This is a genomic window from Caballeronia glathei (assembly GCF_000698595.1).
GTDB lineage: Bacteria > Pseudomonadota > Gammaproteobacteria > Burkholderiales > Burkholderiaceae > Caballeronia > Caballeronia glathei.
On the sequence record NZ_JFHC01000055.1, the window covers coordinates 1 to 56189 of the forward strand.

The window sequence follows — 56189 nt, forward strand, 5'->3', positions numbered from 1 at the left end:
CTCTCATCCGCAAGCGATTTTTGAAGAGAATTTAACGATTCTTGAACACCGGCTTCCGCTTCTCCACGAATGCCGCCATACCTTCCTTCTGATCCTCGGTGGCGAAAAGCGAATGGAACAGCCGGCGCTCGAAATGAAGCCCCTCCGCCAGCGTCGTTTCGTACGCGCGGTTCACCGCCTCCTTGGCCATCATCACAGCGGGTAGCGAGAACCCTGCAATGACCGTCGCTGCATCGATTGCTTCGTCCAGCAGGTGGTCGGCGGCGACGACGCGGGACACTAGGCCCGCGCGCTCGGCCTCGTCGGCGTCCATTAAGCGCGCGGTCAGGCACAGGTCCATTGCCTTCGCCTTGGATACCGCCCGCGGCAGCCGCTGCGTGCCGCCCGCACCCGGAATCACGCCGAGCTTGATCTCCGGCTGACCGAACTTTGCGGTCTGCGCGGCGATGATGATGTCGCACATCATCGCGAGTTCGCAGCCGCCGCCCAACGCGAAGCCCCCTACGGCCGCGATGATCGGCTTGCGAATCGAGCGGATCGTCTCCCAGTTCCGCGTGATGTAATCGCCCTTGTACACGTCCATATAGGAGTAGCTGGCCATCATGCCGATGTCGGCACCCGCCGCGAACGCCTTTTCGCTGCCCGTGAGCACGATCGCACCGATGTCGTCGTCTGCGTCGAACTGCTTGAGCGCGGCGCCCAGCTCGTCCATCAGCGCGTCGTTCAGAGCGTTGAGCGCCTTCGGACGGTTCAGCGTGATCACCCCGACCCGGCCGCGCATTTCGGTCAAAATGTTCTCGTAAGGCATTCGAATCTCCTATTTGTTTACACGTTTTACCCGACGCGAAAACGCTTCGCGTCCGCATCTCGATAATGCTAACATTGCCAAACCAACCGGTCGGTTAATTAATCGAGCGGCCGCCCTCATTCCTCTCTGCCCCTTGCGACCATGACACATCCGCTATTCACGAAGCACCAGGCGACGCTCGACAAAGCGCTCGCCGCCATTGAAACGCGCGGCTACTGGAGCCCGTTTGCCGAGATGCCGAGTCCCAAAGTGTACGGGGAAACGGCGAGCAGCGAAGGCGAAGCGGCCTTCAAAAGCCACCTGAACCGCACCTTCGAACTCGACCAGCCGTCGACGGGCGAGACCGTCGGCAGCGAGCTGTCGCCGTTCGGCATCGCGCTCGGCGTTCGCTATCCGAAGGCCGAGCCGGACGCGCTCCTCGCCGCGTCGGCCGCGGCCCAGACCCAATGGCGCGCGGCGGGCCCGCAGGCGTGGGCGGGCGTAAGCCTCGAGATTCTCTCCCGCCTCAATCGCGCGAGCTTCGAGATCGGCTACAGCGTCATGCACACGACCGGTCAGGCTTTCATGATGGCGTTCCAGGCGGGCGGCCCGCACGCGCAGGACCGCGCGCTGGAAGCGGTCGTGTACGCATGGGACCAGTTGCGCCGGATTCCCGCCGAAGCGTACTGGGAAAAGCCGCAAGGCAAGAACCCGCCGCTCGCGATGCAAAAGCGCTTCACCGTGGTGCCGCGCGGCACGGGCCTCGTCCTCGGCTGCTGCACCTTTCCTACCTGGAACGGCTATCCCGGCCTGTTCGCCGACCTCGCAACGGGCAACACGGTCATCGTCAAGCCGCACCCCGGCGCGATCCTTCCGCTCGCGATCACCGTGCGCATTGCCCGCGACGTCCTGCGCGAAGCCGGCTTTGATCCGAACGTCGTGACGCTGCTTGCCACCGAACCGAACGACGGTCCGCTGGTTCAGGACCTCGCGCAACGCCCGGAAATCAAGCTGATCGACTTCACCGGCAGCACGCAAAACGGCACCTGGCTCGAACGCAATGCGCATCAGGCGCAGGTGTACACCGAAAAGGCCGGCGTCAACCAGATCGTGATCGACTCGGTCGACGACATGAAGGCCGCGGCCCGCAATATCGCGTTCTCGCTCGCGCTCTACTCGGGACAGATGTGTACCGCGCCGCAGAACATCTACGTACCGCGCGACGGCATCCGCACGAGCGAGGGCCAATTGAACTTCGACGACGTCGCGAAAGCCCTCGCTGGCGCGGTAGAGAAGCTCGTTTCCGACCCGGCGCGCGCCGTGGAACTGACCGGCGCAATCCAGAACGACGGCGTGATTCAGCGAATCGCCGAGGCCCGCCAGCTCGGTGACGTGCTCGTCGACAGCCAGGCGCTCGCTCATCCCGTGTTCGCCGACGCCCGCGTCCGCTCGCCCCTGATGGTCAAGCTCGATGCCCGCACCGATTCCGCGAAGTTCACGAAAGAGTGGTTCGGCCCCGTCTCGTTCGTCATCGCGACCGATTCGACCGCCCAGTCGCTCGATCTCGCCGGCTCGATCGCGGCCGAGCACGGCGCGCTCACGCTGTCGGTCTACAGTACCGACGACGCCGTGATCGAGGCCGCGCACGAAGCGGCGATCCTCGGCGGTGTCGCACTGTCGATCAACCTGACGGGTGGCGTCTTCGTCAATCAGTCAGCCGCGTTCTCCGACTTCCACGGCACGGGCGCGAACCCCGCCGCGAATGCCGCGCTCGCGGACGCCGCGTTCGTTGCGAACCGTTTTCGCGTCGTTCAAAGCAGAGTGCATGTTGCACCGAAGGCGTCCCCGGCGGAAGCCGGCCAAACGGCGTAGGCAAAACACCGCGCGGACGGCTTATGCCGTCCGGCCTGATGGAAAGCGCCACGCGCTGCGGCTAGTATCGACATGCATGGCCGCAGCCCGTCGAAGCCCATGCATTCAATGTTCGGATACGAAAGGAGCCACCATGTCCGACAAATCGGTCCTGTTTCACATCGACGGCGACTCGCGGGTCGCGACGCTCACGCTTAATCGCCCGGACAAGCTCAATAGTTTCACGCGCGCGATGCACGGCGAGATGAGCCATGCGCTCACCGAAATCGAGGCGAGCAATGCGCGAGCGCTCGTCATTACCGGCGCCGGACGCGGTTTCTGCGCCGGCCAGGATCTGGCCGACCTCGACTTCACGCCGGGTTCGATGACCGACCTCGGCGACCTGATCGACGAGCATTTCAACCCGCTCGTGCGCCGCCTGCAGGCGATGGCGCTGCCGGTCATCGCCGCCGTCAACGGCACGGCCGCGGGCGCCGGCGCCAATCTGGCAATGGCCTGCGACCTGATTCTCGCCGCGCGCTCAGCCAGCTTCATCCAGGCGTTCGTGAAGATCGGCCTCGTACCGGATTCGGGTGGCACGTGGCTCCTGCCGCGCCGCGTGGGCGAAGCCCGCGCGCTCGGACTGGCGCTGACGGGCGACAAGCTGGGCGCGGAAAAGGCCGAAGCGTGGGGCATCGTCTGGCGGGTGGTCGAAGATCAGGAGCTGCATCAGTCGGCTGCGCAACTGGCTGCGCAACTCGCCCAGCAGCCGGCCGGTGCCGTCGCCGCGATCAAACATGCGATCCGCGCAAGCGCGAACAATACGCTCGACCAGCAACTCGATCTCGAACGCGACTGGCAACGCACCCTCGGCGCATCGCATGACTATGCCGAGGGCGTCGCCGCGTTCAAGGAAAAGCGCGCGCCGCGCTTCGAAGGTCTGTGAGATTTCTGGGGACACCTGTGACGCCACAACAACTCGCCGAACAAGCCGCCAATGCAATGTACGAATCCGACGCGTGCACGCGCGCCCTCGGCATCGAACTGATCGAAGTGCGCCCCGGCTACGCACGCCTGCAAATGAACGTGCGCCCGGATTTCCTGAACGGACACGGCATCTGCCACGGCGGGCTGATCTTCACCCTCGCGGATTCGACCTTCGCGTTCGCCTGCAACTCATACAACATCAACACGGTGGCCGCCGGCTGTTCGATCGAATTCCTGCGAGCCGTAAAGGGCGGCGACCTCCTGACGGCCGAGGGGATCGAACAGACCCTCAACGGCCGCACCGGCATCTACGACATCCGGGTAACGAATCGCGAAGGAGAAACGGTCGCCATGTTTCGCGGCAAATCGGCCCAGATCAAAGGCACCGTGATTCCGGTCTGAACCAGTAATCCAGATTGACGGATGCCGGCGCACCCGGCCCGTGACATATAAACGAGCAAGAAGGAGACATCCGATGACTACCCCGCTGCCGCTCGAGCCCATCGAAAAGGCGAGCCGCGACGAACTCGCCGCGCTGCAACTCGAACGCCTGAAATGGTCGCTCACGCACGCTTTCGAGAATTCGCCTGTGTACCGGCGCAAGTTCGACGAGGCTGGCGTGCATCCCGGCGACCTCAAGTCGCTCGCCGATCTCGCGCGCTATCCGTTCACGCACAAGAAGGATCTGCGCGACAACTATCCGTTCGGCATGTTCGCGGTGCCGCAGGAGCAGGTTTCGCGCATTCACGCATCGTCGGGGACGACCGGCAAGCCGACCGTCGTCGGCTACACCGCGAAGGACATCGACACCTGGGCGAATCTCGTCGCGCGCTCGATCCGCGCAGCGGGCGCCCGCCGCGGCGACAAAGTGCACGTGAGCTACGGCTACGGGCTCTTTACCGGCGGCCTCGGCGCACACTACGGCGCCGAGCGCGCGGGCCTCACCGTCATTCCGTTCGGCGGCGGCCAGACCGAGAAGCAGGTCCAGCTCATCCAGGACTTCCGGCCGGACATCATCATGGTCACGCCGAGCTACATGCTGTCGATCGCCGACGAACTGGAGCGGCAAGGCCTCGATCCGGCAAGCTGCTCGCTTCGCATCGGCATCTTCGGCGCGGAACCGTGGACGAACGACATGCGCTCGGCAATCGAAAAGCGCATGGGCATCGATGCCGTCGACATCTACGGGCTATCGGAAGTCATCGGCCCGGGCGTGGCGTCGGAATGCGCGGAGACCAAGGACGGCCCGACGATCTGGGAAGACCATTTCTACCCCGAAATCATCGACCCGGAAACGGGCGAAGTGCTGCCAGACGGCGAATTCGGCGAACTCGTGTTCACGTCGCTGACGAAGGAGGCCCTGCCGATCATCCGCTATCGCACGCGCGATCTCACGCGGCTTCTGCCGGGCACGGCGCGCACGATGCGCCGCATGGAGAAGATCACCGGCCGCTCGGACGACATGATGATCATCCGCGGCGTGAACGTGTTCCCGACCCAGATCGAGGAACTGCTGCTCAAGCGCCACGCGCTCGCGCCGCACTACCAGATCGTGCTGACCAAGGAAGGCCCGCTCGACGTCATGACGCTCAATGTCGAGCCGTGTCCGGAAACGGCGCCCGATCTCGCCGCGCTCGAAAGTGCCAAGGCCGCCCTCGTGTACGACATCAAGGCGCTGATCGGCGTGAGCGCCGTGGTGAACGTGCTGGGGGTCAACGGGATCGAACGGTCGGTCGGAAAGGCGCGGCGGGTCGTGGACCGGAGAAACCTGAAGGCGTGAGGATGTCGGCGGCGGGATGAAGGGCGGCGCTCGCGCGCCGCCGCAGATCTTCGAAGCGTCAAGGCCTCGAAACGCCGGCCCCAACGTCGTGCCCGTGTCCTTACGGCTTACGACCTACGGACCTACGAATTGGGCAGCAGCAGCCACATCCGGCCGCCCTGCTTCATGCGGCCGGCCAGGTCGCCGGCGTCGTCGCCGAGACCCCAGAAATAGTCGGCGCGTACGCCGCCCTTGATCGCGCTGCCCGTGTCCTGGGCGAACACCAGCCGGTTCATCGGCGAGTTGCTCAGCGGGCGCGTGGTCTGAAGGAAAACCGGCGTGCCGAGCGGAATCGCCGAAGGATCGACGGCGATCGAGCGTTCCGGCGTCAGTGGAACACCTAGCGCACCGACCGGGCCGTCCCCGAGGCTCGCGGGCATCACGTCGTTCGCCGGCATTTCGCGAAAGAACACGAAGCGCGGATTGACGTCGAGCAAGGCATCGACGCGCGCCGGATTCGCTTTCGCCCACGCCTTGATGCCCTGCATCGTCGCCTGCGCGGGTGTCAGTTCGCGGCGGTCCAGCAGCTCGCGGCCGATCGACTTGTAGGGCTGGTTGTTCGTTCCGCCAAAGCCGACCCGCATGACGCTGCCATCTTCCATCACGACGCGCCCCGAGCCCTGCACTTGCAGGAAGAACGCTTCGATCGGATCGTCGACCCATACCAGTTCATTGCCCTCCAGCGCCCCCGAACGCTCGAGCTGGGCGCGCGGCGGAAGCGCCGAGCCCGCCTTGTAGCGATACGGCCATTTGTAGAGCGCGTACTGATAGGAGCCGTGGCGCGTGCGCGAACCGCGCAGGAGGGGCTCGTAATAGCCGGTCACGAGCCCGTCGAGCGTGCCGTCGGTGTTCGCCAGCTGAAACGGCGTGAAATAGGTTTCGAAGAAATCGCGGGCGGCCGTCATGTCGAGATCATCCAGACGCTGCGCGGCAGCGCAGGCCTTCTGCCAGTTCGGCTGGCGCGCGAGCCGGCTGCAGTTCTGACGCAGCGCGGCCGTCGCTCCGATCAGGGAATCGTCCTGCCAGCCAGGAACCTGCTGCCAGCTCACCGCGGTCAGGCGGGCCGCGGCGCGCTGCCCCGTGACGATCGGCGTGCCGCCGGGCGCCGTGCCGAGCCCGGATTTGACCGCGCTGCCGCCGCCACACGCCGCGAGCAGGACCGCCGCTGCAATTGAAGCTGCCCAGCCCGCTGCTCCTGCGGCGGGGCGGTTGAAACGCATACAATGTTCGTTCTTGATGGGAACCGCCATGTCTGATCTGTTCGACGAATATCCAATGCTGATTTTTGCGCTCGAGTCGCTCGTCGCGCTGCTCCTGCTGATTTTTATCGTCGTGTGGACGGCGTCGGGCAAGAAGAAGAACCGGGCGAACGATTCGGCGAAGCGCCGCTGATTCGGGTTCAGTGCAGCGTGCGCGGCATGTGCAGCGCGAATTCCGCCACCGGCGCCTCGAAACGCTCGCCGTCCTCGGCCACGCAGAAATACGCGCCACGCATCGTGCCGACCGGCGTGGCGATCACCGCCCAGCTCGTATATTCGAATTGTTCGCCCGGCGGCAGCAGCGGCTGATGGCCGACCACGCCCAGCCCTTTCACTTCCTGCACGTGATTGTCGCTGTCCGTGATGATCCAGTGGCGAGCAATCAGTTGCGCCGCGACCTCGCCGGTATTGCGGATCGTCAGCGTGTAGGCGAACGCGTACTGGCGGCTATCCGGATCGGACTGCTCGGGCAGATAACGGGTCTGCACCGATACGCTGAATTCATACTGGCTCATCTTTTTTCCAATTCAATGCTGGCGCCCCGGTTCGAGGCGACCAGGCCTACTTCGCCATGTTGGTGACGCATTCTGCTTGATGCGGCCTGACGCCGCAACACGCCGCGCCGGCTCCGGGCGCATCGCCGGCCGTTCGGTCTACGTTCCGGAACGCCGTCGCGCGTTAAAATGACGCCTTTCGATTGCTACCGGCCCACGTCATGACGCAATTTCGCATCGCTCCCAGCATATTGTCCGCCGACTTCTCCCGGCTCGGCGAGGAGGTCCGCAACGTCGTCGCGGCCGGCGCAGACTGGATCCACTTCGACGTGATGGACAACCATTACGTGCCGAACCTGACCATCGGACCGATGGTGTGCGAGGCGATCCGCCCGCACGTGGACGTCCCCATCGACGTGCATCTGATGGTGCGCCCCGTCGACCGGATCGTGCCCGACTTCGCGAAAGCCGGCGCCAATGTGATCAGTTTTCACCCGGAAGGTTCGGATCACATCGACCGCACGCTCTCGCTGATCCGCGATCACGGCTGCAAGGCGGGCCTCGTGTTCAACCCGGCCACGCCGCTCAATTATCTCGATCACGTGATGGACCGCGTCGACCTGGTGCTGATCATGTCGGTGAATCCGGGCTTCGGCGGACAGTCGTTCATTCCCGAGGCGCTCAACAAGCTGCGCGAGGCGCGCTCGCGCATCGACGCCTACCGCGACCGGACCGGCCGCGAGATCCATCTGGAAATCGACGGCGGCGTGAAAGTGGACAACATCGCGGAAATCGCCGCGGCCGGTGCGGACACCTTCGTGGCCGGCTCGGCGATTTTCGGCAAGCACGACTACCGGACGGTGATCGACGAGATGCGCGCCGAACTGGCGAAAACCGAAAGCCAATCCGGAGCACGAAAATGAGCGACCTTGCGGCGGCATCTCCCGCCTTCACGAACAAGCCGATCCGCGCAGCGATCATCGACCTAGACGGCACCATGGTCGACACCGCCGACGACTTCGTCGCGGCCCTCAACGCAATGCTTGCCCGCATCGGCGCGCCGCCCACCGAGCGCGCGGAAGTGATCGGCTACGTCGGGAAGGGATCGGAAAACCTGATTCGCAGCGTGCTCGCCGTGCGCTTTTCACCGTCGCAGGCGGCGGCCCAGTTCGACGACGCCCTCGCCATCTACCAGAGCGAGTACGCGAAGATCAACGGCCGCCACTCCACGCTTTTCCCCGACGTGAAGGAAGGGCTGGAGGCCATGCGCGATCTCGGCATCGCGCTCGCCTGCGTGACGAACAAGCCGCACCGGTTCGCCGTCGAACTGCTCACGCATTTCGGCCTGGCCGGCTATTTCAAGGTAGTGCTGGGCGGCGATTCGCTCGCGCAGAAAAAGCCCGACCCGCTGCCGATGCTGACCGCCTGCGAGCGGCTCGACGTGCTGCCGCGCGAGACGGTGGCTGTCGGCGATTCGGAAAACGATGCGCTCGCTGGCCGCGCGGCGGGCATGGCGACGCTGACGGTACCCTACGGCTACAACCACGGCAAAGCTGTGCAAACAGTAAAATCCGATGGTATAGTTTCTTCGCTGCATGCTGCAGCGCAGGCGATTGCCGCCACCCTGGCACCGCCCACACCTACACCGACTGAATAGTCCATCCTCATGTTTCTGAACAAAAAACGGAGTCTGAGCACCATCGACCGGGGAGCCTGGCCCTGGCGTCGCTGGTCGCGCTAACCTCGCCTGAGGTACGCTGAAGCACCACGCTTCGGCATCCGTTTTTTGCTTCGTTGCGCATCCGCGCGCCGATCCTGCCGATTTGCCTTACCTCGAGTTCTGCTTGAGGCGTGTCCGAGCCGCATCATTCGCCGTGCCGTCGTCTGTGCTGTGCCGCGCGTCATCCCGACGCCCGTGCAGCGCAACGCCGGACCGGCGCGTGCGGCAAAGCGCGGGTACATCTGAACGCCGGATCGGTCCAGCGCGGAAAAACCTGCCGCAGCGCCCCAGTTTTTGGCCGATGCCGCGTATAAATCGAAGACGCGCGACACGTAAAGGATCGAAACATGACCGAACTCGAATTCCAATCGCTGGCGAACGAAGGCTTCAACCGCATTCCGCTGATCGCCGAGGCGCTCGCCGACCTCGAAACGCCCCTTTCCCTCTACCTCAAGCTCGCGCAGGCCGAACGCAACGGCGCGAACTCGTTCCTGCTGGAGTCGGTGGTCGGCGGTGAGCGCTTCGGACGCTATTCGTTCATCGGCCTGCCCGCGCGGACCATGGTCCGCGCGCAGAACGGCGTGTCGGAAGTGGTCCGGGACGGCAAGACGATCGAGACGGACGAAGGCGATCCGCTCGCATTCATCGAGCAATTCCAGAAACGCTTCAAAGTGGCGCAGCGGCCGGGCCTGCCGCGCTTTTGCGGCGGCCTCGCCGGCTATTTCGGCTATGACGCGGTGCGCTATATCGAAAAGAAGCTGGCGAACACCGCGCCGCCCGACGATCTCGGCCTGCCCGACATCCAGTTGCTGCTGACCGAGGAAGTGGCGGTCATCGACAACCTCGCCGGCAAGCTCTACCTGATCGTCTACGCCGATCCGATGGTGCCCGAGGCCTACACGAAGGCGAAGCAGCGTCTGCGCGAACTGCGCGCGCGCCTGCGCACGACGGTCCAGCCGCCGGTGACCTCGCCGAGCGTGCGCACCGAGACGCACCGGGAGTTCGCCAAGGAGGATTACCTGAACGCGGTGCGCCGCGCGAAGGAATACATCGCGGCCGGCGAACTGATGCAGGTCCAGGTCGGCCAGCGCCTCATCAAGCCGTTCCGCGACAATCCTCTTTCGCTCTACCGCGCGCTTCGCTCGCTGAATCCGTCGCCCTATATGTATTACTACAACTTCGGCGGCGAATTTCACGTCGTCGGGGCGTCGCCGGAAATTCTCGTGCGGCAGGAAAAACGCGCCGAAGACCAGATCGTCACGATTCGCCCGCTCGCCGGCACCCGGCCGCGCGGCAACACGCCCGAGCGCGACGCCGAACTCGCCACCGAACTGCTGAACGATCCGAAGGAAATCGCCGAGCACGTCATGCTGATCGACCTCGCGCGCAACGACGTCGGCCGCATCGCGCAGACGGGCTCGGTTGCGGTGACGGACAAGATGATCATCGAGAAGTACTCGCACGTTCAGCACATCGTCAGTTCGGTGGAGGGCAAGCTCAAGCCCGGCATGACGAACTACGACGTGCTGCGCGCGACGTTCCCCGCCGGCACGCTCTCGGGCGCGCCGAAGGTGCGCGCGATGGAACTTATCGACGAACTCGAACCCGTGAAGCGCGGCCTGTACGGCGGCGCCGTCGGCTACCTGTCGTTCTCGGGCGAGATGGATCTCGCCATCGCGATCCGCACCGGACTCATCCACAAGGGCAATCTGTACGTGCAGGCCGCGGCGGGCATCGTCGCGGATTCGGTGCCGGAATCCGAATGGCAGGAGACCGAGAACAAGGCGCGCGCTGTGCTGCGCGCCGCCGAGCAGGTGCAGGACGGCCTCGACATCGACTTCTGACCGGAGAAAGACCATGCTTCTGATGATCGACAACTACGACTCGTTCACCTACAACCTGGTCCAGTACTTCGGCGAACTCGGCGAAGACGTGGAGACCTACCGCAACGACGAGATCACCCTCGACGGAATCGCGAAGCTCAACCCCGCGCGCATCTGCCTGTCGCCGGGGCCGAGCAACCCGCAACACGCGGGCATCACACTCGACGTGCTGCGCGAATTCTCCGGCAAGCTGCCGATTCTCGGCGTCTGCCTCGGCCATCAGGCGATCGGCGAGGCGTTCGGCGGACGCGTCGTGCGCGCGCAGACCATCATGCACGGCAAGGTGAGCGAGATCGAAACCGACTGCAAGGGCGTGTTCTCCGACCTGCCGAAGCACTTCAAGGTGACGCGCTATCACTCGCTTGCGATCGAGCGCGAATCGCTGCCGGATTGCCTCGAAATATCGGCGTGGACGCCGGACGGCGAAATCATGGGCGTGCGCCACAAGGAACTGGCGGTCGAGGGCGTGCAGTTCCACCCCGAATCGATCCTGTCCGAACACGGCCACGCGCTGCTCGAAAACTTCGTGAAAAGTCCTGCGCAGGGCAAGCGCGCGTAGATAAGCGAACGAAATCGAACGAGCAGGAAGCAAGCGCGCGCAAAGAGCGCGCTACGAGAAACGAAAGAAACGAAAGAAGCGAGGGGAGGAGCCCATCATGATCACTGCCCAGGAAGCGCTGCAACGCACGATCGAGCACCGCGAGATTTTCCACGACGAAATGCTGCACCTGATGCGCATGATCATGCGCGGCGAGATGTCGCCGGTCATGGCCGCTGCGATCATCACGGGCCTGCGCGTGAAGAAGGAAACCATCGGTGAAATCGCCGCGGCCGCGACGGTGATGCGCGAATTCGCGAACCACGTCGAAGTCGAGGACAACTCGAATTTCGTCGATATCGTCGGCACCGGCGGCGACGGCTCGCACACGTTCAACATTTCCACCGCGACCATGTTCGTCGCGGCGGCGGCCGGCGCGAAAGTCGCGAAACACGGCAATCGCGGCGTATCGAGCAAGTCGGGCAGCGCGGACGTGCTGGAAGCGCTCGGCGTGAACATCGATCTGACACCGGAACAGGTTGCCGCATCGATCGCCGAAACCGGCATGGGATTCATGTTCGCGCCGAACCATCATCCGGCGATGAAGAACATCGCACCGGTGCGCCGCGAACTCGGTGTGCGCACGATCTTCAACATCCTCGGGCCGCTCACCAATCCGGCGGGCGCGCCGAACCAGCTGCAGGGCGTGTTCCACGAGGACCTGGTCGGCATTCAGGTGCGCGTGATGCAGCGGCTCGGCGCGAAGCACGTGCTCGTCGTGTACGGCAAGGACGGCATGGACGAGGTGTCGCTCGGCGCGGCGACGAAGGTCGGCGAACTGGTGCACGGGGAAGTGCGCGAGTATGAGATCCATCCGGAAGACTTTGGCTTGCAGATGGTGTCGAATCGCACGCTCAAGGTCGCGGACGCGCAGGAATCGAAGACGATGCTGCTCGGCGCGCTGAACAACAAGGTGTGCGTCGCGCGCGAGATCGTCACGCTGAACGCGGGCACGGCGCTCTATGCGGCGAACGTGGTCGAATCGATTGCGGACGGAATGGGCGTGGCCCGCGAGGCGATCGCGAGCGGCGCTGCGCGCGAAAAAGTAGACGAACTGGTACGCTTTACCCAGCAATTTTCGAAATAGCGGGATCAAGGACACCAGACAATGAGCGATATTCTCGACCGCATCATCGCGGTCAAACGCGAAGAAATCCGCGCCGCCGAGCAAAGCGCGCCGATCGAGGAACTGCGGCTCGAAGCGAGCGCACGCGATCTGCGCGATTTCGTCGGCGCGCTGCGTGCGAAGCATGCCGAAGGCAAGCCCGCGATCATCGCGGAAGTGAAGAAGGCGAGTCCGTCGAAGGGCGTGCTGCGCGAGCATTTCGTGCCCGCCGACATCGCGCGGTCCTACGAAAAAGGTGGCGCCGCGTGCCTTTCCGTGCTGACCGACGTGCAGTTCTTCAAGGGCAGCGTCGCGTATCTGGAAGAAGCGCGCGCCGCGTGCAGCCTGCCGGTGCTGCGCAAGGACTTCATCATCGATCCGTACCAGGTGCTCGAAGCCCGCGCGATGGGCGCCGACTGCATCCTGCTGATCGCCGCGGCGCTCACGCTCCCGCAGATGCAGGACCTCGAAGCCTACGCGCATTCGCTCGGGCTGGCGGTGCTCGTCGAAGTGCACGACGCCGACGAACTGGTTCGCGCGCTCACGCTCAAGACGCCGCTGATCGGCGTGAACAACCGCAATCTGCGCACTTTCGAGACATCGGTCGACACGACCATCAACATGCTCGACATGATTCCCGACGAGCGCATCGTCGTCACGGAGTCGGGCATCGTGTGCCGCGCCGACGTCGAGCGGCTGCGCGCGATGCACGTGGATACCTTCCTCGTCGGCGAGGCGTTCATGCGCGCCGAAGACCCCGGCACCGAACTCGCGCGCATGTTCATCTGACCATTCCCGGAACCGCCATTTTGAGTATCGAACGCGAGATCAAGCTCGCGCTGCCCGCGTCGCAACACGACGCGGTCGCGCAATTCTTCGCCGAACACACCGGACGCGAGGGAACGGCCATCGCGCTGGCGAACGTCTATTTCGACACGCCCGCGCTGACGCTCGCGAAAGCGAAAAGTGCGCTGCGCCTGCGCCGCACGCCGCAGCAATGGCTTCAGACCTACAAGACGGTGGGCGAGTCGAAGGCGGGCCTGCACAGCCGGCACGAATGGGAACTGCCGGTGCCGGGCGACGCGCTCGATATCGGCGCGCTCCTCGCCGCCTGCGACGACGAAAAAGCATGCCGCGCGCTGAAAGAAGCGGCGCCCGGCCTGATCGCCCTCTTCCGCACGGATTTTTCGCGCATTTTCTGGAACATCGAGCATGACGGCGCGCGGATCGAAGCCGCGCTCGATCTCGGCGACGTCAGCGCGGACGTCAACGGACGGCGGCGCACGTCGCCCATCAGCGAGGTCGAGCTGGAGCTGAAGTCCGGCGACGAAGCCGCCCTTTCCACACTCGCCGCGCACCTGCGAGGCGCCTTTCCCGACCTGCAGCCGGACGACATCAGCAAGGCCCAGCGCGGCTACCTGCTGCGCGAGCAGCCGGAAGACGACGCCCCCGGCGCAATGAAATGAACCAGTCCACTCTTTTCGACGTGCCCGCAACCACCGCCACGCTGGAAAGCCAGTTCGAGGCGCTGCCGCCCGGCTGGCGCGGGCACTTGCGCCCGTTCATCGAAAGCAGGCATTACGCGGCGTTGTGCGCGTTCGTCGACGCCGAGCGCGCGGCGGGCAAGACGGTCTATCCCGCGGACGTATTCCGCGCGCTGCGCCTGACGAGCCCGGACGACGTGAAAATCGTGATTCTCGGGCAGGACCCGTATCACGGCGAGGATCGCGGCGCACCGCAGGCTCACGGGCTGGCGTTCTCGGTGCCATCGCCCGTGCGGCCGCCGCCGTCGCTGCGCAATATATTCAAGGAAATAAGCGCAAGCCTCGGCTTCGACGCGCCGAAGCACGGGTGTCTCGATTCGTGGGCACAGCAGGGCGTGCTGCTCCTGAACACGTCGCTGACGGTGGAGCGCGACAAGGCGGGCAGTCACGCGAAACGCGGCTGGGAGCAATGCACCGACACGCTCATCCACGAACTCGCGACGCGCCACGACAGCCTCGTCTTCATGCTGTGGGGCGCGCATGCGCAGGCAAAGCGCGCGCTGATCGCCGATACCGGCAAGCAGCATTACGTGCTGGAGGCGCCGCATCCGTCGCCGCTGTCGGCGCATCGCGGATTCATCGGTTGCGGACATTTCGCGCTCGCGAACGACTTCCTGAAAAAGCACGGCCGCACGCCGATCGACTGGCGGCTGCCCGACAATCCGCAACTGCTCGCCTGAAAGAAACCCGAGGCGCACGAAAACAAAAGCCCGCCGGCGTCCGAAGACGCGGCGGGCTTTTTTGCTGCTTGCGGTGAGGACTGAAACTTACACCGCGGCGATTGCGTCGCGCGCCGCCGACAGCGCGGCGTTGGCGACTTCCGGGCCCATCGCGAGGCCTTCTGCGTAGATGAAGTTCACGTCGCTCATGCCGAGGAAGCCGAGGAACGAGCTCAGGTACGGCGTCTGCGAATCATGCGGCGTGCCGGCGTACTTGCCGCCGCGTGCCGACACGACGTACACCTTCTTGCCCTGCACCAGACCTTCCGGGCCCGTCGCGGTGTAGCGGAAGGTGATGCCGGCGCGGGCGATCCAGTCGAAGTACGTCTTCAGTTGCGACGAGATGCCGAAGTTGTACAGCGGCGCCGCGATCACGACGATGTCCGCCGCCAGCAGTTCCGCGATCAGCGCTGCGCTGCGGGCGTTGATGGCCTTCTGCTCGGGAGTGCGCTCTTCGTCGGGCGTGAAGAACGCGCCGAGCGTCGCGTCGTCGAGATGCGGGAGGTTGTCGGCCAGCAGGTTGCGCACGACGGTCTTCGCGCCGGGGTTCGCCTGTTGCAGCTTTAGGGTGAGTTCGTCGGCAAGCAGCGTCGATTGGGCGCCTTGCGAGCGGGCTGCGGAATTGATTTGCAGAATGGTCGTCATGGTGGCTCCTGTTCCTTCGTTTGGGTTTCGGGCGCCGTTTGCGCCTCGGACAGGATGCATTCTTCTTTTTTCGCCACTCCGGAACAAGCTGCGCACTCGCGACGGATTGTTGCACTGGTAGAACAATCCGCCGCACCGGGGCGGGTCGGCATGGCGAAATGCCGAATAACGCCACTTCAGCCTGCTTCTCTAGCCCGCTTCACTAACCCTTGAGCCAGCGCTCTCGCCACTGTTTCGCCGGGCCCCGGCCATCGGCGGCCGTGAGCGTATAGCGCGCGATTTCCGGCGCGTCGAGCTTCACATCCGTGCGGCGCAACTCGTCGCGCCGGAACGCGTGCACTTCGACCTTCGCGCCCGGCAGATAGCGGGACAACAGGCTGTCGAGATTGGACCCCGTGACGCGCAGGCCGTCGAGGGCGACCAGCACGTCGCCCGCCGACAAGCCCGCCTTCTGCGCCGCGCTGCCCTCGTGGACCACCGCGAGCACGCAGTCCGCACCACCCGCTGCGCCCGCCTTCACGCGCGCGCCGAGCGACGGCTTGCCCGCCGTGCCGTTGGTGGGGACGTCGGCGGCAAGCGTCACGCCGAACGGCTCCAGGAGCGCTTCGAGCGGCAGATCGCGCGTGCCGTGCACGCCGTCGCGGAATAGCTTTTTCAGGTCGGCCCCGGTGGCGTCGGCAAACAGCGCCTCCACTTCCGATTCCTCGATGCCGCGCAGCCTGCCGTTATAGAAATCGCGGCCGTAGCGCTGCCAGAGCAGGCGCATGACATCGTCGAGGGACTTGCGGTTCGCCGTCTGGGCGCGAATCGACAGATCGAACGCGAGCGCGAGGAGCGAGCCCTTCTGGTAATAGCTGACGATCGCGTTCGGCGCGTTTTCGTCCGCGCGGTAGTACTTGACCCACGCGTCGAACGAGCTTTCCGCGACGCTCTGCTTCAACCGCCCGCTGCCGCGCAGCACGCCGCCGATCGTCTTGCCGAGCAGCGTGAAATAGTCGCTTGCGGCGATTACACCGCTGCGCACGAGCATCAGGTCGTCGTAGTACGACGTGAAGCCTTCGAAGAGCCACAGCAGCGACGTGTAATTTTCCTGCGACAGATCATAGGGCGCGAACGCCGCCGGCTTGATCCGCTTCACGTTCCACGTATGGAAATACTCGTGGCTGCACAGGCCCAGATACGTGCGATAGCCGTCGGTCATTTCCGGGCGCCCCGTCACCGGCAGGTCGCCGCGGTTGCAGATCAGCGCGGTCGACGCGCGATGCTCGAGCCCGCCGTAGCCGTCGCTGACGGCGACCGTCATGAACACGTACCGGTCGACGGGCGCCCGCTTCGTGCGCGGCTCGAAAAGCGCGATCTGCGCCTCGCACACGCGCTTCAGATCCGCCGCGAGGCGGCTCATGTCGAGCCCGACGACGCGCCCCGAAATCACGATGTCGTGCTTCACGCCGTGCGCGCTGAAGCTGCCGAGCGCGAATTCGCCGAGCGTCACCGGGTGGTCGATCAGCTCGTCGTAATTCGCCGCCTGATACGTGCCGAAGCCGTAGCGCTTCGTGCCGCGCACTTCAGGCAGCGCCGTCGCGACGCGCCAGTTGCGGTAGGCCGCGCCCTGCGGCGCCCGGATATCGACGACGCACGGCGCATCCGCCTGTCCCTCGACCGCCAGGAACACGCTCGTGCCGTTGAAAAAGCCGATGGTGTCGTCCAGATGCGCGGCGCGCACCGACAGGTCCCAGCCGTACACCTCGTAGCGCAGCGTGACCGGGCCGTCGTGCGGCGCGGCCTGCCACGCGTGCTTGTCGATTTTCTCGATCGCGATGCGGCGGCCCGCGGCGTTGAACGCCTGCAGCGTCACGATGTTGCGCGCGAATTCGCGCACCATGTAGCTGCCCGGAATCCACACGGGCAGCATGAAGCGCTGTCCGGCGGGATCGGGTTGCGCGACGGTGAGCGTCACCTCGAACACGTGCGCGGCGGGATTCTTCGGAACGATGCTGTACTGGATCGGATTCATCGTGCTGTCCTTGTTCTCAGTCGTTGTTCTTGGTCATTGTTCTTATGGGTGTCGCGCCTCGCGCGCGTGGCCTTCGCCGACAGAACCGGGCGTGGCCAGAAATCACAAGAGGCGCCTCGCGCGCCTCTCGGTGGAGCATAGTGCGGATATCAGCGCACCGCCGACAGCTCCTTTTCCAGCCGGTCCGCCGGCACCGCGCCGGGTAGCCGCCGGCCGTCGGCGAGGAACACGGTCGGCGTGCCGGTGACGTTCATCGACTGGCCGAGTTTCAGGTTCTTGTCGATCGCGGCGGTGTCGCAGCTGGCCATCGCCGGCACCTTGTGGTCGAGCATCCAGCTTTCCCAGGCGACCGCGCGGTCCTTCGCGCACCAGATCGACTTCGACTTCACCGTCGAATCCGGTGACAGCACGGGGTACAGGAACGTGTAGACCGTCACGTTGTCGACGGACTTGAGCGTCGTTTCGAGCTGCTTGCAGTACGGGCAGTTCGGGTCGGAGAACACCGCGATCTTGCGGCTGCCGTTGCCTTTCACCACCTTCACCGCGTTCTCGAACGGCAGCTTCGCGAAATCGATCTTGTTCGTTTCCGCGAGGCGCGCTTCCGTGAGATTCGTGCGCGTGCGCGTATCGACGAGGTCGCCGAGCAGCACGTAGTTGCCGGTCGCGTCGCTGTAGACGATCTGCGAGCCGAGGTTCACCTCGTAAAGGCCGGGAATCTGCGTCTTCTGAATGCTCTTGATGTCGGCTTCGCCCATGCGCGATTGCAGCGTGGACTTGAGCTTGTCGGTGGTCTGATCGGCCTGGGCCGAGCAGCCGATGCCGAGAATCGCGCCGAGCGCGACAGCCGCGACGATGGCCGGGCGAAAGATGTTTTTCATGCGGGTTTCCTGTGATTCCTGAAGGACGCGGGCGTGGTTCGCCCGCGCCGTGTGCCTAGCCGAGCGCCGCCGACACCAGCCAGCGCTTGATGAGCGGCTGCGCCCCGACGAGCGCCATGCCCGCGTTGCGCACCGTGCGCGCCAGCGTACCCGGCACGGAAAAGAGTCGTTGCAGGCCGTCGGTGGCGGCCATCAGCTTTTGAATGTCCTCGCGACGCGCGCGTTCGTAGCGGCGCAGCAGCACCGGGTCGCCGAGATCGCGGAACGCTTCCTTGTTCGCGATCACTTCGGCGAGCGCCGCGACGTCGCGCAAACCGAGGTTCATGCCCTGCCCCGCGAGCGGGTGAATGATATGCGCGGCGTCGCCGACGAGCGCGACGCGCGGCGCAATCAGCCTGTCCACGGTCTGCAGCGCGAGCGGAAAACCCTGCGCGGGCGTCACGCAATCGAGCTTGCCGAGTGTGTTCTCCGTCGCCTTCTCCACTTCTGCCGACAATTGCGCCGGATCGAGCTTCATGAGCGCGTCGGCGTGGTCGGTGCGGGCCGACCAGACGAGCGAGACGTGATCGTCCGGCAGCGGCAGCAGCGCGATGATTTCCGTGTCGCGGAACCACTGGTAAGCGGTCTCGCCGTGCGGCTTTTCCGCCTTGAAGTTCGCGACGACGCCCGTTTGCCGGTAGTCGCGCCGCGTCGCCTTCGCGCCCATCTGCGCGCGGACCCACGAATGCGCGCCGTCGGCGCCGATAACGAGGTCGGCTTCGAGCGTCTCGCCGTTCGCGAGCGTGACCTGCGCGGCGGCGGCGTCGACGGTCATGCCCTGCGCGCGCGAGTCGAACCACGTGAGATTCGGCTGGAAGCGCAAGGCGGTGTCGAGCGACTGCTCGATCAGCGACGATTCGACGATCCACGCGAGCTGCGGCACCGACGCCTGGAACGCCGAGAAATGCAGCTCCGCGCGGGCGTCGCCGAAGACCCGCATGTCGAAGACGGGGCCGAGGCGCGAGCGGTCGAGCGCCTGCCACACGCGCAGCCGTTCGAGCAGCGCCTGCGAACTCGACGACAGCGCATAGATGCGCGAATCGAACGCGGCGCCGGGCGGCAGCGGCGCCGCAGTCGATGCGACGAGCGCCGTGCGCAGGCCGGACTGGGTGAGTGCGAGCGCCGCCGTCTTGCCGACGAGCCCGCCGCCGACCACGACCGCGTGGAAAGTCTGAAGGTGGGAAGTCATGCGGGCATTATAGCTGCGGGGGTTGCGGGGGAAGGGCGGCGTAGCGGGCGGCGGTACAGGTTCGGTGCGTCAGTTGCTCGTGAGCGGCGATGTTCGGCGATACGGCCGCGCCGCCCCGCGCAGCGGATTAGACCGGTACCAGCGGTACAATAGCGGTTTGCCCGGCCGCTCGACGTGGCCGCCCGGCGTGCCCGTTGCGCGCCCGGGCCGCGGCCTTTTGCCCCGGCCCGGGCGCGAAAACCAGCGAAAACCCTCGCGGCCCGCGCCGTTTCACCAGTTCGAAGGATTCCATGAGCCTCCAATGCGGCATCGTCGGCTTGCCCAACGTCGGCAAGTCCACACTTTTCAATGCACTGACCAAGGCGGGCATTGCCGCCGAGAACTATCCGTTCTGCACGATCGAGCCGAATGTCGGCGTCGTCGAGGTGCCGGATGCGCGCCTTTCCGCCCTCGCCGAGATCGTCAAGCCCGAGCGCATCCTGCCGGCGGTCGTCGAGTTCGTCGACATCGCGGGCCTGGTCGCCGGCGCGAGCAAGGGCGAAGGCCTCGGCAACCAGTTCCTCGCCAACATCCGCGAAACCGACGCGATCACGCACGTCGTGCGCTGCTTCGAAGACGAGAACGTGATTCACGTCGCGAACAAGATCGACCCGCTCGCCGACATCGAAGTCATCAACACCGAACTCGCGCTCGCCGATCTGGCCACGGTCGAAAAGGCGCTCTCGCGCTATTCGAAGGCCGCGAAATCGGGCAACGACAAGGAAGCGGCAAAGCTCGTCGCCGTGCTCGAGAAGGTGCGCGCGCAACTGGACCAGGCGAAGCCCGTCCGCGCGCTCGATTTCTCCGACGACGAACGCGCGCTCATCAAGCCGTTTTGCCTGATCACGTCCAAGCCGACGATGTACGTCGCGAACGTGAAGGAAGACGGCTTCGAGAACAACCCGTACCTCGACGCCGTGCACAAGCATGCCGACGCCGAGAACGCGCCGGTGGTGGCGGTGTGCGCCGCGATCGAGGCGGAAATCGCCGATCTCGACGACGCCGACAAGCAGGAGTTTCTCGCCGACATCGGGATGGAGGAGCCGGGCCTGAATCGCGTGATTCGCGCGGGTTTCAAGCTGCTCGGGCTGCAGACGTACTTCACCGCCGGCGTGAAGGAAGTTCGCGCGTGGACGATCCATATCGGCGACACGGCCCCGCAGGCGGCGGGCGCGATCCACACCGATTTCGAGCGCGGCTTCATTCGCGCCCAGACGATCGCCTTCGACGACTACATCGCCTACAAGGGCGAGCAGGGTGCGAAAGAGGCCGGGAAGATGCGTGCAGAAGGGAAGGAATATGTCGTGCACGACGGGGATGTGATGAATTTTTTGTTCAATGTGTGAGCGTCAAGAACTGTCACAAGCGCTTGTCAAAGAAAGCGGAGTCCCTGATAAAGGGGCTCCGTTTTTTTTCGGCGGTCCGTTCCGCGCAAGCGCTGGATGGCACGATTGCGCAAGGGGCCGGTGGAGCTTTGACAGCAAACACAACAAGCACGATCAAGAAGGAGCGCACATGAAAACAGAGCTGATCCACTCCCTGACCAATACCTTCGAGGCACATGCGCAGCGGACGAAGAGCGGTGTCGAATTCTGGCTCGCACGTGATGTGCAGCATTTGCTCGGCTATTCGAAATGGGACAACTTCCTGAACGTCGTCACAAAGGCGAAGACCGCGTGTGAAGTATCGGGACACGCGGTCGCCGACCATTTTGCCGACGTCGGCAAAATGGTCGATCTCGGCTCGGGCAGTCAGCGCGAGATCGATGACATCATGCTGACGCGCTACGCCTGCTATCTGATCGCGCAGAACGGAGATCCAAAGAAGCAGGAGATCGCGTTCGCGCAGACCTACTTTGCCGTGCAGACCCGTCGTGCCGAACTGATCGAACAACGACTGCTCGACGCCGAACGCGTCTCGGCGCGCGTCAAGCTGACAGCGACGGAAAAAGAGCTATCCGATGTCATCTTCGAGCAAACGGGTGGAAATCAGGATTTCGGCATCATTCGCAGCAAGGGCGATCAGGCACTTTTCGGCAAATCCACGCAGGCGATGAAAGCGCAATGGAATGTTCCCGATAGCCGGCCTCTCGCGGACTTCGCCCCGACGATCGTGTTGAAAGCCAAGGACTTTGCAGCGGAAATCACCATTTTCAATTCGCGCCAGCATGCGCTCGACAGTGAACGCGCGATATCAAGGGAACACGTCAACAACAACGAAGCGGTGCGCAAGACCCTGCTCGGGCGAGGCATACGTCCGGAAGGTCTGCCCGCGGCCGAAGATGTCAAGAAGGTCGAACGGCGGCTCATGTCCGAAGACAAGAAGCACGCGAAAAAACCCGACGCGCTCGATATCTGATCGCCGTCGAAAGAATTGAGCCACGCCCGGCCCACCAACAAGACAAAACGAATGGCACGGCTTCCCTCAGCACGGATCTGTCAGTTGCTTTCCTTCACGTTTGCCGTTTCGGTCTCCCTCTGCTCCCCCTCCGCCCACGCTTACTACCGTGGCGCACCGGATCAGTCCGAGCTCGACAACCACGGCACCTATATCAACCGCGACGGCGAAACCGTGCACGCGCCGGCCCGCTCGCGCTCGGGACACACTCCGGATGGAGCGACGGCGCAATGCCGCGACGGCACATATAGCTTCAGCCGCCACCGCAGCGGAACATGTTCGCGGCACGGCGGCGTGGCAAGCTGGCAGTAAGACAGACGACGCAAGCCCTCCGAACCGCCGCGCAGCACGCCCCGCCCCACGAAGTACAATGACACCTCCTCCCGCGCGACGGCGGGAATGCGCGCCGACGGCCCGATCCCGGCCTCCCGCGCGGCTCAGGCGGACGCGCATGAACATGATTCCGGCGCCAATTTCCGCAGACGGAATCCGCGCGCTCATCCAGACAATCCAGCAATCACTCGCAAACCCAAATGGCCCAATACGTCTTCACCATGAACCGCGTCGGCAAGATCGTGCCGCCGAAGCGTCAGATCCTGAAGGACATCTCCCTGTCGTTCTTCCCGGGCGCGAAGATCGGCCTGCTCGGCCTGAACGGCTCGGGCAAGTCGACGCTGATCCGCATCATGGCGGGCGTCGATAAAGACATCGAAGGCGAAGCCACGCCGATGCCGAATCTCAACATCGGCTATCTGCCGCAGGAGCCGCAGCTCGATCCGCAGCAGACGGTGCGCGAAGCCGTCGAAGCAGGTCTCGGCGACGTCTTCAGCGCCCAGAAGAAGCTCGACGAAATCTACGCCGCCTACGCCGAGCCGGACGCCGACTTCGACGCCCTCGCCGCCGAGCAGGCCAAATACGAAGCGATCCTCGCGACGAGCGACGGCGGCTCGCCCGAGCAGCAGCTCGAAGTCGCCGCCGACGCGCTGCGCCTGCCCGCCTGGGACGCGAAGATCGAACACCTCTCGGGTGGCGAAAAGCGCCGTGTCGCGCTCTGCAAGCTGCTGCTGCAAAAGCCCGACATGCTGCTCCTCGACGAGCCGACCAACCACCTCGACGCCGAATCAGTCGACTGGCTGGAGCAGTTCCTCACGCGCTATCCGGGCACGGTCGTCGCGGTCACGCACGATCGCTACTTCCTCGACAACGCCGCCGAATGGATTCTCGAACTCGACCGCGGCCACGGCATTCCGTGGAAGGGCAACTACAGCAGCTGGCTCGACCAGAAGCAGGACCGCCTGAAGCAGGAAGAATCGACGGAATCGGCGCGTCAGAAGGCGCTCAAGAAGGAACTGGAATGGGTGCGCCAGAACCCGAAGGGCCGCCAGGCGAAATCGAAGGCGCGGATCGCGCGCTTCGAGGAACTCAACAGCCAGGAATACCAGAAGCGCAACGAAACACAGGAAATCTTCATTCCCGTCGGCGATCGCCTCGGCAATGAAGTCATCGAGTTCAAGAACGTCAGCAAGGCGTATGGCGACCGCCTGCTCATCGACAACCTCAGCATGAAGATTCCGGCGGGCGCGATCGTCGGCATCATCGGGCCGAACGGCGCGGGCAAGTCGACGCTCTTTCGCATGCTCACGGGCAAGGAACAGCCGGATTCGGGCGAAATCGTCAAGGGTCCGACGGTCAAGCTCGCGTACGTCGACCAGAGCCGCGACGCGCTCGACGGCAGCAAGAGCGTGTTCGAGGAAATCTCCGGCGGCGCCGACGTGCTGACGGTCGGCAAGTACGAAACGCCGTCGCGCGCGTACATCGGCCGCTTCAACTTCAAGGGCGGCGACCAGCAGAAGAACGTCGGCAACCTGTCGGGCGGCGAGCGCGGGCGGCTGCATCTCGCGAAGACGCTGATCGCGGGCGGCAACGTGCTGCTGCTCGACGAGCCGTCGAACGACCTCGACGTCGAAACGCTGCGCGCGCTCGAAGACGCGCTGCTCGAATTCGCAGGCTCTGTGATGGTGATCTCGCACGACCGCTGGTTCCTCGACCGCATCGCGACGCACATCATCGCGTTCGAAGGCGACTCGCAGGTGTCGTTCTTCAACGGCAACTACCAGGAATACGAAGCCGACAAACGCAATCGCCTGGGCGAGGAAGCCGCGAAGCCCAAGCGCCTGCGCTACAAGCCGATCACCCGCTAAGGCGCCGCGCCTGACGGGCTACGACGGGATGCGCGGCCAGTGCGTGCGCGCGCACCGACACCCGGCATGAAAATGGCGACCGTCTAGCGGATCGGACCGCGGGGATGCGGTGGCGAAAGGAGACCTGAGCGATGACGGGAAAGGCGCGGCGAACGGCACTCTGGCTCACCGGCATTGCCGTCGCGATCGTGCTCGCCGCGGTCGGCGGATGGTTCTTCGCCGTTCACGAGATGAAGCAGCGCGTGATCGAAACGCTCGGCCCGCTCGGTTCGGTGGAGGAAATCGACGTCGGCTTGTCCCAGATCACGCTCTCGCGCGTGCGCCTGCGCGGGCCCGCGGGCTGGCCGACCACCGACGCGATGCGCGCCGAGCGCATCGTGCTCGACGTCGACATGCGCGCGGCGCTCAGGAACCGCGTGCATCTGCGCAACGTGAGCGTCGACAACTACTACCTTTCGATCGCGCGCACAGCGGACGGCCGCGTGCGCATCCTCCCGGACCTGAAGCAGGCAGCGCGCGAATCCGACGCCCGGCCGGACGACAAGGCCGCGCAGCGGGCGAACGAAGAAAAGCTCATCGACCACGTGTCATTCGAGCGCGGCACGATGGAGTTCTTCGATGCGTCAGTGGGAAACCCGCCGTACCGCGTGCTGATCAGCGACGCCCGCGCCACCGCCGATCACGTCCATCTTCCCGCGCTCACGGATCGCACGACGCTTTCGATGACCGGATCGATCAAGGGCCTGTCGCATACCGGCACGGTGACCTTCGAAGGCTGGATGGTCATTGCCACCAAGGACTCGCAGACCCGCATGACGCTGCGCAACGTCGACATCTCGACGCTCGATCCCTATTTGCTGAAGAAAGCGGGCGCGAAGTCGGCGGTGACGGGCGGCACGATCGATCTCACGCTCGATGCCACCGTGCGCGACTACCGCATCCACGCGCCCGGAACGGTCGTTCTGAACCATCTGCAGATCACCGACACCGGCAATCCGCTCGACACGTTCCTGTCCATTCCGACGCGGGCGGCGGTCGCGGCGCTGAAGGACCGCCGCGATCAGATCAAGCTGGATTTCGTCCTCGACGGCAATCTGCGCGACCCGAAGTTCTCGCTGAACGAAAGCCTGTCGAAGAAACTCGCGGCGGGCTTCGCGAAGGCGCTCGGGGTGAGCGCCGAGGGCGTCGCGAAGGGCGCGGGCGAAACGGTCAGGGGAATCGGCAACGCGCTGATGAACATGCTCAAGGAGTAGCGGCGTAGCGCGCCGCCGCGCGCCACGCTTCCTTTCAGACCGGCAGGCCCAGTTCGCGCAGTCTCGTTCCGGTCGCCGCCGCGTTCGCATGATGCACGCCGTGCCAGCCGAGCGCCGTCGCGGCTTGCGCATTCTTCGCGTTGTCGTCGATGAAGACAAGTTCGTGCGGCTCGACGCCCGGCAGATGCCGTTCGATTTCCGCGCGCATCAGCGCGAAAATCGCCGGATCGGGCTTCACGACGCCCACGCGCCCCGACACGATCACCTCGCGGAAGCGCCGCAACACGGGATAGTTCTCCCACGCATAAGGGAAGGTCTCGGCCGACCAGTTGGTCAGGCCGAACAGCGGCACGCCGGCGGCTTCGAGGGCGTCGACGAGTGCCACCCCCTCCTCCAGCACGCCGGCGACCATCTCGCGCCAGCGCTCGTAGAACGCGCGAATCAGCGCTTCGTGCGCGGGAAACTTCGCGATCAGCTCGGCGGTGCCCTCCGCGATCGTCTGTCCGCCGTCCTGCTGCACCACCCAGTCCATCCGGCAGACGTTGTCGAGAAACCAGCGACGCTCGGCGTCATCCGGAATCAGCCGGCGGTAGACGTACTCCGGGCTCCAGTCGATCAGCACGCCGCCGAAATCGAACACCACGGCCTTGATACCCATGCGTCGACGCTCCTGTCAGACCGGTTGGGTGCGGGTTTCGAGCCACGCGAGCGCGTCGCCGGAAACATGCGGCGACACGCGCTCGCGCACCGTCGCGTGATACGCGTTGAGCCACGCGCGCTCGTCCTCGCGCAAAAGCGGGAGATCGATGCAGCGCGTGTCGATCGGGCACAGCGTGAGGGTTTCGAATTCGAGGAAATCGCCGAACTCGGTCTTCCCGGCGGGCTGGTTCAGCACCAGATTTTCGATGCGGATGCCCCACTTGCCCGGCCGGTAGATGCCCGGCTCGATTGACGTGATCATGCCCTCTTCCATCGCCGTCCACGGTTCGGCGGGCGCGTAGTGCGAGATCACCTGCGGGCCTTCGTGCACGTTCAGGAAGTAGCCGACGCCGTGCCCCGTGCCGTGCCCGTAGTCCGCGCCCGCTTCCCAGATCGGCGCGCGGGCGATGGCGTCGAGCATCGGCGAGCGGATGCCGCGCGGAAACCTTGCGCGCGAGAGCGCCATCGTCCCTTTCAGCACGACAGTGAAATCGCGCTTGTGCTCCGCCGTGATCGCGCCGACGGGCACGACGCGCGTGATGTCGGTCGTGCCGCTCAGGTACTGGCCGCCCGAGTCGATCAGCAAGAGCCCGTTGCCCTCGATCACCGAATGAGACGCCTGGGTCGCGCGGTAGTGCGGCATCGCGCCGTTCGCATTGAAGCCGGCGATGGTCGCGAAACTGAGCGTGACGAAGCCCGGGCGGCGGGCGCGCGCGGCCGTGAGCTTTTCGTCGATGGTGAGTTCCGTGATCCGCTCGCGCCCGAGCGCCGCTTCGAACCAGGCGAAGAACTCGGCGAGCGCGGCGCCGTCCTGCTCCATCGTCGCGCGGATGTGCCCGGCTTCGTCCGCCGTCTTGCGCGACTTGGCGAAGGTCGACGGATTCACCGCCTCCACGATCGCGACCGTCGACGGCACTTTTTCGAGCAGGCCGTACGTGATGCGGCGCGGGTCGATCAGCAGCGCGGAGCCGGCGGGCAGGGCCGCAAGCGCGTCGGAGGCACGCGCGTACGGCTCGATGCGCACGTTGTCGCGCGCGAGGGACGCGGCGAGCGGGTCCGGCACCTTGCCATCGGCGACGAACACGACGGCGTCGTCGATCCCCACGAGCGCATGCGCGACGAACACCGGGTTGTAGCTCACGTCGGCGCCGCGCAGGTTGAAGAGCCACGCGAGGTCGTCGAGCGTGGAAATGAAATGCCACTGCGCGCCCTTTTCCTGCATCGCGCGACGCACCTGCGCGAGCTTGTCCGCGCGCGACACGCTCGCGTGCGGCGCGGCGTGCTCGTAGACTGCGGCTTGCGGCAGGCCGGGCCGCGCCGGCCACACGGCGTCGAGCAGGTCGAGATCGGTGCGCAGCACGATGCCGCGCGCCGTCAGCGCTTCGCCGAGCGAGCGCGCCGCCGCGACGCCGAGCACCGCGCCGTCGACCGCGACCGTCGCGCCCGACGGCACGTTCTGCGCGAGCCAGTCGACGTGCGGCGCCGTCTGCTGTCCGCCCATCATCTTCATCAGCGCGATGCCGGTGCCGGAGAGTTGCGCCTCGGCCTGCGTCCAGTAGCGGCTGTCGACCCAGAGGCCGGCGAAACCGGCGGTCACGACGAGCGTGCCGACCGAGCCGGTGAACCCCGAGAGCCACTCGCGCCCCTGCCAGCGCCCGGGCAGATATTCGGACAGATGCGGGTCCGCCGACGGAATCAGCACGACGGCCAGGTTTTCGCGCGCCATCTCGCCGCGCAGGGCTTCAATGCGCCGGGCGAAGGCCGCGGCGTCGGGGGAATCGAGTCGATCATTCATGGAATCACCTGCCGGATGCTCCGGTGCGCCGCTCGTGGCGGCTTGCCGGAATTGGATTCAGCGACGCGCCGCCAGACCGACTGTCACGGTCACGGCAACGAGCGCAAAAAGGGAACACGCGAGCCATTCGAGCGTATCGCCGTCGTGAAAAACCCCGACGACGTGGCCGAGCATGCGCGCCACGACGGTGGCGAGCACGCCCGCGACCATCGCGATCCACACGCTCGCGGCCGGTGCGCGCGCGACGCGGCCCGCTCGCCGCAGCGGATGCAGCCACCAGCCCGCGAAACCGATTACCGCGCCCAGGAAAACCATCCCGGTCCAGCCCATCAGCCGGGCGTTCCGGCTGAATTCAGAGAAAACGTATGGGTCGGCCCAGGTCGTTCAACTAGCATTTTCGGTCTCTTCAACTAGAAGGTAGCAAGGCGCGCGGAGCGCAGCGGTTGAGTTTAGGGGGCCAGGTTGGTGAAGGCAAGTTTGCGCCCCCGCGCCATCCGGCACCCCGCGCCATGCGCCGCCTGCGAGCGTCCCACTCATGCGAATCGCCATTATCGACCCGGACGCCCGGCACGCGGACCTGATCGGCGCCGCACTGTCCGCCGGCGGTCATTTCTGCCACTTCTTCGCCACGCCGCAGTCGTTCCTGATCCGGCTGAAGCGCGAAACATTCGACGTGCTGCTTTCTTCCGCAGGCCCGCGCAACATGAGCGACGCCGAAGTCATCGCCGGTGTTCGCGCGATCGTGCCCCACATGCCGGTCATTCTGATGGCGGCGCAGGACGGCGAAGCCGACATCGTCCGCTGCCTGCGGGCAGGCGCGGACGACTGTGTCACGAAACCCGTGCGCTGCGCCGAGCTGACTGCCCGCATCGACGCGCTCACGCGCCGCAGCGCCGTGCGCCCGAGCCTGCCGGAGCGCTTCGGCGAATATCTGTTCAAGACGTGCGAACTGACCGTGGACTTCGCCGGCGAGCACGTGACGCTGACGCCGAAGGAATTCCGCTTCGCGCATTTGCTGTTCTCGAACCTGTCGCGGCCGGTGTCGCGCGGGCACATCCTCGAAGTGGTCTGGACGCGCGGGAGCGACATACAGTCGCGCACGCTCGACACGCACGCGTCACGCCTGCGCACGAAACTCCGGTTGCGCCCTGAATTCGGCTACCGCCTGACGCCGCTTTATGCCTACGGTTACCGGCTCGACCGGCTCGATGCCGAGCAGGTGCCCGAATGGCCCGCCCGCAGCGCCTCCGGGGCGGGTTCCGCCCTTATGACGCCTATAAATGAACAATTCCGAGAAACGCTATAATATTGGGCTATCTCCAAGGCCATCAGCTTAGGCCCAATACATGCATCTCCTCACGATCGGAATCAACCACCACACTGCGCCAGTCGCCCTGCGCGAACGCGTGGCGTTTCCGCTCGAACAGATCAAACCGGCTCTCGGCGCGCTGAAGGAGATCTGGCTGGGACCGCTTGCGAAGGCATCGCCGGAGGCGGCGATCCTGTCCACCTGCAACCGGACCGAACTCTATTGCGCCACCGACGACAAGGCCGCGCGCGACGCAGCCGTCCACTGGCTGTCGAAATATCACAATCTTCCCGTGTCCGAGCTCGCGCCACATGTCTATGCGCTGCCGCAGTCGGAAGCGGTCCGGCATGCGTTCCGGGTGGCGTCGGGGCTCGACTCGATGGTGCTCGGCGAAACGCAAATCGTCGGACAAATGAAGGATGCGGTGCGCACCGCGACCGAAGCCGGCGCGCTCGGCACCTATCTGAACCAGTTGTTCCAGCGCACGTTCGCGGTGGCGAAGGAAGTCCGCACCACGACGGAAATCGGGGCGCAATCGGTATCGATGGCCGCCGCGGCCGTGCGCCTCGCGCAGCGCATCTTCGAGAACATTTCGAGCCAGCGCGTGCTTTTCATCGGCGCGGGCGAAATGATCGAACTGTGCGCGACGCACTTCGCCGCGCAGAATCCGCGTGAACTGGTGGTCGCCAACCGCACCGCCGAGCGCGGACAGAAGCTCGCCGGCCGCTTCAACGGCCACGCGATCCCGCTCGCCGAACTGCCCGCGCGGATGCATGAATTCGACATCATCGTGTCGTGCACGGCGTCCACGCTGCCGATCATCGGCCTCGGCGCCGTCGAGCGCGCCGTCCGCGCGCGCCGCCACCGGCCGATTTTCATGGTCGATCTGGCCGTGCCGCGCGACATCGAGCCGGAAGTCGGCAACCTGCAGGACGTGTTCCTCTACACCGTCGACGACCTCGGCGCGATCGTCCGCGAAGGCAACGCGTCGCGGCAGGCTGCCGTGGCGCAGGCCGAGGCGATCATCGAAACGCGCGTGCAGAATTTCATGCAGTGGCTGGACGCACGCAGCATCGTGCCGGTGATCCGCCACATGCACACGCAGGCCGACGCGCTGCGGCGCGCCGAAGTCGAACGCGCGCGCAAGATGCTCGCGCGCGGCGACGATCCGGCCGTGGTGCTCGAAGCGCTGTCGCAGTCGCTCACCAACAAGCTGATTCACGGCCCGACGCACGCGCTCAACCGCGCGAGCCGTGAAAACCGCGACCAGCTCGTCGACCTGCTGGGCGGCGTCTACCGCCACGGTGGCACTTTGCCCGATCCGTCCGATTCCTCGGACCGTTAGCGGCCCGCGCCTTGCTATCCTTTGTTGCTCCGCAGACCGATTCGCGGACGCTTCCCTGACTGCAGCACTCTCCGGAGCCACGCTCCACTCCCGCCCGATGAAAACGAGCATGCAAAGCAAGCTCGACCAGCTTGCAAAGCGGCTGGTCGATCTCAACGACCTGCTGAGCCGCGAGGACGTCACCGCCGACATGGACCAGTACCGCAAGCTCACGCGCGAGCATGCGGAAATCAGCCCGATCGTCGAGCAGTATTCGCTCTGGCGCCAGGCGCTCAACGACGAAGCCACCGCGCAGGGCCTGCTCGCCGATCCGTCGATGCGCGATTTCGCGGAAGAGGAAATCGGCGAGGCGCGCGATCGCATGGTGAAGATCGAAGCCGACCTGCAGACGATGCTGCTGCCGAAAGACCCGAACGACGAGCGCAATATCTTCATCGAAATCCGCGCGGGCGCGGGCGGCGACGAATCGGCGCTGTTCGCGGGCGATTTGCTGCGCATGTATCTGCGCTACGCGGAACGCAACCGCTGGACGGTCGAGACGATGTCGGAAAGCGAGTCCGATCTCGGCGGCTACAAGGAAGTGATCGTGCGCATCGCCGGACAGGGCGCGTACTCGCGGCTCAAGTTCGAGTCGGGCGGACACCGCGTGCAGCGGGTGCCGGCCACCGAGACGCAGGGGCGCATTCACACGTCGGCGTGCACAGTGGCCGTGATGCCGGAAGCCGACGAAATCAGCGAAGTGGTGATCAACCCGGCCGATCTGCGCATCGATACGTTCCGGGCGTCGGGCGCGGGCGGCCAGCACATCAACAAGACCGATTCCGCCGTGCGCGTGACGCACCTGCCGACGGGGATCGTCGTCGAGTGCCAGGACGACCGCTCGCAGCACAAGAACAAGGATCGCGCGCTGAAGGTGCTCGCCGCGCGCATCAAGGACAAGCAGTATCACGAGCAGCACGCGAAGGAAGCGGCCACGCGCAAGAGCCTGATCGGCTCCGGCGACCGCTCCGAGCGAATCCGCACCTACAACTTCCCGCAGGGCCGGATGACCGATCACCGGATCAACCTGACGCTCTACAAGCTCGAATACATCATGGACGGCGACCTCGACGAGCTGATCGCCGCGCTCGTGAGCGAGCATCAGGCCGAGCTGCTGGCCGCGCTGGGCGAGGCGGAGTGAAGACCGTCGCCGACCTGCTGCGCGCGTCGGCGCTGCCCGCGCTCGAAACGCGGATTCTGCTCACGCGCGTGCTCGGCTGGCGGCGCACCGAACTGATCACGCGCGATCACGAGCCGCTCGACGCGGCCGCCGTCGGGCAATTCGAGGCGCTCGTGAAGCGGCGCATGCATGGCGAGCCGATCGCGCAGCTCGTCGGTTCGCGGGAGTTTTTCGGCCTCGACTTCGACGTGACGCCGGACGTGCTGATTCCCCGGCCCGAGACGGAGCTGCTGGTCGAAACCGGGCTCGCGGTCATTGACGGCCGTGAGAGCCCGCGTGTTCTCGATCTCGGCACGGGCACCGGCGCCATTGCGGTGGCGCTCGCCTTCGCACGCGACGACGCGCAGGTCTGGGCAGTCGAGCGCTCCGAGGCGGCGCTCGCCGTCGCCCGGCGCAACGCCGCGAAGCTCCTGAGCCCGGAGCGCGCGGGCGGCGCAATCGCGTTCGCATCGAGCGACTGGACCGAGGCCATCGATCCGTCGCTGCGCTTCGATCTCATCGTGAGCAACCCGCCGTACATCGCGAGCGACGACCCGCACCTCGAACAGGGTGACCTGCGCTTCGAACCGCGCGGCGCGCTCACCGACGACGCCGACGGCCTCTCCGCCATCCGCGTGATCGTCCAGCGCGCGCCGTTCCTGCTCGCACCGGGCGGCGCGCTCTGGCTCGAGCACGGCTATGACCAGGCAGAAGCCGTGCGCGCACTGCTCACTGAGCGCGGCCTCACCGAGGTCCGCTCGGCGACCGATCTCGCGGGCATCGAGCGCATCAGCGGCGGGGTTTTCGCCGCCTGAGCATTCCCGGGTCACTGCCGCGAAAGCGAGTGCGCGGCCAGCCCGCGCAGGCGAAATCCGCTATCATTTGACTCTGATTCCTTACAACCGCAGTCCGAAACCGCATCGCAGGAACGTCATGGATACGCAAGAACGCATCAAGCAAATCGTCGAACAGAACCAGGTCGTCCTGTTCATGAAGGGCACCGCGCAGTTCCCGATGTGCGGCTTCTCGGGCCGCGCCATCCAGGTCCTGAAGGCGTGCGGCGTGGACGACATCACAACCGTCAACGTGCTGGAAGACGACGGCATCCGCCAGGGCATCAAGGAATTCTCGAACTGGCCGACCATTCCGCAGCTCTACGTGAACGGCGAATTCATCGGCGGCTCGGACATCATGATGGAGATGTACCAGTCGGGCGAACTCCAGCAACTGTTCGCCGCCGCCTGATTCGCGTCCTTCCGTGACCGCGCCCGCTGCCGTGCCGCGACGCTTGATCGTCGCCATCACCGGCGCAACGGGCGCCATCTACGGCGTGCGTCTTCTCGAAACGCTGCGCCGGCTGGGCGGCGTCGAGACGCATCTGCTCATCTCGAGCGCCGGCTGGCTCAATATCCAGCACGAGCTCGAACTCGACAAAGCCGCCGTCCACGCGCTCGCCGATGTCGTCCACAACGTGCGCGACGTCGGCGCGAGCATCGCGTCGGGATCGTTCGCGACCGACGGCATGGTCGTCGCGCCGTGCTCGATGAAAACGCTCGCCAGCATCGCGCACGGCCTCTCCGACAACCTCATCACACGCGCCGCGGACGTCGTGCTCAAGGAGCGCCGCCGGCTGGTGCTGCTAGTGCGCGAAACGCCGTTCAACCTCGCGCATCTGCGCAACATGACGGCCGTCACCGAAATGGGCGGCGTGATCTTCCCGCCGATGCCCGCGTTCTACCACCGTCCGGCGTCGATCGACGACATGGTCGATCAGACGGTTGCGCGCGTAATTGATCTGTTCGCGCTCGGCGCTCCGCTCGCCGCCGCCTGGGGCGGCATGCGCGGCACGCGCGGCACGCGCGGCACGGACGACGGAGCCGATTGACAACACCAGCGACACAATTCGTTGCCTGTTGGCCGGTTTATCAACACGCACTACGCGCCTATATTGAAGTCAACCCTTCCTGAGGCTTGCTTCGATGACCCGACTTCCCAGCGTTTTCATTTCCCACGGCGCGCCGACGCTGCCGATCGACGCGTCGATGCCCTCCGCCGAATTCGCGACGCTCGCGAGCCGCTTGCCGCGCCCGCGCGCGATTCTGATGCTCTCGGCGCACTGGGGCACGGCGCAGCCGGTCGCGAGCACCGCGACGCGGCCCGAAACCATCCATGATTTCTATGGTTTTCCGCGCGCGCTGTATGAGTTGCGCTATCCCGCGCCGGGCGCGCCCGAACTGGGCGCCATCGCTGCGGAACTGCTCGCCGCCGGCGGCATCCCGGCCTCGACCGCCGAACATGGCCTCGATCACGGCGCGTGGGTTCCGCTGCTCCTGATGTTCCCGCAGGCCGACGTGCCGGTCGCGCAGTTGTCCATTCAGCCGCGCCTCGATGCCGCGCATCACTATCGCGTGGGCCGGGCGCTGCGCGCATTGCGCGAAGACGGCGTGATGATCGTCGGCTCGGGGCAGATCACGCACAACCTGCGCGCAGCCGATTTCAGTGCGCGCCCGGAAGACGCGGACCCGCGCGTGACCGAGTTCACCGACTGGTTCGAAGCCCGCCTCGCCGAACGCGATATTCCCGCGCTGCTCGATTACCGGCGTCGCGCGCCGCACGCCGCGCTGATGCATCCGACCGATGAGCATCTGCTGCCGGTTTTCAGCGCGCTCGGCGCGGCAAGCGACGACTTCACGCTCGGCATCCAGTCGCTCGGCACGTTCCAGAAGTCGCTCGCGATGACGAATTACGTGTTCAGCGACGCCTGAGCGCCGCCCTTGCGGCCCGAAGAAATAAAAAAGAACCGCCCGAAATCGCTCTGGCGGTTTTTTTGACGTGCTCCGGCGCGGCGGAAAGACTCACGCCCCGACTTCTTGAAGAATATCGGCGCGGCTCTCGCGCTCATCGAGATATTCGCTGCGATAGCCGGTGCTTACGCCCCAGTGGTAGAACACGAGCGCGACCAGCGCGACGGCCACCATGTCCCAGCCGTACGGCAGATAGCCGTGACCGCCGAATTCATGGCTACCGATCAGCGACATCATCGCCATCGAGGGCAGATACGCGATCAGCCACCACGCCGCCCTCAGGTCGCGCCCCCAGCCGTCGAAGCCCGTCTTGCCCTGAAAATAGAAATACACGGGCAACGCAACGACCATCAGCAGGATGATTTCCCCCGTCAGCGGCCATTTCGCCCAGTACAGCACGAGCGACGCGCACACGAACGCGAACGGTGCGATCACGCCCATGCCGGGGATCATCAGCGGCCGGTCGAGGTCCCGCGCCGAGCGGCGCAGCGCCATCAGCGAGACCGGGCCGGTCAGGTAGGAAATGACGGTCGCGACCGAAATCACCGCCGCGAGCGAGCTCCAGCCGCGGAAAAAGAACATGAAGATGAACGCGACGCCCAGATTGAACCACATCGCCGGACGCGGCACGCCGTAGAACGGATGCACGATGCCGAAGATCTTCGGCATCGTGTTGTTGCGCTGCATCGCGTAGATCATGCGCGTGGTGGTTGCCATGTAGGTCGTACCGGTGCCGCTCGGGCTGACGAACGCGTCGACGTAAAGCAGGATCGCGAGCCAGTTGAGATTCAGCGCCAGCGCAAGCTCCGCGAACGGCGACGCGAAATTGAAGTGGTGCCACCCCTGCAGCACGTCGCCCGGACTCACCGCGCCGATGTAGGCCACCTGCAGCAGCACGTAGATCACGAGCGCGAGCAGGATCGAGCCGATCACGGCGAACGGCACGCTCCTGGCCGGATGCCGCGCTTCACCGGCGAGATTCACCGGGCTCTGAAAGCCGTTGAAGCTGAACACGATGCCGCTCGTCGCGACAGCCGTGAGCACGGCCGACCAGCCGTAAGGCGCAAAGCTCGTCGTCGTGCCGAAGTTTTCCTTGTGGAAGCCCGCGAACATGAGGCCGGCGATCGTCGCGCCCGGAATCAGGAATTTGAAGACGGTGATGGCAGAATTGGCGCGCGCAAATACCTTGACGCCCCAATAATTCAGCATGAAATAGACGATCACGAGGAGCGCGGACAAAACGAGCCCCATCGGCGTCAGCGATCCGTTGACGAACAGCGGATGCGCCCATTCGTACGGCCAGGTGCTCATGTATTGAATCGACGCTTCGGCTTCGATCGGAATCACCGATACGATCGCGATCCAGTTCGCCCACGCGCTGACGAAACCGACCAGCGCGCCGTGCGAGTAGCGCGCGTAGCGCACCATGCCGCCCGACTCCGGAAACATCGCGCCCAGTTCCGCGTAGGTCAGCGCGATCGCGAGAATGACGACTGCGCCGATCACCCACGCGGCGATTGCGGCGGGGCCCGCGATGCGCGCGGCCTGCCAGGCGCCGAAAAGCCACCCCGAGCCGATGATGGAGCCGAGGCCGGTCAGCAGCAGCGCCACTGGGCCGATGTTTCGTTGAATAGAACTTTTCAAGACTTCTCCTTATCCCGTAATGCGCCAGGGCAATTTGCAATCGGCCGCAAAGCCACGCCCGGCTTACTTCCGACGACGGAGCGGCGTTGCAGGCGCAACCCGTCGGGTGGCGCGCAGTTTACCGGTTGCACCTCTGAAATGGAGCGAAGAACGAAGGAAAAGCCGCAAAAAATGCACCCGACCTACAAAAAAACAACCAAAAATGCAAGCTTCGTAAGGTGACTTTTTGAATCTCAAAAATGTCCCTTCATGGCGGTCGGATATTATTTGACCTGCCGTTTGATTCGCCGTATAAACCTTCTTGCAGGATTTCAAGTGGCGAGTGAATTGGTCTTTCGTAGTTCGCCCATCACGGTACTCCGGTTGGTCCCATTGCCCCTTCCTTGATTTTCATGCACATTCGGGCCTCGGCCTTATTCAACATCTTTAGGAACAAGTAACATGGAAACCGGTACCGTCAAGTGGTTCAATGACGCAAAGGGCTTTGGCTTCATCACGCCGGACGGCGGCGGCGAAGATCTGTTCGCCCATTTCTCGGAAATTCGCGTGGAAGGCTTCAAGACGCTTCAGGAAAACCAAAAGGTTACCTTCGAAGTGAAGACCGGCCCGAAGGGCAAGCAAGCTGCAAACATCAAGCCGGCCTAAGCCCGCTCGAGTTGCACAAACAAAAAACCCCGCCTCGGCGGGGTTTTTTGTTTTTTGCGGTACGCATTATTGCTTAAGTGTTTTCCCTCTATATCCGCGAATTTCGATGCGTCATTCAAATACGCGGCGCGCGTAGATTCCGAGGCCGGTTGCAACGCTGGCGAGGCGGTCGCCGAAAACCGGCTGCGCGTCAGGAAACGCCGCCGCGAGCGAGTCGGACAGGAACTTGAGACCCGTCGAGCCCCCCGTGAAATACACGGCGCCCACATCGGCCGCATCGACGCCCGCGCGGCGCACCGTCTCCACTGCCGCTTCCACGATCCGGCGCGTCTCGTCGCGGCCCGCTTCGACAAGCTGTGGCTCGTCGAACGCGATGCGCAGCGCCTCCTCCACCTCCTCCATGTCGATTTCGGTCGTGCCGCCTGCGGCCACGTCGATCTTCGCCTCTTCCGCGTGCGCCGTCAGCGCATGCCCGAGCCGCCGGTCGACCACGCGCATCAGCCGGTCGTGGTGGCGCGTGTCGGTGTAGAGATGGCGCATCAGCTGCAATTCGGCGACGCGCTTCGGCCCATAAACCGTATTGATCAGATGCCAGGTCGCGAGGTCGAAATAAACGCGGTTGGGCACTTCGCGCCCCTCCGGATCGGCTGACTGATAGCCCAGCTCGCGCAGCACGGTCGCGAGTTCGACGCGGCGGTCGAAGTCCGTGCCGGCCACGTGCACGCCGTAGTGCGCGAGCACGTCGCTCTTGCGGTCGAGCAGCTTCGCGCGCTCCGGCCCGACGCGCACCAGCGAAAAGTCCGACGTGCCGCCGCCGATGTCCGCCACCAGCACCATCCCTTCCTGCGTGAGGCGCGCCTCGTAATCGAACGCGGCGGCGATCGGCTCGTACTGGAAGCAGATGTCGTCGAGGCCGATCGCCCGGGCGCAGGCTTCCAGCTGGTTCTGCGCCAGCTGGTCGGCGCGCGGGTCGTCGTCGACGAAGAACACCGGCCTGCCCAGCACGGCGCGCGTGATCGGCTCGGCCGCAACCGCCTGCGCCTTCTGCTTCAGGTGCTGAAGAAAGAGCGTGATGACGTCGGTGTACCGGATGGCCGAACCGTCGCCAAGGTCGGTGCTCTGCTCCGCGAGCGGCGAGCCGAGGATGCTTTTCATCGAGCGCATCAGGCGGCCGTCGTAGCCGTCGATATACGCTTCGAGCGCCGCTCGGCCGTAGGACTGGTTATCCTCGTCGGTGTTGAAGAAGACGGCGGTGGGCAGCGTCAGCGCTTCGCCTTCGACCGGCGCGAGCCGGATCGACGTGCCGTGCGGCAGAGCGACGGCGGAATTCGACGTGCCGAAATCGATCGCGCAGTAGGTCATGGACGTAGCGGCGGCGGCCGGGGCCGTCGTCGCAAACAAAAAGTGGAGCGCGTTTTTATCACGTTCCGGGGAAGGCTTCAACCAACGCGCGAAATTGGCCGCGCCGGAATGGAAATTGCTCTAAAACGCCGGTAATTTGTTCTTGCTGCGCCCAAAGAGGAGCATCGTTTGATCCACGAACCGCCGACGAAGCCCGCGATCATCGAAACCGACCTGCCCGGGCGCCTCGACCGCCTTCCCTGGGGCCGCTTTCATACGCTGATCGTACTCGCGCTCGGCATCACGTGGTTGCTCGACGGTCTCGAGGTGACGCTCGCGGGCGCGGTCGCGAGCGCGCTGAAAACGAGCCCGGCGCTGCAGTTTTCCAACGCCGACGTCGGCATTGCCGGCAGCGCGTACATCGCGGGCGCCGTGCTCGGTGCGCTCGGCTTCGGCTGGCTGACCGACCGCCTCGGGCGCCGCAAGCTCTTTTTCATCACACTCTTTCTGTACGTCGCGGCGACGGCGGCGACCGCCTTCTCGTGGAATCTCGCCACGTTCGTGCTGTTTCGCTTTTTGACGGGCGCGGGCATCGGCGGCGAATATACGGCGATCAACTCGACGATCCAGGAATTCACCCCCGCGCGCGTGCGCGGCTGGACGGATCTCGCCATCAACGGCACGTTCTGGGTGGGCGCGGGCATCGGCGCGGCGGGCTCGCTCGTGCTGCTCGACCCGGCGATGCTGCCGCCCGACTGGGGCTGGCGCGCGTGCTTCCTGATCGGCGCCGTGCTCGGGCTCACGATCCTCTTCATGCGCATGTGGGTGCCCGAAAGCCCGCGCTGGCTCATCACGCACAACCGCGCGGACGAGGCGAAGCAGATCGTCGAGGGAATCGAGGCGCAGTTCCGCGCGCAGGGCATCGACCTGCCGGACGGCCCCGCGAAACCGCTGCGCCTGCACGCGCGCGGGCATACGCCGCTGCGCGAGGTGTTCGACACGCTTTTCCACGCACACCGCACGCGCTCGCTCGTCGGACTCGCGCTGATGACCGCGCAGGCGTTCTTCTACAACGCGATCTTCTTCACCTACGCGCTCGTGCTCACCGATTTCTACGGCGTGCCCGGCGAGCACATCGGCTGGTACGTGCTGCCGTTCGCGGCGGGCAATTTTCTCGGACCGATCGTGCTCGGCAAGCTCTTCGACGTGCTCGGCCGCCGCCGGATGATCGCTTTCACATATGCGATGTCGGGCGTGCTGCTCACGCTGTCGGGCTACCTCTTCGCGCAGGGCCTGCTGACCACGACGACGCAAACCATCGCGTGGATGGTGATTTTCTTCTTCGCGTCGGCGGCGGCGAGTTCGGCGTACCTGACCGTCAGCGAGACCTTCCCGCTCGAAATTCGCGCGCTGGCGATCGCGGTGTTCTACGCGTTCGGGACGGCGCTTGGCGGCATCATCGGCCCGACGCTGTTCGGCAGCCTGATCGACACGCACCAGCGCGGCGCCGTGTTCGCGGGCTATCTGATTGGCTCGGCGCTGATGATCGGGGCCGCGATCGTGGCGGGAATCTGGGGTGTGGCGGCGGAACGCAGGTCGCTCGAGGAGGTGGCGCGGCCGCTTTCGTCGGTGGAGGACGACGAATGACCCGCCAACGTTCAGGGCACGCCAGCCGCGCCGACGGGCAAGAGTGCAACAAATCTGCGCAGGGTGTAAGGGCCGGCACCTCGCGGTGACTAATCGGACGTATGCGCCAGCGTCTTCGCCTGAAGACGCGGCACATCACCGTCATCCGATAGCAACCTGCGAGGCCCTACATGACACTGTCCCTTTCCGATCCCGCTGAAGCGGTACGCGACAGAGAACGCGCACGCCATTGCTTCGCGCCGGCAACGCTTGCCCGCCTCACCGCGGACCAGCGCGCGATATTCGAGCACTTCGTCCGTGGGCCGGACGTGACGCCGGACTTTGCGTTCATTCACCACGCGTTCGAAGCGCACGCCGCCGCAACCCCCCACGCCATCGCCGCGCGCCATGGCGACGAATCGATCACCTACGCCGAGCTCGATCGTGCGGCAAACCGGCTCGCCGCGCGGCTCGCGCATGAAGGCGTGAGCGCAGGCGATTGCGTCGCGCTGTTCGTGCACCGTTCGATCCCGATGCTCGCCGGCCTGCTGGCCGCGCTCAAGCTGGGGGCGGCCTACGTTCCCCAACACGTGGGGGTCGCGCCCGAGTCGCAATTGCTGCACGTCATCGGCGCCGCTGCGACGCGTGTCATCCTCACGCTCTCGCACCTGCGCCCGCTCGTGCCGGTTCCGGCGGGACACACATGCATCGCCATCGACGACTTCCTGCGGCTCGCTCCCGAGGGCGAAAGCGATTCCCGATGCGGCCATGCCACGGCGCAGCCGGTATGCATCACGCCGTCGAGCGCCTGTTTCGTGCTCTTTACGTCCGGCACGACCGGCAAGCCCAACGGCGTGCGCGTGACGCACCGGAACCTGTGCAACATCCTGCTCACGGACCCGGGGCGGCTCGGCATGCGCCCGGGCATGAAGGTCTCCCAGATCCTCAACATCGCGTTCGACATGGCGGCATGGGAAATCCTCGGCTGCCTCGCCAACGGCGCGACGCTGCTGATTCGCGGAAAGGACATCGCGGAAACGGTGCAACAGGCGAATGTCGTGATCTCGACGCCCTCGATACTCGCGACGCTCGATTCCCGGCGCTGTCCGCTCGTGCGCGTCGTCGCGGTCGCGGGTGAGCCGTGCCCTGAGCGGCTCGCAAACGACTGGTCCACCGGCCGGACGTTTTTCAACTCATGCGGCCCGACCGAGACGACCATCGTGAATACGATGCAGCACTACGCGAACGACGGCCGCTCGCTCACGATCGGCAAGCCGACGCCGAACAATACGGTCTACGTGCTCGACAGCGACCTCATGCCTTGCGCGGTGGGCAAGACCGGAGAAATGTGGGCGGGCGGCGAATGCGTGACGGCGGGCTATATCGGCAACGAGGCGCTCAATCGCGAACGCTACATCCCGGACCCGTTCCTCGGCGGCGGGCGGCTCATGTTCCGCACGCGCGACCTCGGCCGCTGGACGGCTTCGGGAGAACTCGAACATCTTGGCCGGACCGACGATCAGGTCAAGATCCGCGGCTTTCGCGTCGAACTCGACGGCGTCTCGGCCGCGCTCGAAACGGCTCGCACGGTGGAGCGCGCGGTCACGCTGCCCGTGAACGGACGTGATTTGATCGCGTTCGTCACGCCGCACAGCGCGAACGTTGATGAAGCGCTGCAATGTGCTCGCGAAAGGCTGCCTTATTACTGTGTGCCGGCGCGCGTCATCGCGCTCGACGCGTTCCCGCTGACATCCCGCGGCAAGATCGACAAGCGCGCGCTCGGCGACCTCGCGATTCGGCCGTCAGATGAAAAAACGAACCCGGCTGCCCGCGGCAAGACAGCCGGCGAGATGCCGCCGCCTCACTGCCGCCGGCAGCGCCTGCTCGCGTCGCCGCTGCTGTCGCATTACAACCGCCTCGCGGCGCTCGTCCTCGCACTCAACGTGCTTCTCTTCGCGTACGGCATAACCGACGGACACTGGTGGCGGCGTGAAGGCATCGACATGGGTGCAATCGCGAACGCCGTCGTCGCCAATCTCGCGCTAGCGGTCCTCGTTCGCCAGCAGTCCGTGATCAACCTGCTCTTCTGGACAGCGACCCGCGCGCCGGTGACGTGGCCGCTTTCGGTGCGCCGCACGCTCGGCAAGGTCTACCACTTCGGTGGACTGCATGCCGGCGGCGCGATCGCGGCGACCGCCTGGTTCCTGGCGCTTTTTGCGTCGATGGTGTGGCATCGCGTCCACGACCTGCCGGGCGTGCCGGCAAGTCTCTTTGCCGTGAGCGGCGCATTGCTCGCCCTTCTCGCCGCGCTCGTCGTCATGGCGCAGCCCGCGATCCGGGCGCGATACCACAACGCATTCGAACTCACGCACCGGTTCGCCGGCTGGGCGGCACTCGTGCTGTTCTGGGTTCAGACACTGCTCTTCGTCGACGCGGGACGCACGGCCACGGGCCGCGCGGGTGCGCTGTTTGATTCGCCGTCGTTCTGGGTGCTCCTCGCCGTCACCGTGAGCATCGCTTTGCCCTGGCTGCGCCTGCGAAAGATGCGTGTGCAGGTGGAGAGACTGTCGTCGCATGCGGCGATCGCGCGGTTCGACCACGGCGTCACGCCGTTCGCGGGGTCGTCGACGAGCATCAGCCGCAGCCCGCTCACCGAATGGCACGCGTTCGCCAACATCCCGGCGCCGGGCGAGCGCGGTTTTCGGCTGATCGTTTCGCGTGCCGGCGACTGGACTGCGCGATTCATCGACGAAGCGCCGTCGCATGTCTGGGTCAAGGGCATCACGACCGCCGGTGTCGCCAACATCGAAACGCTTTTCAGGCGTGTGGTGTACGTGGCGACGGGCAGCGGCATCGGGCCGGTGCTGCCTCATCTGCTGGCGAAGAAAGTGCCGATCAGGCTCATCTGGGCGACAAAAAGTCCGCGCGAGACCTACGGCGATGCACTCGTCGACGAAATTCTCGCGGCGCAGCCGGATGCGCTGATCTGGGATACCGACAGCGACGGCAAGCCCGATCTGCTTCGGCTTGCCTATACGGCGCGCGAGCAGTTCGACGCGGAAGCCGTGATCTGTATCGCGAATCGCAAGCTCACCGAGCGGGTCGTGACCGGCATGGAAAGCCGCGGCTTCGCCGCCTATGGCGCGATCTGGGATTCCTGATCGGGCCGCAACGGCCGGTCGTCCCGCATCCATCAATTACACAGGAGTATTCAAATGAACATCGTCATCGAGCGGCATGGACGGGTGGCCGTCGTACGCCTGAACCGCCCGCAAGCGCGCAACGCACTGAATTCCGAACTGATGCGCGAGATGGTGAGCGCGACGCAGGCCCTCGACCGGGACGCCGGCATCGGATGTATCGTGATTGCCGGCGCCGAAACCTATTTCGCGGCTGGCGCCGATATCAGGGAAATGCATCAAAAGAGCTACTTGCAGATGGTTCAGGACGACTTTTTCGCCGGCTGGGATGCGTTCGCCGCCGTGCGCACGCCCAAAATCGCCGCGGTGGCGGGCTACGCTTTCGGAGGAGGCTGCGAACTCGCGATGATGTGCGACACGATCTACGCGGGCGAAAGCGCGCGTTTCGGCCAGCCGGAGATCACGCTCGGCGTGATGCCGGGCATGGGCGGCTCGCAGCGGCTCACGAAACTGGTCGGCAAGAGCGTCGCGATGGACATGATTCTGACCGGCCGCCAGATCGACGCGGCCGAAGCGCAGCGCTCGGGGCTTGTCGCACGCGTGATTCCCGATGCACGCCTCATGGCAGAGGCACTCGAAGCGGCACAGCGGATCGCATCGTTCAGCAAGACCGCTGCGATGGCCGCACGCGATGCGGTCGATCGCGCGCTCGAAACGGGCCTGCGCGATGGCCTGTTGTTCGAGCGGCGCACCTTTCACGCGCTTTTTGCAACCGCCGACCAGAAGGAAGGCATGCAGGCGTTTCTCGACAAGCGGCCCGCCGTGTTCAACAACGACTGAGGCAGCAAACACGGGCCAGGCTCCCTGTGCATGGCTGCACATCAACGAAAACGGCCCTTGCGGGCCGTTCCGGACTTCCTTCATTCGACGGCAGCGTTACTCGAACGCCTTGCCCCAGGCGCCGTCGAAGGCGATTTCGCTTAGCGGCACGCGCGAGCGCGGCGCGGCTTCGCGCTGGCGCAGCTTTTCGTCGAGCGAACTGGCGTCGCCGTAGTGGCCGAGCGAGATCATCGCGATGACCTGCACGTCCTCCGGCACCGCGAATGCTTCGCGAAACGCGCTGGCGTCGAAACCGCCCATCTGGTGCGCGGCGAGCCCGAGCGCGTGCGCCTGCAGCACGAGCGCCATTGCGGCGGCGCCGGTGTCGTAGCCGGCGGTGCGGTTCACGTCGCCTTTCGGCGTCACCGTCCTGGCCGTTACGCAGATCAGCACCGGCACGTTCGCGTTCCAGCCCTGGTTGAACGGCACGAGCGTGTCGAAGGCGCGCCTGAACGCGGCTTCGTCGCGGTAGCGGTCGAACGTGACGAAGCGCCACGGCTGCAGGTTGCTCGACGAGGGCGCCCAGCGCGCCGCTTCTAGCACCTGCTGCAAGTGTTCGCGGGCGACCGGCTGGCCGGAATAGGCGCGCGGGCTCCAGCGGCCCGCGATCAGTTCGTGGATGTCGACTTCAGTTGGCGCTTTGTTTGCGGTCATGGATGAACCTTTCAGTTGACGAGGCAGCGCGGCGCAGAATCTGCGCCGCGAAGCACAAGGATAACCAACTGACGTTCCGGACACTGAAACAATTCACGCCATTTCCGCTATTGCGCCGCCATTTCCGCCATGGCACGCAGCGCCGCTTTCGATACCGCCGGCTACGTCGCCGCGACGCCGACGCGCCGCGCCGGCCGGTTGATGCGCAGCACGAGCACCGACGCGATCAGGCAGAGGCCGCCCGAGATCATCGTCGCGACCGTGTAGGTGCCGAGGCTCGATCGCAGCATGCCGGCGCCGAGCGCCGCGAAGGCCGCACCGAATTGATGCCCCGCGACGATCCAGCCGAACACGATCGGCGCGGCCTCCTTGCCGTAGACATCGGTGGCGAGGCGCACGGTGGGCGGCACGGTCGCGATCCAGTCGAGGCCGTAGAACACGGCGAAGAGCGGCAGGCCGAAGAAATCGATGCCGAACGCGTACGGCAAGTAGATCAGCGACAGCCCGCGCAGGCCGTAGTACCAGAAGAGCAGCACGCGGCTGTTGAAGCGGTCCGAGAGCCAGCCCGACAGCGTCGTGCCGAACAGGTCGAAAATGCCCATCGCCGCAAGCAGCGACGCGCCCTGCACCTGGGTCATGCCGTAGTCGGCGCACATCGCGATGAGGTGCGTGCCGACATAGCCGTTCGTGCTCGCCCCGCAAATGAAGAAACTGAAGAACAGCAGCCAGAAGTCGCGCGTCCTGCTTGCCGACCCGAGCGTGCTGAACGCGAGCTTGATCGGATTCTTCGGCGGGCCGGAGGGTGCCGCGGGCTGCTCTGCGGTCTCGCCGACGGGCCGCAACGCCAGATCCGACGGGCGCTCGGGCAAGAGCCACGCGACGAGCGGCAGCACGAGCGCCGCCGCGGCAGCCACGATCAGGACGACCGGCTGCCAGCCGACGCGCTCCGAGATCGACGCGAGGACCGGCAGGAATACGAGCTGGCCAGTGGCGGAACTTGCGGTGAGAATACCCATCGCGAGGCCGCGGTGCGTCGTGAACCAGCGGTTGACGACCGTAGCCGACAGCGTCAGCGCCGCCACACCCGTCGCGCCGCCCACCAGCACGCCCCAGACCAGGATCATCTGCCACGGCGCGGTCATCATCGACGAAACGCCGACGCCCGCCGCGAGTGTCGCGAGCGCGGTAAGGAGCGTCGGCCGCACGCCGAAGCGCTGCATCGCGGCGGCGGCGAACGGTCCGGCCAGGCCGTACAGCGCAAGGTTGATCGAAATGGCGAGCGAAATCGTGCCGCGGCTCCAGCCGAACTGCTTTTCGAGCGGCAGCATCATCACGCTGGGCGTCGCCCGCGTGCCGGCCGCAGCCAGCAGCACGAAGAACACCACGCCCACCGCGATCCACCCGTAGTGCATCCGGCCTTCAAACCGCCTCGCCACCCAATTCATCGCAGCTCCATTTCTTGATTGATCGTTACGCGACGTTACTGCTCGGTCACAATTGAGTTGCAAGCTTAGTGACCGATCGGTAACATGTCAAGATCCCTTTGAAACTTCAAGGAAATGGCTTTGGCACGCGCATCGGAACAAGCCGGCAGGCCGGCGGCGAAAAAATCGGTTCGCACGGACGGCGCCACCGCCGAAGAGCAGCTGCTCCACGCGGCGCAGGAACTCTTCTATCGCGAGGGCGTGCGCGCGATCGGCGTGGACGCCGTGGTGGAGCGCGCGGGCGTCAACAAGATGAGCCTTTACCGGCGGTTTGCGTCGAAGGACGAACTCGTCGCCGCCTATCTGACGCGCATGGACGAAGCCTTCCGGCGCCGCGTCGAGGCGAGCTTCGCGAAGCACCCCGACGCGCCGGCCAGGCAGCTCGTGCAGGCCATGGAGGATCTGGTCGCGCGTGCGTCGGTGCCGGACTATCGCGGCTGTCCGTTCGTCAACGTTGCGTGCGAATTCTCCGATCCGGCGCACGTCGCGCGCCAGTGCGTCACGCGCAACAAGCAGTATCTGGCGACGCGGCTCGTCGAGATCGCGACGGCGGCGGGCGCATCGGACCCGGCGGAACTCGCCGATGCGCTCGCGCTCGTCATCGACGGCGTCTACGCGACGAGCCAGACCTACGGCCCGGGATGCGGCCCGATGCGAACCGCGCCGCGCGTCACGGCGCTTCTGATCGACGCCGCGTGCGCACCCCGAATCTGACAGGACAGGACATGATCGACCGCAGTACCCGCGAGGCAATCATCGCCCGCACGCAGCACTGGCTGACCCGCGCCGTGATCGGCCTGAATCTCTGCCCGTTCGCGAAGGGCGTGCACGTGAAGGACCAGATCCGCTATGTGGTGAGCGAGGCGAGGACGCTGGAGGACGCGCTCATGGATCTTTCGAAGGAACTGCGCACGCTCGCCGACGCCGACCCGGAGCGCGTCGACACCACGCTTCTGATCGTGCCCCACGCGCTCGCCGATTTCACCGACTACAACGACGCGCTCTATTTCGCCGACCGGATGGTGAAGCAGATGCAGCTCGCAGGCGAATTGCAGGTCGCGAGCTTCCATCCCGCGTATCAGTTCGAGGGCACGGAGCCCGACGCCATCGAAAACTACACGAATCGCGCGCCCTATCCGATCTTTCATCTGCTGCGCGAAGCGAGTATCGAACGCGCGGTCGATGCATTTCCCGACGCCGCCGACATCTACGAACGCAATATGGAAACGCTGCGGCGCCTCGGCCACGCCGGCTGGAAGGCGTGGATGGAGAAGCACTAGGTCAGTGCGTGAAGAAACGCTCGCGCAATTCGTCGAGGCCGAGCGTTTCGAGCACGTCCGACAGGCGCTGCGCGGGCCGGCCGCGCGGCAGGTCCTTGAACTGCGCGATGATCAGCTCGTTTTTCATCGAATGCTCCCAGCCGACCAGTTCGGTCACGCTTACCTGATACCCGTGCGATTCGAGTTGCAGGCAGCGCAGCACGTTGGTGATCTGGCTGCCGAATTCGCGCGTGTGCAGCGGATGGCGCCACATTTCGGTGAGCACATTTTTCGACAGCGAATGGCCCTTGTTCTTGCGCAGGACCGCGGCCACCTCCGCCTGACAGCACGGCACCACCACGATGTACTGCGCATTCTTTTGCAGCGCGAAATGGATGGCGTCATCGGTTGCGGTATTGCACGCGTGCAGCGCGGTGACGACATCGATTGAATCGGGCAACTGACCGGATACGGTCGATTCGGCCACCGACAGATTCAGGAACGACATCCCCTCGAAGCCCAGGCGCCTCGCCAATTCCTCCGACTTTTTCACGAGCTCCTCGCGCGTCTCGATGCCGTATATGTGTGACCGATCGCGCAGAGTCTTGAAGAACAGATCGTAGAGAATAAAGCCCAGATACGACTTTCCCGCCCCGTGATCGACGAGCGATACCGAGCCTTGCCGCGAATGCACGTCGGCGAGCAGCGGCTCGATGAACTGGAACAGGTGATAGACCTGCTTCAGCTTGCGGCGGCTGTCCTGATTCATCTTTCCGTCGCGCGTGAGGATATGCAGTTCCTTAAGCAGTTCGATCGACTGACCCGGACGGATCTCGTGCTTGCTCGAGGCGTCCGGCGAAGCGGTGCCGGAGGCGGAGGCGGTGGACTTCTTGGCCATCGTTGGGGTGCCGTATCAAATAAAAAAGCGGAGCATGTTCACGCCGAATGTGCGCTAACCGCTGGTTCTGCCGTTGCAAATGGGGAAGTTTACCCAAAAGCGCGTAGACGCTCCCGTTCCAGCCGCCGAAGGACCGGCGTCAGTCAGCCTGGAACATTGTGTGCATCGTCCGACAAGCGAGGCCAATTGGAAAGGGCGACACAGCGCGCGGCGCACGCCGCGCGTCGATGCAGCAACGAGGAGCAACAAGCTGGTAGCAGGCCGCGCCGTTCGACTACGCACAATGTCGTCACCCGCGAAAGGCTTTGTTACGTAACACACAACGCAAAGCGCGGCGATGCGACTCGCCTGGCGCCATGGACATGAGAGGACGGCGATGGATGCGATCCCGGACAAAAAAGCAGAAAAGCAGTTTCAGGACATGCTCGCGGCACTGACCGCGATGCCTGCATGGAGTGAAAAGCAGCAGCTCGAGCTGGAGATGGCGCGAGAGATATCGGTGGAAATGTTGCGCCTCGCAGAATCGATGCGCGACGGCAGCACGGATATCGAAACGTGCCTGACGATGCTCAAGTACGCGAAGGTGATGGACTTCGTGCTCACGACGCTCGCCTCGCGGCGCGAGATTGCGCCGCAGACGTTGCGTGTGATCTTCAAGCTCGCGGGCCTGAAGGTCGATGAAGCCTATCCCGGCTGAGCGAGGCTTGATCCTGCAATGCACAAGGCGGCCTGTCTTCCCCGGAACGGGCCGCCTTCATCCCTTGCGACGCGTCATCAGCCGCGCGCACGAGGCCCTCATGTGCCGCTGCATCGCGGCCTGCGCCTGAACGGCGTCGCGCTCCTCGAGCGCTTCCAGAATCTCCCGGTGTTCGTTCAGCGCCGCCGCCCACGTGTCCTCCCCTTCGAAGTGACCCCGCAGTTTCGATGAAAGCGGACTGTGCCGCTCGTCGAAAAGGCTCGCGACCGTCCTGACCAGCACGTCGTTGCCCGACATCTGTGCGATCGCCAGGTGAAAAGCACGGTCGGCCGCAAGCGGAATCTGGCCGCCCGCGACTTCGCGCGCCATCGTCTCGTAGACGGCGCGCAGGCCCTTCAGCGCCTTCGGCTTGGCGAACGGCGCGACGCTCGCCGCAATGGCGCCTTCGATCACGAGGCGCGCCGTCATGATTTCCTGCGGACTTTCGCCGAACTCCTCCTCCGACTTGGGCGCCGCCGCCGCACCGGAGGTCGCTGTGATGTAGACGCCGGAGCCCATCCGGATTTCCACGCGCCCTTCCAGTTCGAGCGCGACGAGCGCCTCCCGCACCGAGGGCCGCGACACGCCGAGCGTCTGCGCGAGCTCGCGCTCCGACGGCAGGCGGCCATTCGGCGCGAAGCCCTGCTGCTCGATCAGGCTGCGCAGCTTGTCGGCAATCTGGAGATACAGGCGGCGCGTTTCGACCGGTTTGACGCTCACGTGGTGGCTCCTCGCAAAAGACCTCGGGAAAACGTGGATTGTAATCAGTGGAAGCGTTGACCGGCGCGAGGCCACGTCAGCGCGTTTCGCTAATCGCTTACAAGCGGCTTGACCAGTTGGTTTTATAGACACTACCATGCAAACTGGTAAGGCCAAAGGACGGCATCGCACGCGTCCCGCCCTTGGCGAAAAGAAGCCCCGTCCCCACGCCCGATACCCATGAATACTGTCGATCATCCCACGGCTTTTCGCCACGGCGTCCGCGTTTCTCTACAGATGAGCCGCCGATGAGCAATCCGACTCTCCAATTCGGCACGAGCCGCTTCCTGCAGGCGCACGTCGATCTGTTCGTGGCCGAGGCTGCGCGCGCGCAGCCTTCGAAGGCGATCGGCGGGATCACCGTCGTGCAGACCACGTCGAGCGCGGAAAGCCGCGCGCGCATCGATGCGCTGCGCGCGACCGGGCGCTACCCGGTGCGCATCCGCGGCCGGCGCCGCGACGAAACGATCGATGTCACCGTCGAATGCGACGCGATCACCGAAGCCCTGCACGCGAACGACGACTGGCAACTGCTGCGCAAGCGCATCGCGCATGACGTGCGAACGGTTGTCTCGAATACCGCCGACTCCGGCTACGCCCTCTTCCCCGAAGACACTGCCGACCTGCTCGACGGACAGCGCACGCCGCGCGGCTTTGCGGCCAAGCTCGCGGTGCTGCTGCACGAGCGCCATCGCGCGGGCGGCGAGCCGATCACGCTGTTGCCTTGCGAGCTGATCTCGCGCAACGGCGACACGCTGCGCGATCTCGTCGTAAGCGTGGCGCGCGGCTGGAACGCCGGCGACGCGTTCGTCGACTATCTGGGCAGCCGTTGCATTTGGGTGAATTCGCTCGTCGACCGCATCGTGTCGGAGCCGATCCTTCCGGTCGGCGCGATCGCCGAGCCGTATGCGCTCTGGGCGATCGAGCGCCAGCCGGGCATGGTGCTGCCGTGCGAACACGACGACATCGTCGTCACGGACGAACTCGCCCACTACGAGCGCCTGAAGCTCCTGATGCTCAACCTCGGCCACACGATGCTCGTCGAGTCGTGGCGCACCCACGACGGCGCGCCCGACATGACCGTCCTTGATGCGATGCGTCACGCCCCGTGGCGCGACGCGCTCGAAACGGTATGGCAGGACGAAGTGCTGCCTGTCTTCGACGCGCTCGGCCAGCAGGTCGCCGCACGCGCCTATCTCGCCGACGTGCGCGATCGCTTCGAGAACCCGTTTCTCGTGCACCGGCTCGCGGACATCGCGCGCAATCACGACGAGAAGAAGGCGCGGCGCTTGCAGCCGGTCATCGAACTCGCGCGCGAATTGCGCCTGGACATCGGGCAGGAACGGCTGCGCGGCGCGCTCGCGTCGGACACGCCGGTCACACCAGCCATCTGAAAGCGTGCCGGGCGAGCCGGCAAAGCAGGCGCAGACGGGCGGTTACGGCATGGCGGCGCAGGACCAAACACACGGCATGACACTCTTGGAGGAGACAGAACGATGCGCAAAATGCGTTGGATGGTGATCTTTTTATGCTTTCTGGCAATCGCGGTGAACTACATCGACCGCGCGAACCTCGCGGTCGCGGCGCCGCAGATCGAGAAGGCGCTCGGCATCGGCCCGGCTGAAATGGGGCTCGTGATGAGCGGCTTCTTCTGGACCTACGCGCTCATGCAGATGCCGTTCGGCTGGTTCGTCGACCGCGTCGGCGCGCGCATCGCGCTGCCGCTCGCCGTCGGCTGGTGGTCGCTCTTCACCGCGCTCACCGCGGCGGCGACGAGCGTCGCGGGCATGTTCGGCTGCCGCCTGATGCTCGGCATCGGCGAGGCGGGCGCCTATCCGTCGTGCGCGAAGCTCGTCTCGCAGTGGTTCAAGCCCGAACAGCGCGCGCTCGCAACCAGCATCTTCGACAGCGGCTCGCGCGTCGGCTCCGCGCTCTCCATTCCGGTCGTCGCGCTCATCATCAGCTCGTTCGGCTGGGAGGCGTCGTTCATCATCACCGGCGCAATCGGCTTCGTCTGGATCCTGGGCTGGTTCCTGATCTACCGCAACCCGTCGCGCGGCGACCTGACGGGCGCAGCCGAAGCGGCGCCTCAAGTCAGGGCCGCCCCGAAGAACAAGGTGACGTGGGGCTCGCTCTTCAAGTACCGCACGCTGTGGGGCATGATGCTCGGCTTCTTCTGCCTGAACTTCGTGATCTACTTCTTCATCACGTGGTTTCCGAGCTATCTCGTGCAGACGCACGGCTTTTCGCTGAAGTCGCTCGGCACGCTCGGCATGATTCCCGCGCTCGTCTCGATTCCGGGCGGCTGGCTCGGCGGCTTCGTGTCCGACTCGCTGTACCGCCGCGGCTGGAGCCTCACCGCCGCGCGCAAGACCTGCATGGTCGGCGGCATGCTGCTCTCGTCGGTGATCACGCTCTCGGCGTTCACGACGAACATCTACCTGATGCTCGCGTTCTTCGGCATCGCGTACGGCAGCCTCGCGTTCGCCGCGGCGAGCATCTGGTCCCTGCCCGGCGACGTCGCACCGACGCCCGATCACGTCGCGTCGATCGGCGGCATCCAGAACTTCGCGTCGAACCTGGCGGGCATCGTCATCACGACGTTCACCGGCTTCATGGTCGCGATGACGAAGGGCTCGTTCACCATCCCGCTGATCGTCGCGGGCGGCTTCTGCTTCCTCGGTGCATTCAGCTATCTTTTCATCGTCGGCAAGATCGAGCCGCTTTCCGGCGCCGACGACGACGCGGCCGCCATCTCCGACGACCGCGCTCCTTCTACGGTATGAACATCATGTCCACCACTTCCACCGATCATGCCGTGATACGGCTGCACCCCAACGACGACGTCGTGATCGCGACGCGCCAGCTGATGTCCGGCGCGCGCATCGCGTCGGAAGATCTCGCAGTGATGGGTCTGATTCCGCCTGGCCACAAGATCGCGACGCGCGACATCGCGAAGGGCGAGCCGGTCAAGCGCTACAACCAGATCATCGGCGTGGCGCGCGAGGCGATCGCGCGCGGCCAGCACGTGCACGTGCACAACCTCGGCATGGCCGAGTTCGCGCGGGAGCACGAGTTCGGCGTCGACCGGCATCCGACCGACTTCGTCGAAACGCCCGCGACCTTCATGGGCATCCGCCGCGCCGACGGGCGGGTTGCGACGCGCAACTTCATCGGCGTATTGACGAGCGTGAACTGCTCGGCGACCGTCGCGCGCGCGATCGCGGATCATTTCCGCCGCGACGTGCATCCGGAAGCGCTTGCCGGCTATCCGAACGTCGACGGCGTGATCGCGCTCACGCACGGGCTCGGCTGCGGCATCGACATGCAGGGCGAAGGGCTCGCGATCCTGCGGCGCACGCTCGCCGGTTACGCGGTGCATCCGAACTTCTACTCGGTGTTGTTCGTCGGGCTCGGCTGCGAGACGAACCAGATTTCCGGCGTGCTCGAATCGGGCGGCCTGAAGGACGGCGAGCGCCTGAAGAGCTTCACGATCCAGGACAGCGGCGGCTCGAAGAAGACGGTCGAGCGCGGCATCGCGATGGTGAAGGAGATGCTCGCGGACGCGAACCGCGTCACGCGCGAACCGGTCCCGGCATCGCATCTCGTGGTGGGATTGCAGTGCGGCGGGTCGGACGGATACTCGGGCATTTCGGCGAATCCGGCGCTCGGCGCCGCCGTCGACCGGCTCGTGCGCCACGGCGGCACTGCGATTCTTTCCGAGACGCCCGAGGTCTACGGCGCGGAGCACCTGCTGACGCGCCGCGCGGTGAGCCGCGAGGTCGGCGAGAAGCTGCTCGCGCGCATCGCGTGGTGGGAAGACTATTGCGCGCGCAACGGCGCCGCGCTCGACAACAATCCGTCGGCGGGCAACAAGGTCGGCGGCCTCACGACGATTCTCGAAAAGTCGCTCGGCGCGGTGGCGAAGGGCGGCACGACGAATCTCGTCGACGTGTACGAGTACGCGGAGCGCATCGACGCGAAGGGCTTCGTCTTCATGGATTCGCCGGGCTACGACCCGATGTCGGCGACGGGACAGGTGGCCTCCGGCGCGAACCTGATCTGCTTTACGACGGGGCGCGGGTCGGCGTACGGCTGCGCGCCGTCGCCGTCGCTCAAGCTCGCGACCAACACCGCGCTTTGGGAACGGCAGGAAGACGATATCGACATCAACTGCGGCGGCGTGATCGACGGGACGGCTTCGATCGGGGAACTCGGCGAGGCGATTTTCCGGATGATGCTGGATTGCGCGTCGGGGGGCGCGTCGAAGAGCGAGACGCACGGCTACGGGCAGAACGAGTTCGTGCCGTGGCAGGTGGGTGTGGTGACCTGACGCTAAAAAGCAGGAAGGCCGATGCCCGAAGCATCGGCCTTTTTTCCTCACCGCGTCACTTCGAAATATCCTCCAGCGTGACATCGCGCGTGCGCGGCCGAGCAGTCCGATCGCGCAGATCACGATGACCATCGCCCCGGCGATGAACACGAACACGCCGTTCACGCCGAAGTGCTTCAGACACGCCGCGATCACGAACGCGGAAAACACGGCCGACAGCCGGCTCCACGAGTACACGAAGCCCACGGCGCGCGCCCGGATGCGGGTCGAATGAACTCGCGTTCGGCCGCCCGCGCGATCGTCCCCTCCTCGCACACCGCGATGAAGAGCCGCAACGTCACCTGATCGATTTGCCACATGGCCGGCGTGCCTTTCTCTTTCGGTTGAACGTCAAAGCGTGCGATTCAGTGCGCCGTCGCCGTCACGGCGGCCACGAAATCGAGGAATGCCCGCACCTTCGCGGGCGGATGATGCCGCGACGGATACAACGCATATAGCGGAAAACGTTCGTCGCGCCAATCCGGAAACAACTCGACGAGGCTGCCATCGGCGATCAGCGCCTCGACGCCGAGCTGCATCACCTGCGCGATCGCATGGCCCGCGATGCACACGCCATGCATCGTGCCGACGTCGTTCAGCGTGAGCCTGCCGGGTGCCGCCGACGGCGCGATCAGCACCCGCTTCTTGCCGCGATGAAACTCCCACTGGAACGGCCGGCCGCTTTGCGGGTCGCGATAGTGCACGCAGACGTGCCTGCCCGCTTCCAGTTCCGCCTTCAGCGCGGCGGGCGTCGCGGGACGGCCATGGCGTGCGAGGTACGCGGGCGCGGCCACGGTGAGGATCGGCGTGTCGAGGAGCTTCCGCGCGATCAGGCTCGACGAACGCGGCTCTCCGAAGCGCAGCGCGAGATCGAAGCCGTCCGCGATCAGATCGCCCAGCTGGTCGCGCGTGGCGAGTTCCACCTGAAGCTCGGGATGCGATTCGATGAACTCGCCCAGGCGCGGCCCGAGCACGAGCCGGGAGAAGAACGGATCGACGTTCACGCGCAGTCGCCCGCGGACCGCCGTCGCGCTGCCCGAAACGCTCGACGCCGCCTCCTCCAGCCCGGCCAGGAGCGGCGCGATCTGTTCGTAGAAGCGGCGGCCTTCGTCGGTGAGCTGGACGGAGCGCGTCGTGCGGTCGAAAAGCCGTATGCCGAGCCGGCCTTCCAGCCGCGCGACCGCCCGGCTCACGCCCGACTGCGTCATGTCCAGCAGTTCGCCCGCAGCCGCGAAGCTCCCGCTGTCGACGATCGCCGACAGCACGCCCATCCCGTTCAGCAAGCGCTCGTCGAAGGGCATTGTGATGACCTTGTGTCATGGATGAAATGACGCTCATGCTATCGCGGAATGCCTGACGACGGCGCAGACTCGTGCTCATCGCGGCGCGAGCCGCCGCATTCGGACCATTCGGACAGGAGAAATCAGATGTACGCGATTACCGGAATCACAGGACAAGTCGGCGGCGTGGTCGCGCGCCAGTTGCTCGACGCGGGCCGCGGTGTGCGGGCCATCGTGCGCAGCGCGGACAAGGGCGCGGTGTGGGGCGCGCAAGGATGCGAGGTCGCGCTTGCCGACATGGCCGACGCCCGTGCGCTCACCGCCGCGTTTCGCGACACCGAAGGCGTATTCGTATTGCTGCCGCCGAATTTCGCACCGTCGGCGGGATTCGGCGAAACGCGGGCCATCGTGGCCGCGCTGCGCGAGGCGCTAGCAGAGGCGCAGGCGCCGAGGGTCGTCTGTCTCTCGACGATCGGCGCGCAGGCCGAACGCCCCAATCTGCTCCAGCAGCTTCAGATCATGGAGCGCGAACTGGGGCAACTCGACTTGCCGATCGCGTTTCTGCGCGCGGCGTGGTTCATGGAGAACGCGCTTTGGGATGTCGAGCCGGCCGGGGCGCGCGGCGTGATCCCGAGTTTCCTGCAACCGCTCGACAAGCCCGTGCCGATGGTCGCAACCGCTGATATCGGGCAGGTCGCGGCGGATCTGCTGCTCGATGAAAGCTGGCACGGCAAGCGGGTGGTCGAACTCGAAGGCCCGGCGCGCGTCTCGCCGGACGATATCGCCGCCGCGTTCACGGCTGCGCTCGGGCATCCGGTGCGCGCGGAAGCGGTGGCGCGGGAGAGCTGGGAGGGGCTCTTCAAGTCGCAGGGAACCGCCGACCCGACGCCCCGCATTCAGA

At 65.4% G+C, this 56189-nt stretch carries 53 protein-coding genes and 2 pseudogenes (1 of these 55 running past the window's edge); 36 read left to right on the forward strand and 19 right to left on the reverse strand.

The window, feature by feature from the left end:
* Positions 1-31 precede the first annotated feature (31 nt).
* Positions 32-808: an enoyl-CoA hydratase gene (locus BG61_RS27465; protein ID WP_035936085.1), complete on the reverse strand. Its 777-nt coding sequence runs from the start codon at positions 806-808 to the stop codon at positions 32-34.
* 141 nt (positions 809-949) lie between these two features.
* On the opposite strand from BG61_RS27465, the gene paaN reads away from it, so the two are divergent.
* The 4 genes from paaN to paaK all read left to right on the forward strand — a co-directional run bounded on the left by paaN (position 950) and on the right by paaK (position 5405).
* Positions 950-2659: a phenylacetic acid degradation protein PaaN gene (gene paaN / locus BG61_RS27470; protein ID WP_035936088.1), complete on the forward strand. Its 1710-nt coding sequence runs from the start codon at positions 950-952 to the stop codon at positions 2657-2659.
* A 133-nt stretch (positions 2660-2792) separates the two neighbouring features.
* Entirely contained in the window at positions 2793-3584 is a 792-nt protein-coding gene (gene paaG / locus BG61_RS27475) for a 2-(1,2-epoxy-1,2-dihydrophenyl)acetyl-CoA isomerase PaaG (protein ID WP_035936090.1), read from the forward strand.
* 56 nt (positions 3585-3640) lie between these two features.
* Positions 3641-4027 (forward strand): hydroxyphenylacetyl-CoA thioesterase PaaI, encoded by a 387-nt coding sequence (paaI, locus tag BG61_RS27480; RefSeq protein ID WP_232256341.1) that lies wholly within the window; start codon positions 3641-3643, stop codon positions 4025-4027.
* 73 nt (positions 4028-4100) lie between these two features.
* Positions 4101-5405, forward strand: coding sequence for a phenylacetate--CoA ligase PaaK (gene paaK / locus BG61_RS27485; RefSeq protein ID WP_035936094.1), 1305 nt, complete (start codon positions 4101-4103; stop codon positions 5403-5405).
* A gap of 122 nt (positions 5406-5527) precedes the next feature.
* Here paaK and mltA read toward each other — a convergent pair whose 3' ends face one another.
* On the reverse strand, positions 5528-6694 hold the full coding sequence (gene mltA / locus BG61_RS27490) for a murein transglycosylase A (protein ID WP_035936095.1): 1167 nt from the start codon (positions 6692-6694) through the stop codon (positions 5528-5530).
* On the opposite strand from mltA, the gene BG61_RS44145 reads away from it, so the two are divergent.
* Positions 6693-6836 (forward strand): hypothetical protein, encoded by a 144-nt coding sequence (locus BG61_RS44145; RefSeq protein ID WP_035936096.1) that lies wholly within the window; start codon positions 6693-6695, stop codon positions 6834-6836. The two genes, mltA and BG61_RS44145, sit on opposite strands and share 2 nt — an antisense overlap.
* 7 nt (positions 6837-6843) lie before the next feature.
* Here the strand turns inward: BG61_RS44145 and apaG are convergent, their stop codons facing one another.
* On the reverse strand, positions 6844-7218 hold the full coding sequence (apaG, locus tag BG61_RS27500) for a Co2+/Mg2+ efflux protein ApaG (RefSeq protein WP_035936097.1): 375 nt from the start codon (positions 7216-7218) through the stop codon (positions 6844-6846).
* Positions 7219-7418: 200 nt separating this feature from the next.
* On the opposite strand from apaG, the gene rpe reads away from it, so the two are divergent.
* From rpe to BG61_RS27540, 8 genes are all read left to right on the forward strand, one after another.
* On the forward strand, positions 7419-8120 hold the full coding sequence (rpe, locus tag BG61_RS27505) for a ribulose-phosphate 3-epimerase (RefSeq protein WP_035936098.1): 702 nt from the start codon (positions 7419-7421) through the stop codon (positions 8118-8120).
* Positions 8117-8854, forward strand: coding sequence for a phosphoglycolate phosphatase (locus BG61_RS27510; RefSeq protein ID WP_035936099.1), 738 nt, complete (start codon positions 8117-8119; stop codon positions 8852-8854). The genes rpe and BG61_RS27510 overlap by 4 nt, the downstream gene beginning before the upstream one ends.
* A gap of 410 nt (positions 8855-9264) precedes the next feature.
* Positions 9265-10761, forward strand: a complete 1497-nt coding sequence (gene trpE / locus BG61_RS27515) for an anthranilate synthase component I (RefSeq protein WP_035936107.1) — start codon at positions 9265-9267, stop codon at positions 10759-10761.
* A gap of 13 nt (positions 10762-10774) precedes the next feature.
* A complete protein-coding gene (locus tag BG61_RS27520) occupies positions 10775-11359 on the forward strand; it encodes an aminodeoxychorismate/anthranilate synthase component II (protein WP_035936110.1) in 585 nt (194 codons plus the stop codon).
* Between the two features lie 94 nt (positions 11360-11453).
* Complete coding sequence (trpD, locus tag BG61_RS27525) at positions 11454-12485, forward strand: anthranilate phosphoribosyltransferase (protein ID WP_035936111.1); 1032 nt, start codon at positions 11454-11456, stop codon at positions 12483-12485.
* A gap of 21 nt (positions 12486-12506) precedes the next feature.
* Positions 12507-13292, forward strand: coding sequence for an indole-3-glycerol phosphate synthase TrpC (trpC, locus tag BG61_RS27530; protein ID WP_035936114.1), 786 nt, complete (start codon positions 12507-12509; stop codon positions 13290-13292).
* Positions 13293-13312: 20 nt separating this feature from the next.
* A complete protein-coding gene (locus tag BG61_RS27535; protein ID WP_035936117.1) occupies positions 13313-13969 on the forward strand; it encodes a CYTH domain-containing protein in 657 nt (218 codons plus the stop codon).
* Positions 13966-14727, forward strand: coding sequence for a uracil-DNA glycosylase (locus tag BG61_RS27540; protein ID WP_035936119.1), 762 nt, complete (start codon positions 13966-13968; stop codon positions 14725-14727). Before BG61_RS27535 ends, BG61_RS27540 begins: the two co-directional genes overlap by 4 nt.
* A gap of 87 nt (positions 14728-14814) precedes the next feature.
* Here the strand turns inward: BG61_RS27540 and BG61_RS27545 are convergent, their stop codons facing one another.
* The 4 genes from BG61_RS27545 to BG61_RS27560 form a co-directional block, all read right to left on the reverse strand.
* Positions 14815-15411 (reverse strand): FMN-dependent NADH-azoreductase, encoded by a 597-nt coding sequence (locus tag BG61_RS27545; RefSeq protein WP_035936120.1) that lies wholly within the window; start codon positions 15409-15411, stop codon positions 14815-14817.
* A 202-nt stretch (positions 15412-15613) separates the two neighbouring features.
* On the reverse strand, positions 15614-17425 hold the full coding sequence (locus BG61_RS27550) for a M61 family metallopeptidase (RefSeq protein ID WP_035936123.1): 1812 nt from the start codon (positions 17423-17425) through the stop codon (positions 15614-15616).
* Between the two features lie 149 nt (positions 17426-17574).
* On the reverse strand, positions 17575-18303 hold the full coding sequence (locus tag BG61_RS27555; RefSeq protein ID WP_035936125.1) for a DsbC family protein: 729 nt from the start codon (positions 18301-18303) through the stop codon (positions 17575-17577).
* Positions 18304-18358: 55 nt separating this feature from the next.
* Complete coding sequence (locus tag BG61_RS27560; protein ID WP_035936127.1) at positions 18359-19531, reverse strand: UbiH/UbiF family hydroxylase; 1173 nt, start codon at positions 19529-19531, stop codon at positions 18359-18361.
* A gap of 290 nt (positions 19532-19821) precedes the next feature.
* On the opposite strand from BG61_RS27560, the gene ychF reads away from it, so the two are divergent.
* The 5 genes from ychF to BG61_RS27580 all read left to right on the forward strand — a co-directional run bounded on the left by ychF (position 19822) and on the right by BG61_RS27580 (position 25421).
* A complete protein-coding gene (ychF, locus tag BG61_RS27565) occupies positions 19822-20916 on the forward strand; it encodes a redox-regulated ATPase YchF (RefSeq protein ID WP_035936129.1) in 1095 nt (364 codons plus the stop codon).
* Positions 20909-21928, forward strand: a complete 1020-nt coding sequence (gene dinD, locus BG61_RS27570; protein ID WP_233469236.1) for a DNA damage-inducible protein D — start codon at positions 20909-20911, stop codon at positions 21926-21928. The genes ychF and dinD overlap by 8 nt, the downstream gene beginning before the upstream one ends.
* A 51-nt stretch (positions 21929-21979) precedes the next feature.
* Complete coding sequence (locus BG61_RS40405; protein ID WP_075584238.1) at positions 21980-22279, forward strand: DUF3761 domain-containing protein; 300 nt, start codon at positions 21980-21982, stop codon at positions 22277-22279.
* Between the two features lie 221 nt (positions 22280-22500).
* Complete coding sequence (ettA, locus tag BG61_RS27575) at positions 22501-24168, forward strand: energy-dependent translational throttle protein EttA (protein ID WP_035936133.1); 1668 nt, start codon at positions 22501-22503, stop codon at positions 24166-24168.
* Positions 24169-24299: 131 nt separating this feature from the next.
* The gene (locus BG61_RS27580; RefSeq protein WP_035936135.1) at positions 24300-25421 is read left to right on the forward strand and encodes a DUF748 domain-containing protein; all 1122 of its coding nucleotides are present in this window, start codon (positions 24300-24302) and stop codon (positions 25419-25421) included.
* Between the two features lie 34 nt (positions 25422-25455).
* Here the strand turns inward: BG61_RS27580 and BG61_RS27585 are convergent, their stop codons facing one another.
* The 3 genes from BG61_RS27585 to BG61_RS27595 are packed head-to-tail and all read right to left on the reverse strand — an operon-like array spanning position 25456 to position 28245.
* Positions 25456-26079 (reverse strand): HAD family hydrolase, encoded by a 624-nt coding sequence (locus BG61_RS27585; protein ID WP_035936138.1) that lies wholly within the window; start codon positions 26077-26079, stop codon positions 25456-25458.
* Positions 26080-26094: 15 nt separating this feature from the next.
* Complete coding sequence (locus tag BG61_RS27590) at positions 26095-27915, reverse strand: aminopeptidase P family protein (protein ID WP_035936140.1); 1821 nt, start codon at positions 27913-27915, stop codon at positions 26095-26097.
* 57 nt (positions 27916-27972) lie between these two features.
* Positions 27973-28245: a hypothetical protein gene (locus tag BG61_RS27595; RefSeq protein ID WP_035936143.1), complete on the reverse strand. Its 273-nt coding sequence runs from the start codon at positions 28243-28245 to the stop codon at positions 27973-27975.
* A gap of 205 nt (positions 28246-28450) precedes the next feature.
* Between BG61_RS27595 and BG61_RS27600 the strand changes: the two genes are divergently transcribed.
* The 7 genes from BG61_RS27600 (at position 28451) to BG61_RS27630 (ending at position 34532) form a co-directional block, all read left to right on the forward strand.
* Positions 28451-29221, forward strand: a complete 771-nt coding sequence (locus BG61_RS27600) for a response regulator transcription factor (protein WP_063741129.1) — start codon at positions 28451-28453, stop codon at positions 29219-29221.
* 40 nt (positions 29222-29261) lie between these two features.
* A complete protein-coding gene (gene hemA, locus BG61_RS27605; protein ID WP_035936146.1) occupies positions 29262-30569 on the forward strand; it encodes a glutamyl-tRNA reductase in 1308 nt (435 codons plus the stop codon).
* 97 nt (positions 30570-30666) lie between these two features.
* Positions 30667-31749 (forward strand): peptide chain release factor 1, encoded by a 1083-nt coding sequence (gene prfA / locus BG61_RS27610; protein WP_035936147.1) that lies wholly within the window; start codon positions 30667-30669, stop codon positions 31747-31749.
* Positions 31746-32582 carry a peptide chain release factor N(5)-glutamine methyltransferase gene (gene prmC / locus BG61_RS27615; RefSeq protein WP_035936149.1) on the forward strand — a complete coding sequence of 279 codons (837 nt, stop codon included), beginning with the start codon at positions 31746-31748 and terminating at the stop codon, positions 32580-32582. The genes prfA and prmC overlap by 4 nt, the downstream gene beginning before the upstream one ends.
* Before the next feature lie 118 nt (positions 32583-32700).
* Positions 32701-33012 carry a Grx4 family monothiol glutaredoxin gene (gene grxD, locus BG61_RS27620; RefSeq protein WP_035936150.1) on the forward strand — a complete coding sequence of 104 codons (312 nt, stop codon included), beginning with the start codon at positions 32701-32703 and terminating at the stop codon, positions 33010-33012.
* A gap of 13 nt (positions 33013-33025) precedes the next feature.
* Positions 33026-33652: a UbiX family flavin prenyltransferase gene (locus tag BG61_RS27625; RefSeq protein ID WP_035936152.1), complete on the forward strand. Its 627-nt coding sequence runs from the start codon at positions 33026-33028 to the stop codon at positions 33650-33652.
* Between the two features lie 94 nt (positions 33653-33746).
* A complete protein-coding gene (locus BG61_RS27630) occupies positions 33747-34532 on the forward strand; it encodes a DODA-type extradiol aromatic ring-opening family dioxygenase (RefSeq protein ID WP_035936155.1) in 786 nt (261 codons plus the stop codon).
* A 90-nt stretch (positions 34533-34622) separates the two neighbouring features.
* Here BG61_RS27630 and BG61_RS27635 read toward each other — a convergent pair whose 3' ends face one another.
* Complete coding sequence (locus BG61_RS27635; RefSeq protein WP_075584239.1) at positions 34623-36215, reverse strand: APC family permease; 1593 nt, start codon at positions 36213-36215, stop codon at positions 34623-34625.
* Between the two features lie 441 nt (positions 36216-36656).
* Between BG61_RS27635 and BG61_RS27640 the strand changes: the two genes are divergently transcribed.
* A complete protein-coding gene (locus BG61_RS27640; protein WP_035936159.1) occupies positions 36657-36860 on the forward strand; it encodes a cold-shock protein in 204 nt (67 codons plus the stop codon).
* 111 nt (positions 36861-36971) lie between these two features.
* On the opposite strand, the gene BG61_RS27645 is transcribed toward BG61_RS27640, so the two are convergent.
* Complete coding sequence (locus BG61_RS27645) at positions 36972-38222, reverse strand: Hsp70 family protein (protein WP_035936162.1); 1251 nt, start codon at positions 38220-38222, stop codon at positions 36972-36974.
* A gap of 171 nt (positions 38223-38393) precedes the next feature.
* Here BG61_RS27645 and BG61_RS27650 point away from each other — a divergent pair, with 171 nt between their 5' ends.
* The 3 genes from BG61_RS27650 to BG61_RS27660 all read left to right on the forward strand — a co-directional run bounded on the left by BG61_RS27650 (position 38394) and on the right by BG61_RS27660 (position 43807).
* Positions 38394-39848 carry an MFS transporter gene (locus BG61_RS27650; RefSeq protein WP_370818088.1) on the forward strand — a complete coding sequence of 485 codons (1455 nt, stop codon included), beginning with the start codon at positions 38394-38396 and terminating at the stop codon, positions 39846-39848.
* A 170-nt stretch (positions 39849-40018) separates the two neighbouring features.
* Positions 40019-42988 (forward strand): amino acid adenylation domain-containing protein, encoded by a 2970-nt coding sequence (locus BG61_RS39815; protein WP_063741131.1) that lies wholly within the window; start codon positions 40019-40021, stop codon positions 42986-42988.
* 54 nt (positions 42989-43042) lie between these two features.
* The gene (locus tag BG61_RS27660; protein ID WP_035936165.1) at positions 43043-43807 is read left to right on the forward strand and encodes an enoyl-CoA hydratase-related protein; all 765 of its coding nucleotides are present in this window, start codon (positions 43043-43045) and stop codon (positions 43805-43807) included.
* A gap of 96 nt (positions 43808-43903) precedes the next feature.
* On the opposite strand, the gene BG61_RS27665 is transcribed toward BG61_RS27660, so the two are convergent.
* Complete coding sequence (locus tag BG61_RS27665) at positions 43904-44500, reverse strand: nitroreductase family protein (protein WP_035936168.1); 597 nt, start codon at positions 44498-44500, stop codon at positions 43904-43906.
* A gap of 161 nt (positions 44501-44661) precedes the next feature.
* The gene (locus BG61_RS27670; protein ID WP_035936169.1) at positions 44662-45945 is read right to left on the reverse strand and encodes an MFS transporter; all 1284 of its coding nucleotides are present in this window, start codon (positions 45943-45945) and stop codon (positions 44662-44664) included.
* 114 nt (positions 45946-46059) lie between these two features.
* On the opposite strand from BG61_RS27670, the gene BG61_RS27675 reads away from it, so the two are divergent.
* Together BG61_RS27675 and BG61_RS27680 are read left to right on the forward strand one after the other, a co-directional pair.
* The gene (locus BG61_RS27675; protein WP_035936172.1) at positions 46060-46698 is read left to right on the forward strand and encodes a TetR/AcrR family transcriptional regulator; all 639 of its coding nucleotides are present in this window, start codon (positions 46060-46062) and stop codon (positions 46696-46698) included.
* 11 nt (positions 46699-46709) lie between these two features.
* Positions 46710-47264: a DUF1415 domain-containing protein gene (locus BG61_RS27680; protein ID WP_035936175.1), complete on the forward strand. Its 555-nt coding sequence runs from the start codon at positions 46710-46712 to the stop codon at positions 47262-47264.
* 1 nt (position 47265) lies between these two features.
* On the opposite strand, the gene BG61_RS27685 is transcribed toward BG61_RS27680, so the two are convergent.
* Entirely contained in the window at positions 47266-48141 is an 876-nt protein-coding gene (locus BG61_RS27685) for a class I SAM-dependent methyltransferase (RefSeq protein WP_035936177.1), read from the reverse strand.
* 376 nt (positions 48142-48517) lie between these two features.
* Here BG61_RS27685 and BG61_RS27690 point away from each other — a divergent pair, with 376 nt between their 5' ends.
* The gene (locus tag BG61_RS27690; protein ID WP_035936178.1) at positions 48518-48838 is read left to right on the forward strand and encodes a hypothetical protein; all 321 of its coding nucleotides are present in this window, start codon (positions 48518-48520) and stop codon (positions 48836-48838) included.
* Between the two features lie 57 nt (positions 48839-48895).
* Here BG61_RS27690 and BG61_RS27695 read toward each other — a convergent pair whose 3' ends face one another.
* Positions 48896-49597 (reverse strand): FadR/GntR family transcriptional regulator, encoded by a 702-nt coding sequence (locus BG61_RS27695; RefSeq protein ID WP_035936181.1) that lies wholly within the window; start codon positions 49595-49597, stop codon positions 48896-48898.
* A gap of 287 nt (positions 49598-49884) precedes the next feature.
* Here BG61_RS27695 and BG61_RS27700 point away from each other — a divergent pair, with 287 nt between their 5' ends.
* From BG61_RS27700 to BG61_RS27710, 3 genes are all read left to right on the forward strand, one after another.
* Entirely contained in the window at positions 49885-51030 is a 1146-nt protein-coding gene (locus BG61_RS27700) for a mannitol dehydrogenase family protein (protein ID WP_035936184.1), read from the forward strand.
* Between the two features lie 102 nt (positions 51031-51132).
* Positions 51133-52422, forward strand: a complete 1290-nt coding sequence (locus BG61_RS27705) for an MFS transporter (RefSeq protein ID WP_035936186.1) — start codon at positions 51133-51135, stop codon at positions 52420-52422.
* A gap of 5 nt (positions 52423-52427) precedes the next feature.
* A complete protein-coding gene (locus tag BG61_RS27710) occupies positions 52428-53969 on the forward strand; it encodes a UxaA family hydrolase (protein ID WP_035936199.1) in 1542 nt (513 codons plus the stop codon).
* 55 nt (positions 53970-54024) lie between these two features.
* On the opposite strand, the pseudogene BG61_RS44150 reads toward BG61_RS27710, so the two are convergent.
* The 3 genes and pseudogenes from BG61_RS44150 to BG61_RS27715 all read right to left on the reverse strand — a co-directional run.
* Positions 54025-54236: pseudogene (locus BG61_RS44150) on the reverse strand (MFS transporter); the annotation flags it as partial.
* Positions 54227-54328: pseudogene (locus BG61_RS45050) on the reverse strand (LysR family transcriptional regulator); the annotation flags it as partial. The pseudogenes BG61_RS44150 and BG61_RS45050, both read right to left, overlap by 10 nt.
* Before the next feature lie 45 nt (positions 54329-54373).
* Positions 54374-55309: a LysR family transcriptional regulator gene (locus BG61_RS27715; RefSeq protein ID WP_035936189.1), complete on the reverse strand. Its 936-nt coding sequence runs from the start codon at positions 55307-55309 to the stop codon at positions 54374-54376.
* 126 nt (positions 55310-55435) lie between these two features.
* Here BG61_RS27715 and BG61_RS27720 point away from each other — a divergent pair, with 126 nt between their 5' ends.
* Positions 55436-56189, forward strand: partial view of an NmrA family NAD(P)-binding protein gene (locus BG61_RS27720; RefSeq protein WP_035936191.1) — the 5' portion only. The gene runs 107 nt beyond the window's last position; only the first 754 of its 861 coding nucleotides appear in the window; its start codon is at positions 55436-55438; the stop codon falls past the right edge of the window.

Bases quoted from the DNA above. Each gene is read 5' to 3' on its own strand.
- BG61_RS27645 (WP_035936162.1), bottom strand. From the start codon at position 38,222: ATGACCTACTGCGCGATCGATTTCGGCACGTCGAATTCCGCCGTCGCT.
- BG61_RS27550 (WP_035936123.1), bottom strand. From the start codon at position 17,425: ATGAATCCGATCCAGTACAGCATCGTTCCGAAGAATCCCGCCGCGCAC.
- BG61_RS27510 (WP_035936099.1), top strand. From the start codon at position 8,117: ATGAGCGACCTTGCGGCGGCATCTCCCGCCTTCACGAACAAGCCGATC.
- BG61_RS27585 (WP_035936138.1), bottom strand. From the start codon at position 26,079: ATGGGTATCAAGGCCGTGGTGTTCGATTTCGGCGGCGTGCTGATCGAC.
- BG61_RS27670 (WP_035936169.1), bottom strand. From the start codon at position 45,945: ATGAATTGGGTGGCGAGGCGGTTTGAAGGCCGGATGCACTACGGGTGG.
- BG61_RS27580 (WP_035936135.1), top strand. From the start codon at position 24,300: ATGACGGGAAAGGCGCGGCGAACGGCACTCTGGCTCACCGGCATTGCC.
- BG61_RS27520 (WP_035936110.1), top strand. From the start codon at position 10,775: ATGCTTCTGATGATCGACAACTACGACTCGTTCACCTACAACCTGGTC.
- BG61_RS27600 (WP_063741129.1), top strand. From the start codon at position 28,451: ATGCGAATCGCCATTATCGACCCGGACGCCCGGCACGCGGACCTGATC.
- paaI (WP_232256341.1), top strand. From the start codon at position 3,641: ATGTACGAATCCGACGCGTGCACGCGCGCCCTCGGCATCGAACTGATC.
- BG61_RS27685 (WP_035936177.1), bottom strand. From the start codon at position 48,141: ATGGCCAAGAAGTCCACCGCCTCCGCCTCCGGCACCGCTTCGCCGGAC.
- BG61_RS27665 (WP_035936168.1), bottom strand. From the start codon at position 44,500: ATGACCGCAAACAAAGCGCCAACTGAAGTCGACATCCACGAACTGATC.
- BG61_RS27700 (WP_035936184.1), top strand. From the start codon at position 49,885: ATGAGCAATCCGACTCTCCAATTCGGCACGAGCCGCTTCCTGCAGGCG.
- ychF (WP_035936129.1), top strand. From the start codon at position 19,822: ATGAGCCTCCAATGCGGCATCGTCGGCTTGCCCAACGTCGGCAAGTCC.
- BG61_RS27640 (WP_035936159.1), top strand. From the start codon at position 36,657: ATGGAAACCGGTACCGTCAAGTGGTTCAATGACGCAAAGGGCTTTGGC.
- apaG (WP_035936097.1), bottom strand. From the start codon at position 7,218: ATGAGCCAGTATGAATTCAGCGTATCGGTGCAGACCCGTTATCTGCCC.
- rpe (WP_035936098.1), top strand. From the start codon at position 7,419: ATGACGCAATTTCGCATCGCTCCCAGCATATTGTCCGCCGACTTCTCC.
- paaG (WP_035936090.1), top strand. From the start codon at position 2,793: ATGTCCGACAAATCGGTCCTGTTTCACATCGACGGCGACTCGCGGGTC.
- trpC (WP_035936114.1), top strand. From the start codon at position 12,507: ATGAGCGATATTCTCGACCGCATCATCGCGGTCAAACGCGAAGAAATC.
- prfA (WP_035936147.1), top strand. From the start codon at position 30,667: ATGAAAACGAGCATGCAAAGCAAGCTCGACCAGCTTGCAAAGCGGCTG.
- BG61_RS44145 (WP_035936096.1), top strand. From the start codon at position 6,693: ATGTCTGATCTGTTCGACGAATATCCAATGCTGATTTTTGCGCTCGAG.
- trpE (WP_035936107.1), top strand. From the start codon at position 9,265: ATGACCGAACTCGAATTCCAATCGCTGGCGAACGAAGGCTTCAACCGC.
- BG61_RS27705 (WP_035936186.1), top strand. From the start codon at position 51,133: ATGCGCAAAATGCGTTGGATGGTGATCTTTTTATGCTTTCTGGCAATC.
- BG61_RS27680 (WP_035936175.1), top strand. From the start codon at position 46,710: ATGATCGACCGCAGTACCCGCGAGGCAATCATCGCCCGCACGCAGCAC.
- BG61_RS39815 (WP_063741131.1), top strand. From the start codon at position 40,019: ATGACACTGTCCCTTTCCGATCCCGCTGAAGCGGTACGCGACAGAGAA.
- BG61_RS27465 (WP_035936085.1), bottom strand. From the start codon at position 808: ATGCCTTACGAGAACATTTTGACCGAAATGCGCGGCCGGGTCGGGGTG.
- BG61_RS27560 (WP_035936127.1), bottom strand. From the start codon at position 19,531: ATGACTTCCCACCTTCAGACTTTCCACGCGGTCGTGGTCGGCGGCGGG.
- ettA (WP_035936133.1), top strand. From the start codon at position 22,501: ATGGCCCAATACGTCTTCACCATGAACCGCGTCGGCAAGATCGTGCCG.
- BG61_RS27660 (WP_035936165.1), top strand. From the start codon at position 43,043: ATGAACATCGTCATCGAGCGGCATGGACGGGTGGCCGTCGTACGCCTG.
- BG61_RS40405 (WP_075584238.1), top strand. From the start codon at position 21,980: ATGGCACGGCTTCCCTCAGCACGGATCTGTCAGTTGCTTTCCTTCACG.
- BG61_RS27675 (WP_035936172.1), top strand. From the start codon at position 46,060: ATGGCTTTGGCACGCGCATCGGAACAAGCCGGCAGGCCGGCGGCGAAA.
- grxD (WP_035936150.1), top strand. From the start codon at position 32,701: ATGGATACGCAAGAACGCATCAAGCAAATCGTCGAACAGAACCAGGTC.
- paaN (WP_035936088.1), top strand. From the start codon at position 950: ATGACACATCCGCTATTCACGAAGCACCAGGCGACGCTCGACAAAGCG.
- BG61_RS27545 (WP_035936120.1), bottom strand. From the start codon at position 15,411: ATGACGACCATTCTGCAAATCAATTCCGCAGCCCGCTCGCAAGGCGCC.
- mltA (WP_035936095.1), bottom strand. From the start codon at position 6,694: ATGGCGGTTCCCATCAAGAACGAACATTGTATGCGTTTCAACCGCCCC.
- dinD (WP_233469236.1), top strand. From the start codon at position 20,909: ATGTGTGAGCGTCAAGAACTGTCACAAGCGCTTGTCAAAGAAAGCGGA.
- BG61_RS27555 (WP_035936125.1), bottom strand. From the start codon at position 18,303: ATGAAAAACATCTTTCGCCCGGCCATCGTCGCGGCTGTCGCGCTCGGC.
- BG61_RS27630 (WP_035936155.1), top strand. From the start codon at position 33,747: ATGACCCGACTTCCCAGCGTTTTCATTTCCCACGGCGCGCCGACGCTG.
- BG61_RS27690 (WP_035936178.1), top strand. From the start codon at position 48,518: ATGGATGCGATCCCGGACAAAAAAGCAGAAAAGCAGTTTCAGGACATG.
- paaK (WP_035936094.1), top strand. From the start codon at position 4,101: ATGACTACCCCGCTGCCGCTCGAGCCCATCGAAAAGGCGAGCCGCGAC.
- BG61_RS27595 (WP_035936143.1), bottom strand. From the start codon at position 28,245: ATGGGCTGGACCGGGATGGTTTTCCTGGGCGCGGTAATCGGTTTCGCG.
- BG61_RS27715 (WP_035936189.1), bottom strand. From the start codon at position 55,309: ATGCCCTTCGACGAGCGCTTGCTGAACGGGATGGGCGTGCTGTCGGCG.
- BG61_RS27710 (WP_035936199.1), top strand. From the start codon at position 52,428: ATGTCCACCACTTCCACCGATCATGCCGTGATACGGCTGCACCCCAAC.
- hemA (WP_035936146.1), top strand. From the start codon at position 29,262: ATGCATCTCCTCACGATCGGAATCAACCACCACACTGCGCCAGTCGCC.
- BG61_RS27590 (WP_035936140.1), bottom strand. From the start codon at position 27,915: ATGAATGATCGACTCGATTCCCCCGACGCCGCGGCCTTCGCCCGGCGC.
- BG61_RS27540 (WP_035936119.1), top strand. From the start codon at position 13,966: ATGAACCAGTCCACTCTTTTCGACGTGCCCGCAACCACCGCCACGCTG.